At 68.7% G+C, this 55,901-nt stretch carries 53 protein-coding genes and 2 pseudogenes (1 of these 55 running past the window's edge); 23 read left to right on the forward strand and 32 right to left on the reverse strand.

Annotated features, from left to right (window positions below):
- Positions 1-103: 103 nt before the first annotated feature.
- The 4 genes from ACWEH3_RS14470 to infC form a co-directional block, all read right to left on the reverse strand.
- On the reverse strand, positions 104-895 hold the full coding sequence (locus tag ACWEH3_RS14470) for a TrmH family RNA methyltransferase (RefSeq protein ID WP_450016288.1): 792 nt from the start codon (positions 893-895) through the stop codon (positions 104-106).
- Between the two features lie 40 nt (positions 896-935).
- Positions 936-1,316, reverse strand: a complete 381-nt coding sequence (gene rplT, locus ACWEH3_RS14475; protein ID WP_040777418.1) for a 50S ribosomal protein L20 — start codon at positions 1,314-1,316, stop codon at positions 936-938.
- 110 nt (positions 1,317-1,426) lie between these two features.
- Positions 1,427-1,621, reverse strand: coding sequence for a 50S ribosomal protein L35 (gene rpmI / locus ACWEH3_RS14480; RefSeq protein ID WP_039797322.1), 195 nt, complete (start codon positions 1,619-1,621; stop codon positions 1,427-1,429).
- Between the two features lie 58 nt (positions 1,622-1,679).
- Positions 1,680-2,345, reverse strand: coding sequence for a translation initiation factor IF-3 (gene infC, locus ACWEH3_RS14485; RefSeq protein WP_450016301.1), 666 nt, complete (start codon positions 2,343-2,345; stop codon positions 1,680-1,682).
- Positions 2,346-2,682: 337 nt separating this feature from the next.
- On the opposite strand from infC, the gene ACWEH3_RS14490 reads away from it, so the two are divergent.
- The 3 genes from ACWEH3_RS14490 to ACWEH3_RS14500 all read left to right on the forward strand — a co-directional run bounded on the left by ACWEH3_RS14490 (position 2,683) and on the right by ACWEH3_RS14500 (position 4,506).
- Positions 2,683-3,210, forward strand: a complete 528-nt coding sequence (locus tag ACWEH3_RS14490) for a DinB family protein (RefSeq protein WP_450016285.1) — start codon at positions 2,683-2,685, stop codon at positions 3,208-3,210.
- A gap of 4 nt (positions 3,211-3,214) precedes the next feature.
- Positions 3,215-3,556: a DUF1844 domain-containing protein gene (locus ACWEH3_RS14495; protein ID WP_450016283.1), complete on the forward strand. Its 342-nt coding sequence runs from the start codon at positions 3,215-3,217 to the stop codon at positions 3,554-3,556.
- Between the two features lie 239 nt (positions 3,557-3,795).
- Positions 3,796-4,506, forward strand: coding sequence for an alpha/beta fold hydrolase (locus tag ACWEH3_RS14500; protein ID WP_450016281.1), 711 nt, complete (start codon positions 3,796-3,798; stop codon positions 4,504-4,506).
- A gap of 53 nt (positions 4,507-4,559) precedes the next feature.
- On the opposite strand, the gene uvrA is transcribed toward ACWEH3_RS14500, so the two are convergent.
- On the reverse strand, positions 4,560-7,511 hold the full coding sequence (uvrA, locus tag ACWEH3_RS14505; RefSeq protein ID WP_450016279.1) for an excinuclease ABC subunit UvrA: 2,952 nt from the start codon (positions 7,509-7,511) through the stop codon (positions 4,560-4,562).
- A 496-nt stretch (positions 7,512-8,007) separates the two neighbouring features.
- Here uvrA and ACWEH3_RS14510 point away from each other — a divergent pair, with 496 nt between their 5' ends.
- The gene (locus tag ACWEH3_RS14510; RefSeq protein ID WP_450016277.1) at positions 8,008-9,564 is read left to right on the forward strand and encodes a sensor histidine kinase; all 1,557 of its coding nucleotides are present in this window, start codon (positions 8,008-8,010) and stop codon (positions 9,562-9,564) included.
- 3 nt (positions 9,565-9,567) lie between these two features.
- On the opposite strand, the gene ACWEH3_RS14515 is transcribed toward ACWEH3_RS14510, so the two are convergent.
- Together ACWEH3_RS14515 and ACWEH3_RS14520 are read right to left on the reverse strand one after the other, a co-directional pair.
- On the reverse strand, positions 9,568-10,428 hold the full coding sequence (locus ACWEH3_RS14515; protein WP_450016275.1) for a sigma 54 modulation/S30EA ribosomal C-terminal domain-containing protein: 861 nt from the start codon (positions 10,426-10,428) through the stop codon (positions 9,568-9,570).
- An 82-nt stretch (positions 10,429-10,510) separates the two neighbouring features.
- Positions 10,511-11,653, reverse strand: coding sequence for a beta-ketoacyl synthase N-terminal-like domain-containing protein (locus tag ACWEH3_RS14520; RefSeq protein WP_450016299.1), 1,143 nt, complete (start codon positions 11,651-11,653; stop codon positions 10,511-10,513).
- 279 nt (positions 11,654-11,932) lie between these two features.
- Between ACWEH3_RS14520 and ACWEH3_RS14525 the strand changes: the two genes are divergently transcribed.
- From ACWEH3_RS14525 to ACWEH3_RS14535, 3 genes and pseudogenes are all read left to right on the forward strand, one after another.
- Positions 11,933-13,282, forward strand: a complete 1,350-nt coding sequence (locus ACWEH3_RS14525; protein ID WP_450016273.1) for a diguanylate cyclase domain-containing protein — start codon at positions 11,933-11,935, stop codon at positions 13,280-13,282.
- 10 nt (positions 13,283-13,292) lie between these two features.
- Positions 13,293-13,577 (forward strand): annotated as a pseudogene (locus ACWEH3_RS14530) (antibiotic biosynthesis monooxygenase family protein); the annotation flags it as partial.
- Between the two features lie 171 nt (positions 13,578-13,748).
- Positions 13,749-16,046, forward strand: coding sequence for a HelD family protein (locus ACWEH3_RS14535; protein ID WP_450016271.1), 2,298 nt, complete (start codon positions 13,749-13,751; stop codon positions 16,044-16,046).
- 81 nt (positions 16,047-16,127) lie between these two features.
- Here the strand turns inward: ACWEH3_RS14535 and ACWEH3_RS14540 are convergent, their stop codons facing one another.
- The 3 genes from ACWEH3_RS14540 to ACWEH3_RS14550 all read right to left on the reverse strand — a co-directional run bounded on the left by ACWEH3_RS14540 (position 16,128) and on the right by ACWEH3_RS14550 (position 18,409).
- Positions 16,128-16,580 (reverse strand): universal stress protein, encoded by a 453-nt coding sequence (locus ACWEH3_RS14540; RefSeq protein WP_355078212.1) that lies wholly within the window; start codon positions 16,578-16,580, stop codon positions 16,128-16,130.
- Between the two features lie 484 nt (positions 16,581-17,064).
- Positions 17,065-17,478 carry a DoxX family membrane protein gene (locus tag ACWEH3_RS14545; RefSeq protein WP_450016269.1) on the reverse strand — a complete coding sequence of 138 codons (414 nt, stop codon included), beginning with the start codon at positions 17,476-17,478 and terminating at the stop codon, positions 17,065-17,067.
- Between the two features lie 28 nt (positions 17,479-17,506).
- Positions 17,507-18,409, reverse strand: coding sequence for an AraC family transcriptional regulator (locus tag ACWEH3_RS14550; RefSeq protein WP_450016267.1), 903 nt, complete (start codon positions 18,407-18,409; stop codon positions 17,507-17,509).
- A 52-nt stretch (positions 18,410-18,461) separates the two neighbouring features.
- On the opposite strand from ACWEH3_RS14550, the gene ACWEH3_RS14555 reads away from it, so the two are divergent.
- A complete protein-coding gene (locus ACWEH3_RS14555) occupies positions 18,462-18,932 on the forward strand; it encodes a VOC family protein (RefSeq protein WP_355078215.1) in 471 nt (156 codons plus the stop codon).
- A 65-nt stretch (positions 18,933-18,997) separates the two neighbouring features.
- Here ACWEH3_RS14555 and uvrB read toward each other — a convergent pair whose 3' ends face one another.
- Positions 18,998-21,187, reverse strand: coding sequence for an excinuclease ABC subunit UvrB (gene uvrB, locus ACWEH3_RS14560; RefSeq protein ID WP_450016264.1), 2,190 nt, complete (start codon positions 21,185-21,187; stop codon positions 18,998-19,000).
- A gap of 501 nt (positions 21,188-21,688) precedes the next feature.
- Here uvrB and ACWEH3_RS14565 point away from each other — a divergent pair.
- Together ACWEH3_RS14565 and ACWEH3_RS14570 are read left to right on the forward strand one after the other, a co-directional pair.
- Positions 21,689-22,339, forward strand: a complete 651-nt coding sequence (locus ACWEH3_RS14565; protein ID WP_450016262.1) for a DUF402 domain-containing protein — start codon at positions 21,689-21,691, stop codon at positions 22,337-22,339.
- Between the two features lie 57 nt (positions 22,340-22,396).
- The gene (locus ACWEH3_RS14570; RefSeq protein WP_450016260.1) at positions 22,397-22,921 is read left to right on the forward strand and encodes a DUF402 domain-containing protein; all 525 of its coding nucleotides are present in this window, start codon (positions 22,397-22,399) and stop codon (positions 22,919-22,921) included.
- A 58-nt stretch (positions 22,922-22,979) separates the two neighbouring features.
- On the opposite strand, the gene coaE is transcribed toward ACWEH3_RS14570, so the two are convergent.
- Together coaE and ACWEH3_RS14580 are read right to left on the reverse strand one after the other, a co-directional pair.
- Positions 22,980-24,191: a dephospho-CoA kinase gene (coaE, locus tag ACWEH3_RS14575; protein ID WP_450016258.1), complete on the reverse strand. Its 1,212-nt coding sequence runs from the start codon at positions 24,189-24,191 to the stop codon at positions 22,980-22,982.
- Positions 24,192-25,268: 1,077 nt separating this feature from the next.
- Positions 25,269-25,691: a MarR family winged helix-turn-helix transcriptional regulator gene (locus ACWEH3_RS14580; protein WP_450016256.1), complete on the reverse strand. Its 423-nt coding sequence runs from the start codon at positions 25,689-25,691 to the stop codon at positions 25,269-25,271.
- A gap of 100 nt (positions 25,692-25,791) precedes the next feature.
- Between ACWEH3_RS14580 and ACWEH3_RS14585 the strand changes: the two genes are divergently transcribed.
- Positions 25,792-27,228, forward strand: a complete 1,437-nt coding sequence (locus ACWEH3_RS14585) for an MFS transporter (protein WP_450016254.1) — start codon at positions 25,792-25,794, stop codon at positions 27,226-27,228.
- A gap of 73 nt (positions 27,229-27,301) precedes the next feature.
- Here the strand turns inward: ACWEH3_RS14585 and ACWEH3_RS14590 are convergent, their stop codons facing one another.
- The gene (locus tag ACWEH3_RS14590) at positions 27,302-27,637 is read right to left on the reverse strand and encodes a hypothetical protein (protein ID WP_450016252.1); all 336 of its coding nucleotides are present in this window, start codon (positions 27,635-27,637) and stop codon (positions 27,302-27,304) included.
- 91 nt (positions 27,638-27,728) lie between these two features.
- Between ACWEH3_RS14590 and ACWEH3_RS14595 the strand changes: the two genes are divergently transcribed.
- Positions 27,729-28,325, forward strand: a complete 597-nt coding sequence (locus tag ACWEH3_RS14595) for a TetR/AcrR family transcriptional regulator (protein ID WP_450016250.1) — start codon at positions 27,729-27,731, stop codon at positions 28,323-28,325.
- Between the two features lie 51 nt (positions 28,326-28,376).
- Here the strand turns inward: ACWEH3_RS14595 and ACWEH3_RS14600 are convergent, their stop codons facing one another.
- Complete coding sequence (locus ACWEH3_RS14600) at positions 28,377-29,078, reverse strand: TetR/AcrR family transcriptional regulator (protein WP_450016248.1); 702 nt, start codon at positions 29,076-29,078, stop codon at positions 28,377-28,379.
- Positions 29,079-29,162: 84 nt separating this feature from the next.
- Between ACWEH3_RS14600 and ACWEH3_RS14605 the strand changes: the two genes are divergently transcribed.
- Positions 29,163-29,840, forward strand: a complete 678-nt coding sequence (locus ACWEH3_RS14605) for an NAD(P)-dependent oxidoreductase (RefSeq protein WP_450016246.1) — start codon at positions 29,163-29,165, stop codon at positions 29,838-29,840.
- Between the two features lie 155 nt (positions 29,841-29,995).
- Positions 29,996-30,535 carry a hypothetical protein gene (locus ACWEH3_RS14610; protein ID WP_450016244.1) on the forward strand — a complete coding sequence of 180 codons (540 nt, stop codon included), beginning with the start codon at positions 29,996-29,998 and terminating at the stop codon, positions 30,533-30,535.
- Positions 30,536-30,605: 70 nt separating this feature from the next.
- Here ACWEH3_RS14610 and rpsA read toward each other — a convergent pair whose 3' ends face one another.
- Positions 30,606-32,072 (reverse strand): 30S ribosomal protein S1, encoded by a 1,467-nt coding sequence (gene rpsA / locus ACWEH3_RS14615; protein WP_039797295.1) that lies wholly within the window; start codon positions 32,070-32,072, stop codon positions 30,606-30,608.
- Positions 32,073-32,312: 240 nt separating this feature from the next.
- Between rpsA and ACWEH3_RS14620 the strand changes: the two genes are divergently transcribed.
- Positions 32,313-33,164: a class I SAM-dependent methyltransferase gene (locus ACWEH3_RS14620; RefSeq protein WP_450016242.1), complete on the forward strand. Its 852-nt coding sequence runs from the start codon at positions 32,313-32,315 to the stop codon at positions 33,162-33,164.
- On the opposite strand, the gene ACWEH3_RS14625 is transcribed toward ACWEH3_RS14620, so the two are convergent.
- The 4 genes from ACWEH3_RS14625 to ACWEH3_RS14640 all read right to left on the reverse strand — a co-directional run bounded on the left by ACWEH3_RS14625 (position 33,142) and on the right by ACWEH3_RS14640 (position 36,049).
- The gene (locus ACWEH3_RS14625) at positions 33,142-33,450 is read right to left on the reverse strand and encodes a hypothetical protein (RefSeq protein ID WP_450016240.1); all 309 of its coding nucleotides are present in this window, start codon (positions 33,448-33,450) and stop codon (positions 33,142-33,144) included. The genes ACWEH3_RS14620 and ACWEH3_RS14625 overlap by 23 nt on opposite strands.
- A gap of 101 nt (positions 33,451-33,551) precedes the next feature.
- The gene (locus ACWEH3_RS14630) at positions 33,552-33,710 is read right to left on the reverse strand and encodes a toxin-antitoxin system HicB family antitoxin (protein ID WP_168434213.1); all 159 of its coding nucleotides are present in this window, start codon (positions 33,708-33,710) and stop codon (positions 33,552-33,554) included.
- 12 nt (positions 33,711-33,722) lie between these two features.
- Entirely contained in the window at positions 33,723-34,607 is an 885-nt protein-coding gene (locus tag ACWEH3_RS14635; RefSeq protein ID WP_355078229.1) for an SPFH domain-containing protein, read from the reverse strand.
- A gap of 80 nt (positions 34,608-34,687) precedes the next feature.
- Positions 34,688-36,049 (reverse strand): FAD-binding oxidoreductase, encoded by a 1,362-nt coding sequence (locus tag ACWEH3_RS14640; protein ID WP_450016238.1) that lies wholly within the window; start codon positions 36,047-36,049, stop codon positions 34,688-34,690.
- Between the two features lie 71 nt (positions 36,050-36,120).
- On the opposite strand from ACWEH3_RS14640, the gene ACWEH3_RS14645 reads away from it, so the two are divergent.
- A complete protein-coding gene (locus ACWEH3_RS14645; protein WP_450016236.1) occupies positions 36,121-37,020 on the forward strand; it encodes a LysR family transcriptional regulator in 900 nt (299 codons plus the stop codon).
- 6 nt (positions 37,021-37,026) lie between these two features.
- On the opposite strand, the gene ACWEH3_RS14650 is transcribed toward ACWEH3_RS14645, so the two are convergent.
- From ACWEH3_RS14650 to ACWEH3_RS14660, 3 genes are read right to left on the reverse strand one after another with little or no spacing between them, the layout of a single operon-like run.
- Positions 37,027-37,779: an amino acid ABC transporter ATP-binding protein gene (locus tag ACWEH3_RS14650; protein WP_450016297.1), complete on the reverse strand. Its 753-nt coding sequence runs from the start codon at positions 37,777-37,779 to the stop codon at positions 37,027-37,029.
- A gap of 32 nt (positions 37,780-37,811) precedes the next feature.
- A complete protein-coding gene (locus ACWEH3_RS14655; RefSeq protein ID WP_450016234.1) occupies positions 37,812-38,771 on the reverse strand; it encodes an amino acid ABC transporter permease in 960 nt (319 codons plus the stop codon).
- Between the two features lie 3 nt (positions 38,772-38,774).
- The gene (locus tag ACWEH3_RS14660) at positions 38,775-39,698 is read right to left on the reverse strand and encodes an ABC transporter substrate-binding protein (RefSeq protein WP_364430393.1); all 924 of its coding nucleotides are present in this window, start codon (positions 39,696-39,698) and stop codon (positions 38,775-38,777) included.
- A 712-nt stretch (positions 39,699-40,410) separates the two neighbouring features.
- Between ACWEH3_RS14660 and ACWEH3_RS14665 the strand changes: the two genes are divergently transcribed.
- Complete coding sequence (locus tag ACWEH3_RS14665) at positions 40,411-40,872, forward strand: SHOCT domain-containing protein (RefSeq protein ID WP_450016232.1); 462 nt, start codon at positions 40,411-40,413, stop codon at positions 40,870-40,872.
- 18 nt (positions 40,873-40,890) lie between these two features.
- On the opposite strand, the gene ACWEH3_RS14670 is transcribed toward ACWEH3_RS14665, so the two are convergent.
- Positions 40,891-41,202, reverse strand: coding sequence for an SHOCT domain-containing protein (locus ACWEH3_RS14670; protein ID WP_450016230.1), 312 nt, complete (start codon positions 41,200-41,202; stop codon positions 40,891-40,893).
- A 9-nt stretch (positions 41,203-41,211) separates the two neighbouring features.
- Positions 41,212-41,664, reverse strand: a complete 453-nt coding sequence (locus ACWEH3_RS14675) for a DUF6325 family protein (RefSeq protein WP_364430402.1) — start codon at positions 41,662-41,664, stop codon at positions 41,212-41,214.
- A 295-nt stretch (positions 41,665-41,959) separates the two neighbouring features.
- Here ACWEH3_RS14675 and ACWEH3_RS14680 point away from each other — a divergent pair, with 295 nt between their 5' ends.
- From ACWEH3_RS14680 to ACWEH3_RS14690, 3 genes are read left to right on the forward strand one after another with little or no spacing between them, the layout of a single operon-like run.
- A complete protein-coding gene (locus tag ACWEH3_RS14680; protein ID WP_450016228.1) occupies positions 41,960-42,439 on the forward strand; it encodes a DUF7144 family membrane protein in 480 nt (159 codons plus the stop codon).
- 58 nt (positions 42,440-42,497) lie between these two features.
- Positions 42,498-43,910 carry a hypothetical protein gene (locus ACWEH3_RS14685; protein ID WP_450016226.1) on the forward strand — a complete coding sequence of 471 codons (1,413 nt, stop codon included), beginning with the start codon at positions 42,498-42,500 and terminating at the stop codon, positions 43,908-43,910.
- Positions 43,910-45,241 (forward strand): diacylglycerol/lipid kinase family protein, encoded by a 1,332-nt coding sequence (locus ACWEH3_RS14690; RefSeq protein WP_450016224.1) that lies wholly within the window; start codon positions 43,910-43,912, stop codon positions 45,239-45,241. The genes ACWEH3_RS14685 and ACWEH3_RS14690 overlap by 1 nt, the downstream gene beginning before the upstream one ends.
- Before the next feature lie 3 nt (positions 45,242-45,244).
- Here ACWEH3_RS14690 and ACWEH3_RS14695 read toward each other — a convergent pair whose 3' ends face one another.
- Positions 45,245-46,339, reverse strand: a complete 1,095-nt coding sequence (locus tag ACWEH3_RS14695) for an isocitrate/isopropylmalate dehydrogenase family protein (protein ID WP_450016222.1) — start codon at positions 46,337-46,339, stop codon at positions 45,245-45,247.
- Positions 46,340-46,418: 79 nt separating this feature from the next.
- Between ACWEH3_RS14695 and ACWEH3_RS14700 the strand changes: the two genes are divergently transcribed.
- Positions 46,419-46,949 carry a 2'-5' RNA ligase family protein gene (locus tag ACWEH3_RS14700; RefSeq protein WP_450016220.1) on the forward strand — a complete coding sequence of 177 codons (531 nt, stop codon included), beginning with the start codon at positions 46,419-46,421 and terminating at the stop codon, positions 46,947-46,949.
- Positions 46,950-46,996: 47 nt separating this feature from the next.
- Positions 46,997-47,368 (forward strand): thioredoxin, encoded by a 372-nt coding sequence (gene trxA / locus ACWEH3_RS14705; RefSeq protein WP_355078241.1) that lies wholly within the window; start codon positions 46,997-46,999, stop codon positions 47,366-47,368.
- Positions 47,369-47,526: 158 nt separating this feature from the next.
- On the opposite strand, the gene ACWEH3_RS14710 is transcribed toward trxA, so the two are convergent.
- Positions 47,527-47,964 (reverse strand): 2-keto-3-deoxygluconate kinase, encoded by a 438-nt coding sequence (locus ACWEH3_RS14710; protein ID WP_450016217.1) that lies wholly within the window; start codon positions 47,962-47,964, stop codon positions 47,527-47,529.
- Positions 47,965-48,390: 426 nt separating this feature from the next.
- Here ACWEH3_RS14710 and ACWEH3_RS14715 point away from each other — a divergent pair, with 426 nt between their 5' ends.
- Positions 48,391-48,705, forward strand: a complete 315-nt coding sequence (locus ACWEH3_RS14715; RefSeq protein ID WP_450016215.1) for a DUF6191 domain-containing protein — start codon at positions 48,391-48,393, stop codon at positions 48,703-48,705.
- A gap of 69 nt (positions 48,706-48,774) precedes the next feature.
- Here the strand turns inward: ACWEH3_RS14715 and ACWEH3_RS14720 are convergent, their stop codons facing one another.
- From ACWEH3_RS14720 to ACWEH3_RS14740, 5 genes and pseudogenes are all read right to left on the reverse strand, one after another.
- Entirely contained in the window at positions 48,775-49,269 is a 495-nt protein-coding gene (locus ACWEH3_RS14720) for a beta-class carbonic anhydrase (protein WP_450016213.1), read from the reverse strand.
- A 200-nt stretch (positions 49,270-49,469) separates the two neighbouring features.
- Entirely contained in the window at positions 49,470-52,214 is a 2,745-nt protein-coding gene (gene polA, locus ACWEH3_RS14725; protein WP_450016211.1) for a DNA polymerase I, read from the reverse strand.
- A 114-nt stretch (positions 52,215-52,328) separates the two neighbouring features.
- Positions 52,329-54,017: a DUF885 domain-containing protein gene (locus ACWEH3_RS14730; protein WP_452358330.1), complete on the reverse strand. Its 1,689-nt coding sequence runs from the start codon at positions 54,015-54,017 to the stop codon at positions 52,329-52,331.
- Between the two features lie 276 nt (positions 54,018-54,293).
- Positions 54,294-54,989: an ABC transporter ATP-binding protein gene (locus tag ACWEH3_RS14735; RefSeq protein WP_450016294.1), complete on the reverse strand. Its 696-nt coding sequence runs from the start codon at positions 54,987-54,989 to the stop codon at positions 54,294-54,296.
- A 162-nt stretch (positions 54,990-55,151) separates the two neighbouring features.
- Positions 55,152-55,901, reverse strand: a pseudogene (locus ACWEH3_RS14740) (ABC transporter ATP-binding protein); its annotated part runs 207 nt beyond the window's last position; the annotation flags it as partial.

Here is a 55,901-nt window from a genome sequence, read left to right on the forward strand (position 1 = left end):
CGTGTACGCGGCCGCCGCGTAGGCGACGAAGGAGCAAGCGGCGGTCGCGCACACGCGAGCCACAAAGGGGCCGCGAACCCCCAGCGCCGCAGGCGCTGGAAATCTAATACCGCACGCGTGAGTTCGCGTAAAGGCAGATCGCGGCGGCCGTCGCCAGATTCAGGCTCTCGGCGCGGCCGCGAATGGGAATGCGGACGCGGTGGTCGGCGCGGCGCGCGACTGCCGGGTCGAGGCCGTGCGCCTCGTTGCCGAACAGCCAGGCCACCGGTTCGGTGAACAATTCGTCGGCGTCGTCGAGGTCGACCTCGCCGTTCGCCGCCGTAGCGAGGATCGTGATGCCCGCCGCGGCGATCGCGTCCAGCGTCTCGGCGACATCGCGGTGCCGGGCGATCGGCACATGGAAGATGCTGCCCGCGCTGGCTCGCACGCATTTGCCGTTGTGCGGGTCGACCGTGTCGCCCGCCAGCACCACGCCGTCGGCGCCGACCGCATCGGCGACTCGGATGACCGTGCCTGCGTTTCCCGGCTCGGCCATCTCGACCGGGACGGCGAGCATCCGGGGTCCGGCGTCGAGGATCGCGGCCAGGGACACGTCGAGCAGATCGCAGACCGCCACCAAGCCCGGCGCCGTGACCGTTTCCGCGAGATGCTCCGCCGCGCGGTCGCTGACCAGCGTGGTGCGGACGCCCGCCGCGGACGCGCCAGCGATCAGCGCGTGGTCGCGTTCGGCGGCCGCCTGCGAATAGAACAGCTCGTGGACGCGCGCGGTCCCCAGGGCCGCGGCGACGGCATTGGCTCCTTCGGCGAGGAATCGGCCCGCTTTGCGGCGCTGCGCTCCGCGTTGCAGCTTGACAGCGGAAACGACCCGCGGATTGCGCTCACTGAGCGCTTCCACGGGTCGTTCCGAAAGTCGTCCGGGTGTCAACGAACGCGACTCAGGCGGCCGGTGCGTTGACATCCTGCGGCAGGGCGGCCTTGGCGACCGCGACGAGGCCGGCGAACGCCTCGGCGTCCGACACCGCGAGCTCGGCGAGGATCTTGCGGTCCACCTCCACACCGGCGGCCTTCAGGCCCTGGATGAAGCGGTTGTAGGTGATGTCGTTGATCCGCGCGGCGGCGTTGATGCGCGCGATCCACAGCTTGCGGAAGTCACCCTTGCGCGCCCGGCGGTCCCGGTAGGCGTAGGCGAGCGAGTGCAGCTGCTGCTCCTTGGCCTTGCGGTACAGCCGCGAGCGCTGGCCGCGGTAGCCCTTGGAGGCCTCGAGGATGGAACGGCGCTTCTTCTGAGCGTTGACGGCCCTTTTGACGCGTGCCACTGGTCAGTCCTGTTCGATCTGGGGGCGCGGGGCGGCGCCCGGAAATGGGTCAGGGGTGGCGACGGAGGTACTCCGGTCGCGGGTGCGTGCCGGTCTGCGCGGGGGCGCGATCAGAGACCGAGCAGCTTCTTCACGCGACGGACGTCGGCGGAGGCGACGACTTCCACACCGTCCAGACGACGAGTCCGGCGGCTGGGCTTGTGCTCGAACAGGTGGCGACGGTTCGCCTGCTGGCGCAGCAGCTTGCCTTTACCGGACACCTTGAATCGCTTCGAGGCGCCGCTGTGCGTCTTCATCTTCGGCATGGATTCCTCTATCTGTCGTCCCGGCGGTCGCGGCGGACCGCCGGTGTTCTGATCGGTGTTACTGCGGGCCGGCCGTCTCGGCCTGCTCCGCGGCGGGCTGACCGGCCGGGGCGGCGCTGGGCGCCGGGCGCGAAGCCGACTCCTGCTGCGCCTTCACCCGGGTCTTCGCGCCCTTGTGGGGGGCGAGGACCATGGTCATGTTGCGACCGTCCTGCTTGGCCGAGGTTTCCACGAAACCGAGATCGGCGACGTCGGACGCCAGCCGCTGCAGCAGCCGGAAACCGAGTTCGGGGCGGGACTGCTCGCGCCCCCGGAACATGATCGTCACCTTGACCTTGGACCCGGCCTCGAGGAAGCGCACGACGTTGCGCTTCTTGGTCTCGTAGTCGTGGTCATCGATCTTCGGGCGGAGCTTCTGCTCCTTGATCACCGTCTGCTGCTGGTTCTTCCGAGACTCGCGCGCCTTCTGCGCCGTCTCGTACTTGAACTTGCCGTAGTCCATGATCTTGCAGACCGGCGGACGGGCATCCGGTGCCACCTCGACCAGATCGAGGTCGGCTTCGAGGGCGACGCGTAGTGCATCTTCAACACGCACGATCCCAACCTGCTCGCCGCCCGGTCCGATGAGCCGGACCTCGGGAACACGGATGCGATCGTTGATGCGGGTCTCAGTGCTGATGGGGCCTCCTAGGTCAAGCGGTGTCGTCAGACGACCGCGCGCAATAACTGCAACCCCTGTTCAACACGAAGGCCCCGGTGCGGTATTCCGCGCACGGGGCCCGATGTCGACCGATCACCGACCACGAGCGAACTCGCGTCGACTCTCGCGCGGCGGGTTCTCCATGAGAACCCCGGCACGAGAAACCCACCCTCGCGGGGCGGGTGACCGGACCGCTGAACCGTACGATGACTCGTCGGCAACGGTGGGAGTCGGGCTCCACTTATCAGCCCCGGGACAGCCCGGGGCGGTCGTCAGCGGAAAGTCTAACATTCCGTTCGGCTATCGCCGAATCGGCCGAAAATGCGTTGCCCGGCCAAGCCGGGCATGCCACGCTCCCCCAGTGCTCACACCACGCCGCGACCTGCTGCGATGGCAGTTCGACCTGACCTGGTCACTCGCCGGGATCCACCTCGACGCACTCACACCGGAGGACTTCCTCTGGGAGCCCGCCGAGCTCACCTGGACGGTACGCCCCGACGCCGATGGGGTGTGGCGGCCGGACTGGGCCGACACCGAACCCGACCCCGTGCCCGTCCCGACGATCGGCTGGCTCACCTGGCATATCGGCTGGTGGTGGGGCACGGCCATCGACCACGCCGAGGGTCTCACCCCGCCCGCGCGGCAGGACGTGCACTGGCCCGGTGACGGCGCCGCGGCCGTCGCCTGCCTGCGCGAGTTGCGCATCGAATGGGAGCGGCTGCTCGCCGGGCTGGACGAGGCCGATCTGGACCGTCCCTCCGCCTATCCGTGGCCCGCCGACGCCGGGCTGACCATCGCGCATCTGGCGGCCTGGGTGAACGCGGAGCTGATGAAGAACGTCACGGAGATCGGCCACCTCCGGATGCTCCGGGTGGCGTCGCTAGCCTGAAGGCATGACTGACGAACTCGACGCCTCCGTACGCGAACTGGCCGACATCCCCGCCGTCGAGGTGATCAGCCGCGCCGCCGTGATGCTGATGAGTTCGGCGGCGGAGAAGCTCGGGCTGGCGGACGAGGACCCCGACATCAGCCCGCGTCGCGACCTGGACGAGGCGCGCCGCGTGATCACCGCGCTCGCCGGACTCGTGACGGCCTCGATCGAGTACCTGGGTCCGCACGCCGGACCGATGCGCGAGGGGCTGCAGTCCCTGCAACGCGCCTTCCGTGAGTCTTCCGCGCATCCCGACGAGCCGGGCAAAGGCCCGGGCGAGAAATACACCGGTCCGGTCTACTGACCTCGCGCGGTTCCCGAGTCTGGCATCGGAAGACGCCGGACACCGCACCGCGCTGAACAATCGACAGGCCGCGGCGGGTCAGGAGCAGGTCGTCCATCGGTGACGCGCCCGCCCGATCCATTCTCAGCGTTCCGCCCGGTCGAGCAGAGAATTCCGAAGTACCGGTGGAATTGTGAGCGAATACCGTTGGGTATAACGATGTTTAGGAAATTTACCAACGGGTGGGGCACAGTGAGCCCATGGCTACTCGGATTCTTCTCGCTCCCGGATTCTGGCTCGGTGCATGGGCGTGGGACGAGGTCGCACCCGACCTGCGGCGGCGCGGCAACGAGGTAGTGGCGCTCACACTGCCCGGCTTGGACGAAGCCGACCCGGACCGGTTGTCGGCCACCCTGGAATCCCAGGCGCAAGCCATCGTCGAGGCGGTGCCCGAGGGCGAGACCGTCGTGCTCGTCGCGCATTCCGGTGGGGCGGCACCCGCCTATCTCGCCATCGACCGCGCGCCCGGGCTGTTCCGCCGGGCGATCTACGTCGACAGCGCGCCGCTGCCGAACGGTTTCGTCATCAACTCCGCGCTCGACGTCGCCGTGCGCGAATGGATTCTGCCGGAATGGCCGGAACTGGAGGCCGCGGGCAACAGCCTGGCGGGCCTGGACGAGGCCGCCTTGGCGCGCTTTCGCGAGCGTGCCGTGTCGGAGCCCACGTCCGTCGCGGCCGCCCCGCTCCGGTTGAGCGATTCGGACGCCCGTCGGTCGGTCCCGACCACCGTGATCTGCAGCAGCATGACCGCCGACGTGGTCGAGAAGCTGCGCGACAACGGTGAAACTCCCCTCTTCGCCGAACTGGCACGCATCGACGCCGAGTACGTCGACCTGCCCACGGGACATTGGCCGATGTGGTCCAAGCCGAAGGAACTCACCGAACTGATCCACGCCATCGCCAACCGCTGAACGAATGGCGGCGCGGCCCGGTGCACCCGGACCGCGCCGCATCGCACGAGAGGTCAGCCGACCGCCGCGGCCTTCTTCGCCGGACGCTTGGTGGCCTTGGCCGCGGTCTTCTTCGCCGGAGCCTTCTTCGCGGCGCTCTGCGGCGCGGGTGGCTGGTCCAGCACTTCCTTCAGGAACTGGCCGGTGTAGCTGTGCGCGACGCTCGCGACCTCCTCCGGCGTGCCCTCCGCCACCACGGTGCCGCCGCCGGAGCCGCCCTCGGGACCCATGTCGATCACCCAGTCGGAGGTCTTGACGACGTCAAGGTTGTGCTCGATGACGATCACCGTGTTGCCCTTGTCCACCAGGCCGTTGATGACGTTCAGCAGCTTGCGGATGTCCTCGAAGTGCAGGCCCGTGGTCGGCTCGTCGAGGATGTACACCGTGCGGCCGGTGGACCGCTTCTGCAACTCGGCGGCGAGTTTCACTCGCTGGGCCTCACCACCGGAGAGGGTGGGAGCGCTCTGGCCGAGACGTACGTAGCCGAGCCCGACGTCCACCAGGGTCTTGAGGTAGCGGTGGATCGAGGTGACCGGTTCGAAGAACTCGGCGGCTTCCTCGATGGACATGTCCAGCACCTCGGCGATGGTCTTGCCCTTGTAGTGCACCTCGAGGGTTTCCCGGTTGTAGCGGGCGCCGTGGCACACCTCGCAGGGGACGTAGACGTCCGGCAGGAAGTTCATCTCGATCTTCAGCGTGCCGTCGCCGGAGCAGGCCTCGCAGCGACCGCCCTTGACGTTGAAGGAGAACCGGCCCGGCTGGTATCCGCGCACCTTCGCCTCGGTGGTGGCCGCGAACAGCGTGCGGATCTTGTCGAAGACGCCGGTATAGGTGGCCGGGTTGGACCGTGGCGTCCGGCCGATCGGCGACTGGTCCACCTGCACCAGCTTGTCCAGGTGGTCGAGCCCGTTGACCCGGGTGTGCCTGCCCGGCACCTGCCGGGCGCCGTTGAGCCGGTTCGCCAGCACTGTGGCCAGGATGTCGTTCACCAAGGTCGACTTGCCCGACCCGGAGACGCCCGTCACCGAGGTGAGCACACCGAGCGGGAAGGCGACGTCGATGCCCTTCAGGTTGTGCTCGCTCGCCCCGACCACGGTGAGTTGCCGCTTCTTGGCGACCGGGCGGCGCACCAGCGGCACATCGATGCGTTCCCGGCCCGACAGATATGCCCCGGTGAGCGAGTTCGGATCGGTGAGCAACTCTTCGTAGGGCCCGCTGTGCACCACCGTGCCGCCGTGCTCTCCGGCGAACGGGCCGATGTCGACCACCCAGTCCGACGCGCGGATGGTGTCCTCGTCGTGCTCGACCACGATCAAGGTGTTGCCCAGATTGCGCAGCCGCGTGAGGGTTTCGATGAGCCTGCGGTTGTCCCGCTGGTGCAGGCCGATGGACGGCTCGTCGAGCACGTACAGCACACCGACCAGGCCGGAGCCGATCTGGGTGGCGAGCCGGATCCGCTGCGCCTCACCGCCGGAGAGGGTGGCGGCCGCGCGGGACAGCGTGAGGTACTCCAAGCCGACATCGAGCAGGAAGCCCAGCCGCGCCTGCACCTCCTTGAGCACCTGCCCCGCGATCGCCGCCTCGCGCTCGCCCAGGGTGAGCGAGTTCAGGAACGCCGAGCACTCGCCGATGGACAGATCGCTGACGTCGGCGATGGACTTCTTGTCGCCGTTCGCGGCGATGGTGACGGCGAGGATCTCCGGGCGCAGCCTGGCGCCGTTGCACACCGGGCACGGGATGTCGCGCATGTACCCGTCGTAGTGCTCTTTCATCTGCTCGGACTCGGTGTTCTCCATGCGCCGCTGCAGGAACGGCATCACGCCCTCGAAGTCCGCGTAGTACGAGCGCTTGCGGCCGTAGCGGTTGGTGTAGGAGACGTGCACCTGGTCGGCGCTGCCCTCCAGCACGGCCTTGCGCGCCTTGGGCGGGAGATCCTGCCACGGGGTGTCCATGGAGAAGCCGATGGAATCGGCGAGGCCGGAGAGCAGCCGGGTGAAGTACTCGGCGGTCTGGCCGCGCGACCACGGCGCGATGGCGCCGTCGTTCAGGCTCAGCGCCGGGTCGGGCACCACCAGTTCCGGGTCGACCTCCTTGCGGATGCCGAGGCCGGTGCAGTCCGGGCAGGCGCCGTAGGGCGAGTTGAACGAGAACGAGCGGGGCTCCAGGTCCTCGATGTCGAGCGGGTGGCCGTTCGGGCAGGCCAGGCGCTCGGAGAAGCGGCGCTCCCGGTCGTGCGCGTGCTCGTCGCGATCGACGAAGTCGAGCACCACGATGCCGTCGGCCAGGCGCAGCGCGGTCTCGATGGAATCCGTCAGGCGCTGCTTGGAACTCGGCTTCACCGCCAGGCGGTCGACGACGACCTCGACGTCGTGCTTCTCCTGCTTCTTCAGCTTCGGCGGATCGGTGAGCGGATAGACCACGCCGTCCACCCGCACGCGGGAGTAGCCCTGGGTGTTGAGCTGGTCGAACAGGTCGACGAACTCGCCCTTGCGGGTGCGCACCACCGGCGCGAGCACCTGGAATCGGATGCCCTCCTCCATGGCCAGCACCTGGTCGACGATCTGTTGCGGCGTCTGCTTGGCGATCAGCTCGCCGCAGACGGGGCAGTGCGGCGTGCCTGCTCGCGCGTAGAGCAGCCGCAGATAGTCGTAGACCTCGGTGATGGTGCCCACAGTCGAGCGCGGGTTGCGGTTGGTCGACTTCTGGTCGATGGACACCGCGGGCGAGAGGCCTTCGATGAAGTCGACGTCGGGCTTGTCCATCTGACCGAGGAACTGCCGCGCGTACGCCGACAGCGACTCGACGTAGCGCCGCTGCCCCTCCGCGAAGATCGTGTCGAAGGCCAGGCTCGACTTGCCGGAGCCGGACAGACCGGTGAACACGATGAGGCTGTCGCGGGGCAGGTCGAGATCGACACCCTTGAGGTTGTGCTCCCGAGCTCCGCGCACAGTGAGGCGTTCCGCCACGGCCGTCCCTTCTCCTTCGTGTTCGGCGTCCAGACATACCCCCGGCCGCCATGCTAGGCATGGGCACCGACAAGTTTCGCGGACCGGCCGTCACCTGGGCGAATGGCGGGACCCCGGCGGCCGGACGTTGCGGATGAGCCGGGAAACGGGCCAGGACGCCTCCGTAGCATCGCCCTCCCGGCACCACTGGTCAACAGCGCGACGTCATTCGGCATTCCCTGGTCGACGCAGTTACACCAGGCAGCCGGACGCAGAACGGCCGGCGACGCGCCAACGGATGCGCGGTGCGCGAGATCACTCCGCGATGGTGGGATGGAAAATCTCGAGCACGCGCGGCGAACGAACTGGTCAGCACGGTGCGAGCACCCGCAGAAGCGCGGCGCGGATGTCTCCGGCGAGACCGGTCATCGCTCCGCACAACTGCGCCCCGCGCGCACCGGTCCCCGACTAAACTGAGCCCGCTGTGCGCCCCCCCACCGGCCTCCCCCACTCATCCATGACGATCCTCACCCAGCATCTCCCGTCAACGGTGCTCGACACCCTGCGCGCCCTGCTGCGAACCGCCACCCGCTCGGTCGCGGCCCGCTACGGCGCGCTCGGCATCCGCGGCCACGACGACCGGCTGGTCGAGTTCATCTTCCATGGCGTCGACGACGCGATGGCCGCCCACATCGGCCGCTCCCCCGAGGGACACGGCGTACTGGGCTTGCTGCCTGCGCACCCGCACCCGATCCGGCTGGACGATCTGTCGGAACATCCGGCCGCTGCGGGCTTTCCGCCCGGCCATCCGCCGATGGGCAGTTTCCTCGGCGTCCCGGTGCGGGTCGGCGAGGAGATCTTCGGCAATCTCTACCTCACCGAAAAGGCCGGGGGACAGTCGTTCACCGAGGACGACGAGGCCATCGTGCTCGCCATGGCCGCCGCGGCGGGTATCGCCATCGAGAACGCGAAGCTGTACGAATCCGCGCGGACCAGGCAGGCATGGATCGAGGCGACGCGCGACATCGCGACCGAGTTCCTCGCGGGCACGGCGCCGGATCTCGTGCTCGCGCAGGTGGTGGCGCGCGCCCGCGCGCTGACCGGTTCGCAGCAGGCGCTGCTGGCCGTGGTGGCGCCGGGGACGCCGCCCGATGAAGCCACCGAACTCGTTGTGGCGCAATGGTTCGGCCCTGGAAGGGGCCCGGAGCGGGTGCGCATCGCGGATACCGTCACCGGCACGGCGTTCACTCGCCGCGCGCCGGTGCGGTTGGCCGACGCCGAATCGGTCGATCTCGGGGCCGAGGTCGGCGCGGCGGGGCCCGCGCTGGTGCTGCCACTGCGGACCGCGGACCTCGCGCTGGGTGTACTGATCGTGGTGCGGCCACCCGGGTGTCCCCCGTATCCCGGCGAACTGGTGGACCTGACCGCCGCGTTCACCGATCAGGCGGCGCTGGCCATGCAACTGGCCGAGACCCAGCGCAGAATGCGCGAACTCGACGTGCTCGCCGACCGCGACCGCATCGCACGCGACCTGCACGACCATGTGGTCCAGCGACTGTTCGCGGTCGGGCTCGGGTTGCGGGCCACCGCGGCCCGCACCGAGGATCCCGTGGTGCGGCAACGGCTTTCGGTGGAGATGGACGGCCTGCAGGAGGTCGTGCAGGAGATCCGTACGTCGATCTTCGACCTGCACGGCGGCGACCCACTGCGCCGTCGGCTCGAGGACGCCATTCGCCAGCAGACCGCCGACGGCGCGTTCCGGACCAGCGTGCGGTTCTCCGGGCCGCTGTCGGTGGTCGGCGACGAGCTCGCCGACCACGCGGAAGCCGTGGTGCGCGAATCGGTCAGCAACGCGGTGCGCCATTCCGGCGGGAACCGGCTCGCCGTCGAGATCACCGTCGGCGACGAACTGACCGTGCTCGTCGAGGACAACGGCGCGGGGATGCCCGCGCAGGTGACACCGAGCGGTCTGGCCAACCTCGCGCAGCGTGCGAGCATGTCCGACGGTCACTGCACGGTGGAGCGGACCGACAGCGGCGGCACCAAGGTGCACTGGTCCGCGCCGCTGGCCTGAGAGTCAGGCGGGCAGCACGATCGCCAGGTCGCCGTCGTGGCGCCGGTACAGCAACCCGCCACGCCCGCTACCCGGATCGGTACAGAAAAGGAACGGCAATCCCTTGTGGCACAGGATGCTCGCGGCCTCGGCCGGGTCCAGACAGGCGGCGGGATCCGCGTCGGCCACGATCGGCGGGGTGCCGCGAACCAGCTCCGTCGACCGGATCGGCGGATACGTCGTCCGCTGGCGGACGAGTCGCACGCCCACCTCCGCCCAGTGCACCACCGCGTCCTCACCGGTCTCGGCGTCGATGAACAGGTGGGCGTCGTAATCCATGGCGTCCAGCACCGCGACCGCCTCGGCGGGTGTGCAGACGGACAGGACGCACCGCTTGCGGCGCACGATCGGACGCGGCGCACCCGCGCGGGCCAGCGGAGGGCGGGACGGATCGGGCCAGGTCCGCGTCTCGCCCGCGGCCCAGCGGGCCAGTCGGCGGTCGAGCCGCTCGGCGGCGAAGGTCACCGCGAACCCGCGCGGCCCGGTGACCTGCACCCGGGTGACCACACCCCGGTGGTGGACGTCGATCTGGACCACCGTCGGCGCCTCCGGATCGGACGGCGCGCCGAGACGCACCCGGGCGGGCGCGTCGAGATGATGCCGGCGCAAAACCCGGGTGATGGCGCGCACCGCCCGCGTCACGTCCATGGCCGAGACCTCTCCACGCGTGGTCACCGCCACTTCCGGCCCCGCGGCCGTCGTCCACTGGTCCGACGCGAATCGCAGCCCCGATGAGACCATCTGCATTGCCCCGCCTTCCGGATCGACTCGTCCCACCCATGCCAGCACCGAGGGGATGCCGCGAACAGGGCCGAAAGTCCCCATTGAGCGAAAAAGACTGGCGCAGGCCGGATTCAGGCTCGGCCCGGGGCGAGCGCCCGCGCCGCGCCTCGCGCGGCGGCCACGATCACGCGGCGCCGAGCACCACGACGGAGTTGTTGCCACCCATACCGAGGGAGAGCTTCACGGTGATGCCGCCCTCGAACGGTGTGGGGCCGTCCAGCAGCCGTGGATGCGCGGGCGCGACGATCGGGGCCGCGGGCACGATGCCCCGGTCGTAGCCGAGCGCGGCGGCCGCGACCTCGACGGCGGCGGCGGCGCCCTGGCAGTGGCCCGCCAGCGGTTTCACCGCGTAGACGTGCGGGCGGTCGGCGAACACGTCCGCGAGCAGATGATGCTCGGCCACGTCACACTGCCGGGTCCCGGTGCCGTGCGCGTTGAAATAGCGCACGTCGGCGGCGGTGACGTGCGCGGCGGCGAGCGCGCCGCGAGTGCAGTCGAGGATCTGCTCGTGTGTCGGATCGACCGAGACCACGTGATAGGCGTCGTTGGACATGGCGCCGCCGAGCACCGCCGCGTAAGGCCGATCCGCCGAGCGGGTCAGCACGAACGCCACGGAGGCCTCGCCCATGCTGAACCCGCGACTGCCCTCCTGGAAGGGACGGCAGGCGTCCAGCGGTTCGGCGTCGGCGACCGCCGCGCCGAGCCGCACGAAACTGTCCAGCATGTCCGGGGTGGCCGACAGGTCGGTCGCCACGAAGATCACGTCGTCGGCCATGCCCGCGTCCAGCCAGAGCTTCGCGGTGATGAGCGCGACGTTGGCGGAACTGCACGCGGCGGAGATGTTCATCGCCGGGCCGTGGAAGCCGAATTCCTGCATCAGCATCGAGACCGGCGTGGACGGCAACAGCCGCAGGTAGTCCCTCGACCGGCGGCGGCCGCCGTCGACGAGGTAGAAGTCGCGCCAGTTCACCACGTCGCCGAGCACGATGGCGTGCAGCAGGCCGACGGTGCGGCCGGGCCGCCAGCCCCGGTCGCGTGCGTCGGCGACGGCCTCCCGCGCCGCCTCGTGCACGGCCCGCCCGTACCGGCTCGTGCTCACCTCGGGGTCCCCGCCGTCGGGGACGAGCGCGACCCACGCGTCGTCGTCGCGGCCGGGCCCGTAGCCCGGTTGCAGAGCCGCCGCCGACTTGCCGCTGAGCAAGCCGTCCCACAGCTGTTCACGGCCCCATCCGTACCCGGTGATCGCGCCGATCCCGGCGATGGTCATGTTGTCTCGAGGCCGCCGCGGATCGGTGCGGAACCGCGTAGCGGCGTTCGGGTCGGCACCCGGCATGTATCGCTCCTTCACCGGCTCCCAGGGCGGGCCGAACCGTCTGCCCCGCCTCGACGCAGAAACCGGTTTCTGCCATGATCGCCGGATCCGGCCCGAGAACGTGCCAGTACTGTGATCGAAGCAATAGCGTGGAGGATGTGATCTTGTCCACGTCGATACCAGAATAATCCCGTGTTCCAATGGCCATAATGGGGTCGATGATCGGGGGTTCGAGTGGGTGACGACAAGCTGGCCGCCGCGGTCGACGCCGCCGAACAGCTCGCTGCGCGCTACCGCTCCCTGGTCGAGCACACCCCGGACGGAATCTGTGTGCACGAGCGTGGCCGGGTCGTCTACGTCAACCCGGCCACCGTCCGATTGCTCGCCGCGGAGGACGCCGAGGAGATCATCGGCCGCCCGCTGACCGACTTCGTCCACCCCGCCTCCGTCCCCTCGATGCTCGACCGCATCTCCACCCTCACCACCGCGGGCGCGGCCTCGATTCCCACCGAGATGACCTTGATGAGGGTGGACGGCGGCACCGTGCCCGTGGAGACGGTGTCGGTGCTGACCGCGTGGCACGATCACCTCGCCTATCAGGTGGTCATCCACGACCTCACCGCCCAGCGCCATGCCGAGGCCGCGCAGCGCAGGGCCGAGCACTACTTCACCACGGTCGTGTCCCAGTTGGAGGAGGGCGTCGTGGTGATCGATCCGGAGGGCCGGATCGAGTCGATGAACCCGGCGGCCAAGCGCATCTTCGGTACCGAGGGGCCCGACGGCATGGTCATCGGGCGCACCATCCAGTCGTTGCCGCTGGTGCTGCTGGACGCGAACGCCCAGCCGCTGCCGCCGAGCCGCCATCCGGTGGCGCGCACGCTGGCCACGGGCGAGACGATCACCGGCTATGTCTTCGGCGTCGACCGGGTGGACGGCCAGCGGCGCTGGCTGTCGGGCAGCAGCCGCCTGCTCAATCCAGGCGATCCGCGCTCGTCGGCGGTGTCCTCCTTTGCCGACATCACCGAATTCCGCGCCAGCAGAAGGCAATTGGAGTATCAGGCCACGCACGACTCGCTGACCGGGCTGGCCAATCGCTCGCTGATCCTGTCCCAGCTGGCCGCCGCGCTGGCCAGCACCGAGGAACTGCTGCCGGTGTCCACCGTGCTGTTCATCGATCTGGACGGGTTCAAGACGATCAACGACACGCTCGGGCACGCCATCGGCGACACCGTGCTGCAGATCGTCGCCCAGCGCCTGCAGCGCGCGCTGCGCGGCGACGACATCGTCGGCAGGCTCGGCGGCGACGAATTCCTGGTCCTGCTGTCCGGCCGCACCCGCCGCGTCGACATCGACGCACTGGTGAGCAGGCTGCGCTCCACCATGGCCGACCCGATCATCGCGCGCGGGCACCGGATCGAGGTGAACGCCTCGATCGGCGTCACCGAACTGGGGGTGGGCGACCGGCGCAGTCCGGAGGCGGTGCTGCACGACGCGGACTTGGCGATGTACCGCGCGAAGCCGCCTGGGCGGCGGGAAGGCACCGTCACCAAAGGCCGCAGACCCAACAGCACCCACGCGTCCTGACGAGCTCGCCATGATCATCGAACACGCACTGCTGCCGGTTCGTCCCGAACTCGCCGCCGATTTCGAAGCCGCCTTCGCCGCGGCACGGCCGATCATCGCGAGCATGCCCGGCTTCCGGTCGCTGTCGCTGTCGCGCGGTGTCGAGTCGCCGGACAGCTACCTGCTCCGGGTGGAATGGGACCGGCTCGACGATCATGTCGTCGGATTCCGCGGCTCGCCGGAATATCAGCGCTGGAAGGACCTGCTACACCACTTCTACGACCCGTTCCCGGTGGTCGAGCACTTCACGCCGGTGCAGCTCACACCGCTCGCCGACCTCGCCCCCGCCCCGGCGCCGGGGGCCTCACCTGCGGTTACGGCGAGCCCGTCGCAACCCCAGTAGACTCGACAACTCTGTTTTCCGTGCGTGCACCTGCCCGATCCCGGCGGCGTGCTCGCGCCTGTTCGCGGTGACAAGGAGTTCAGTTTGCCCGACCTCACTCAGGACCGTGCCGCGGGCGGCGGCGCCCCCGAGCGGACCCGCGAAACCGATCAGGAGCAGGCCTACCTGTCGGTGCTGTACGAGCGGCTCGACGAGATGCGCGACTACGCGCGCAACCGCCTGCGCACCGTGCTGCTGGAGACCGGCGGCACGCCGCAGGCCCGCAGCGAACGGGAGTCCTTCAGCCAGCTCTACACCGAGGACCTGGCGAAATACGACGCCGCCGAGCACGGCCTGTGTTTCGGCCGCATCGACCTCGACGGTGAACAGGAGGAGTACCGCTACATCGGCAGACTCGGCATTCTCGACGAGAAGGACGACTACGAGAGCCTGCTGCTGGACTGGCGCGCCCCGCTGGCGCGGCCGTTCTACCTGGCCACCACCGCGGCGCCGGACGGGGTGACCCGGCGCAGGCACATCCGTTCGCGCAACCGCAAGGTCACCGCGATCAACGACGAGTACCTCGATCTGACGGCCGCGCGCCGGGCCGGCGTCACCGCCGCGGACGGCGGTGTCGGCAGCGAGAGCGCGCTGCTGTCCGCACTCAACGCCGCCCGCACCGGCCACATGAACGACATCGTCGAGACGATCCAGCACGAGCAGGACGCGATCATCCGCTCCGAGCACAAGAGCGTGCTCGTGGTGCAGGGCGGGCCCGGCACCGGCAAGACCGCGGTCGCGCTGCACCGGGCGGCGTACCTGCTCTACACCTACCGGCAGCAGCTGGCCAAGAGCGGCGTGCTGATCATCGGGCCGAACGCCACCTTCCTCGACTACATCGGGCAGGTGCTGCCGTCGCTCGGCGAAACCGGCGTGCTGCTGTCCACCATCGGCGATCTGTACCCCGGCGTGCGGGCCACGCGCGAGGACTCGTTGCGCGCGGGCGAGATCAAGGGGGCGCTGACGATACTCGAGGTGCTCAAGCAGGCCGTGCGCGACCGTCAGGAGGTGCCCGCCGAACCGATCCGGCTGGGCTTCGACGGCTATCCGGTCACGCTGGATCGCAAGATCGCCACCAAGGCCCGTGGCCGCGCCCGTTCCTCGCGCCGCCCGCACAACCTCGCGCGGCCGATCTTCGCCGCCTCGGTGATCGATGCGCTGACCGATCAACTCGCCGCGACCATGGGCGCCGACCTCTCCGGCGGGCCCAGTCTGCTCAGCTCGGCCGATCTCACCGAGATCCGCGACGAGATGCGCGCCGACCCGCAGATCCAGGCGGCGATCGCGAAACTGTGGCCGATCCTGTCCCCGCAGGATGTCCTGGCCGAACTGCTCGCCGACCCGAAGCGACTGGACCGGGCCGCCGGCTCGCTGGATCCGGCCGACCGCGCCGAACTGCTCCGGCCGGACGACGGGCGGTTCAGCCCGGCGGACGCACCGCTGCTGGACGAGCTGGCCGAACTGCTCGGCGTGGACGACACCGAGGAACGCGAACGCGCCCGCCGCCGCTGGCGCGCCCAGCTCGCCGAGGCGCAGGACGCCCTCGACATCCTGACCGGCTCCGCGCCGCAGGATCTGGAGGACGACCTCGATCCCGAGATCCTGATGGCCTACGACCTGATCGATGCCAGTCAGCTGGCCGAACGCCAGGACTTCCGCACCCGCCAGACGACCGCGGAGCGCGCCGCGGGCGACCGCACCTGGACCTACGGCCACGTGATCGTGGACGAGGCGCAGGAGCTGTCGGAGATGGCCTGGCGCATGGTGATGCGGCGCATCCCCAACCGGTGGGTGACGGTGGTCGGCGACGTAGCGCAAACCGGCGACCCGGCGGGCACATCCTCGTGGCAGCGGATGCTGGAGCCCTACGTCGCGGCCCGGTGGAAGCTGACCGAACTCACCGTCAACTACCGCACCCCCGCGGAGATCATGGACGTCGCCGCCGACGTCCTCGCCGCGATTGATCCGGCGGCGACCGCGCCGCGCTCGGTCCGCGAGACCGGCGTCGCGCCGCGCGCGTACCGGGTCGAGCCCGGCGACGTGCACGCGGAGGTCGCCCGGCTGGTCGCCACCGAGACGGGGCCGGGGACCACGGCGGTGATCGCGCCGCAGGCGCTGGTGGCACCGTTGGCCGACCTCGCGGGCGAATCGGTGCGCGTGCTGACGGTGCACGAGGTGAAGGGTTTGGAGTTCGACGCGGTCTACCTGGTGGAACCGCGGGACATCCTCGACGAATCGCCGCGTGGGCTCAACGATCTGTACGTCGCGCTGACCCGCGCCACCCAGCGGCTCGGCGTCGTGCACAGCGCGGAACTGCCCGCCGTGCTCGACCGGCTGCGCTGATCACCGACGCATTGGAAGACGAAAGGCTCCGTGCCACAACGCTATTCGCGAGGGCACGGAGCCTTTCGATCGAGGCGGGACTCAGCGCACGGTGTGCACGATCAGGACGTCGGAGCGCGACTTGCGCGCCACATCGGAGGGCACCGAGCCGAGCAGCCGTCCGGCCAGGGTGTTCAGGCCCCGGTTACCGACGACCAGCAGATCGGCGTCGACCTCCTTGACCAGCGCCAGCAGCGATTCCACCGGCTCGCCGACGATGGCGCGCTCGACGATGTCGGCCGCACCCGCCGCGATCGCCTTGTCCCTGGCGACACGCAGGATCTCATTGGTCGGCGCGGAACCGCGTACCTGGTAAGCCTCCTCCTTGAGCACGTCGGCCGCGGCGGCGACATCGCGGTCGTCGGTCGGGTAGTACGCGCAGGCCACGACCAGGGTCGCGCCGGACACACCGGCCAGCGCCCCTGCCTTCTCGACGGCGACATACGACGAGTCCGAGCCATCGGTACCGACGACAATGGTCCGGTAGGCGGTCATTTCTCCTCCAACTATGCGGTGTGTCGGGTGCTGCGCACGGGTTCGCCTCTGGTTCGACGGCGCGCCGGCGCGGCGACTGGGGTCGACCATAGCGGCAACCGGCGCGGAAATTTCAGAAATCGCAAGACATCACACCGGGGCTGTCCGGCCATTCCCGCCACGTATTCGCCAGGGAATACCGGAAGGGCCGGACCAACCAGGGCAGACACAATTTCGGAGAACTAAACCTGTGATGTGCCACAAGCGTGTTCAATGCCGTTGCGGGCCTGGGATATTCATCACAGAGCCAGGTCCGTCACACGAAGATCGGTCCGCCCCGCACGATGATCACGTGCCAGGAACGGACCGATCGGGGCCCGGACTACCGTGCGGCTACGGCCACTGCCGATAGTTTGCCCAGAATATGCCGAGAATCGCTCCGATGATGTCCATGGCTTCTTCTTCCTGCGGTGAAAGGACGCGCAATATTAGCGCGGAGCGCGGACTAGAGATCGAAAAGCGGACCGGTGATCGTCAATCCGAGTTCGTCGACGTGCGCGAAGAACGCGAACAGCATCAGGGCGGCGCCCGCCAGGGCGACGTCCTTGTTGAAATGGATCATCTCGCCTTGCCTGGTCTGCGGATCGGACTCCTGCCAGAACCGGTGCATCACGGCCGCCGACGGCAGCAGCCCGACTACCAACAGCAGCGAACCGAGGTCGGCCCAGATGCCCAACAGCACGCTGAGGCCGCCCAGCAGGAACAGCGCCCCCGAGCCGAACACTGCGGCCTTCGCCATCGGGACGCCCTTGCTCCGCGCGTACCCCGTCATCGCCTCGGTCTGAGTGAAATGCCCGAGGGCGGAGGCCAGAAACAGCAGCGCGAACAACACTCGTCCGATCAACACCACGACATCCATGTCCAACTCCTCGTCGGCTGTCCGGCAACTAAGCCCTCGTCGGGATGACCTTGGCGGTGACCTCGTTCCGGAGACGTAGGGAATTCTTGGCGTATTCCAGGGGGGCCATACCCACTTCCGCGGTGAACTCACGCGAGAAATGGGCCTGGTCGAAATAGCCCAGTTCCGCGGCCAACGCGGCGAGATCCTCGGTACGGCCTTTCGCGAGCAGATCGGCACCGTCCTGCAATCGATAGCGCCGCAGCACCCATTTCGGCCCCGCGCCGACGTAGCGGCGGAACATGCGCTGCAGCGTGCGGGCGGGCACATCGAACCGCTCGGCGATCTGATCGACCCTGGTGAGCTCCTGGTCGGTCGCCATGGCGTCGATGATGCGCAGCACCGATCGATAGGTCGGGTCCTCGACCGCGGGGTGGTCGGCGAGGTATTCCTCGACGACGTGGCGACGCCGCTCGACAGTCGGCGCGTCCAGCACGCGTTCGGTCAAGCTCGCGGCGTCGGGCAGCACGTCGGCGAGTGGCACGGCGCGATCGCGGAACGAGCCGACATCCAGGCCGGTGAACGCGCCGAACCCGCCCGCACGGAAGCGGATACCGAACGTCTCCCCGAGCCCGCTGAGTTCGCGGATGAATTTCGTGGTGGTCACGCCGTTGACGAATCCGCCGGTGTGCGTTTCGGATCGTTCGAAGGTGACGTTCACGCTCGGATAGGACAGGACCTCCGCCCGGTACGGCGGCCTGCCCCGCAGATCCCAGCTCACCGCCCAGTACCACTCGACGTAGCGGTCGACCGCGGCACCCGGCGGCAAGCGAACCAGAGAGCGATGCTTCGCCTGCTCGTCCGGATGCAGAATGCCCTTCGTGTCCTCGGGAGCAGGGGGATTGCGGGCCTGCGGCGGCTCGGCGGCGGATGATTCGGCGCTACGCGGCACGGTGTCGCTTTCTTACAAGACCCGGGGGCTCGGACCGGCGAAAGTAGTGGTCATGACGAACACAGTGAATCCCATTGCCGATGGCTACCACTCGATCACCTGTTTCCTCGCGGTCGGCGACGGCAACAAAGCGATCGATTTCTACACCGCCGTCTTCGAGGCCGAGGTCGTCACTCGCAACGACATGCCCGACGGGCAGCCCGCGCACGCCGAACTGAAGATCGGCGACTCGACCCTGCAGATGGGGCTGCCCATCCCGGACAACGGCGTGCTGGCGCCGAACGGCGAGTGGGTGCACACCTCGATCGTGCACTACTGCCCCGATGTCGACGCCGTGGTGCGGCGCGCCGTCGAACACGGCGCCCGCAAGGTCGAGGAGCCGCAGACCTTCGTGACCGGCGACCGGTTCGGCGTGGTGATCGATCCCTTCGGGCACCGTTGGGTGGTGCTCACCAAGGTCGAGGACGTCTCGCGGGAAGAGGCCGAGCGCCGGGTCAACGAATGGATGGCCACCCAGGCCTGACAGCTCGGCTGCCTCCGCGGTCGTTCCGGGAACGCACCGCGGAGGCAGCGCCGCCGCGCCCCGGATCAACTCAACCCGGCGGCGTCCATGCCGCGCAATTCCTTCTTCAGATCCGCGATCTCGTCGCGCAACCGCCCGGCGAGTTCGAACTGCAACTCCCGAGCCGCGTTCATCATCTGTGCGGTGAGTTCCTTCACGAGATCGGCCAGTTCGGCGCGCGGCATCGACTTGACGTCGCGGCCCTCGTACACGCCCGCGCTCACCGCCCGCCCCGGCTCGCCTTGCGCGCGCCTGCCCCGGCTGGCGTTGCGTCCGGAGCCACCGACCTCTATCTCGGTCTCGTCGGCCTCGCGGTACACCTGATCGAGGATGTCGGCGATCTTCTTGCGCAGCGGCTTCGGATCGATGCCCATTTCCTCGTTGTAGGCGATCTGTTTCGCGCGGCGGCGTTCGGTCTCGTCGATGGCAAACTGCATCGAGTCGGTGATCTTGTCCGCGTACATGTGCACTTCGCCGGAGACGTTGCGCGCCGCGCGCCCGATCGTCTGGATCAGCGCGGTGGTGCTGCGGAGGAATCCTTCCTTGTCCGCGTCGAGGATCGCCACCAGCGACACCTCGGGCAGGTCGAGGCCCTCGCGCAGCAGGTTGATGCCCACCAGCACGTCGTATTCGCCGAGCCGCAGCTGCCGCAGCAGCTCGACGCGGCGCAAGGTGTCGATCTCGGAGTGCAGATAGCGCACCCGGACCCCCAGTCCGAGCAGGTAGTCGGTGAGGTCCTCGGCCATCTTCTTCGTGAGCGTGGTGACCAGGACCCGTTCGTCACGCTCGGTGCGCTGCCTGATCTCGTGGATCAAATCGTCGATCTGCCCCTTCGTCGGCTTCACCACGACCTGCGGATCGACCAGGCCGGTCGGCCGGATGACCTGCTCGACCACCTCGCCGCCGGTCTGCCCGAGTTCGTACGGACCGGGAGTCGCCGACAGATACACCGTCTGCCCGATCCGATCGGCGAATTCCTCCCAGGTCAGCGGCCGGTTGTCCACCGCGGACGGCAACCGGAAGCCGTATTCCACCAGGTTGCGCTTGCGGGACATGTCGCCCTCGTACATACCGCCGATCTGCGGGACGGTGTTGTGCGACTCGTCGATGACGAGCAGGAAGTCCTCCGGGAAGTAATCCAGCAGCGTCGCGGGCGCCGAACCGGCCGGGCGGCCGTCGATGTGGCGGGAGTAGTTCTCGATGCCGGAGCAGAAGCCGACCTGCCGGATCATCTCCAGGTCGTATTGGGTACGCATGCGCAGCCGTTGCGCCTCGAGCAGCTTCCCCTGGCGTTCCAGCTCGGCGAGCCGGTCCTCCAGCTCGGCCTCGATGTCGTGCACCGCGCGCTCCATCCGCTCCGGGCCCGCCACGTAGTGGGTGGCGGGGAAGATCCGCAGCATGTCGACCTGACGGACGACGTCGCCGGTGAGCGGGTGCAGGTAGTACAGCGCCTCGATCTCGTCGCCGAAGAACTCGATGCGAACCGCGAGTTCCTCGTAGGACGGGATGATCTCCACGGTGTCGCCGCGCACCCGGAACGAGCCGCGGGTGAACGCCATGTCGTTGCGGGTGTACTGCACGTCGACCAGCAACCGCAGCAGCGCGTCCCGATCGATCTCGGTGCCGACCTGCAGCTGCACCGACCGGTCGAGATACGACTGGGGCGTGCCGAGGCCGTAGATGCACGACACCGAGGCGACCACCACCACATCGCGCCGGGACAGCAGGCTCGAGGTCGCCGAATGGCGCAGCCGCTCGACGTCGTCGTTGATCGAGCTGTCCTTCTCGATGTAGGTGTCGGTCTGCGCGATGTACGCCTCGGGTTGGTAGTAGTCGTAGTAGGAGACGAAGTACTCGACGGCGTTGTTCGGCAGCATCTCGCGCAGTTCGTTGGCCAGCTGGGCGGCGAGCGTCTTGTTCGGCGCCATCACCAGCGTCGGCCGCTGCAACCGCTCGATCAGCCAGGCCGTGGTGGCCGACTTGCCCGTACCGGTGGCGCCGAGCAGTACCACGTCGCGCTCTCCCGCGGTGATCCTGCGCTCCAGTTCGGCGATCGCGGCAGGCTGGTCGCCCGCGGGCTGGTGCTCGCTGACCACCTCGAACCGGCCGCCGACGCGCTCGATCTCGCCGACCGGGCGGAACTCCGAGTGCGCGAGCGGCGGCTCGGCGGCCCTGCCCTCGAAGCCCTCCGCCGGAATCTCGGTTGCGAATGCCATGCTCACCAGCCTAGGCCCACCTACCGACAGGTTCCCGTGGACAACGGACGGTCACGAGCCGGGTGATTCCCCAGGCTTCGGCGCTGTGAGACCGATCACATCGAAATCGGTCGCCGGCCGGTCGTCCGCCGAAAGGTTCACGAGCTCGCGTGCCACTGATGCGCACGGACGTGATGGAGCCTCCTGTCGGCCATCGAGAAGAAGGGGAATAAGCGACACCGCCCGGTGGGTACACCGAAAGCGAACAATTTCAACGACTTTCGATGAGCGGTGCGAGCCCGCTCCTATCATCCTCGGCGGCACGGAGTTCGCCATGCGGCCGGCGCTCGACCGCATCCTCACAGCCCCCGCACCCTCGCTCGGCGGGAACCGTTACATGTCCGAAATGTCCGTTGCGGCAACAGGTTTCGTGTGTGAGAACACCTTATCGCGAACCGCGCGATCACCCCGGCCCAGGTGTAACCTGATCTGGTTGTTCGGACGTGGTGAAGGACAAAAGCCATGAGCGGTCTGATTCCATTGCTCGTCGCCGTGCCGGCTGTGACCGGCATCGCCGGGTACGTCGCCAGAGACATCCGCGCGGTGGTTCCCTCCGTCGCCGGCGCCGTCATGGCCGCCCCACCAGGGCCGATCGCTCCGATCAGACCGGCGCCGCACCGGCCGCGGGTGGAGTTCTTCAATCTGGCCGAACTCAGCAACACCGACGCCAAGGGCTTCGTCCGCCCGGTCGACCGCTTCCACGTCGAGCCGTGGGGCCTATACATGGCCCGCCGGGTCGGCGGACCGGATTCGCACTACCTCGAATCCTGGTTGCTGCCGGGACTCTCGTTGCGCGCGACGCTGGCGCGGACCAACCCGGCACATCACCGGGAACCGGTCTTCCGCCTCGACGTCGGCGAGTTCAGCCGGGTCGGCCAGAAACGCTGGAAGGCGGTGGACCAGTACTTGTCCATCGTCGTGCGCCGCGGCGGCACCGCCGAACTGCTCGGCGTCGACGAACTGCTCGCCGCGCATGCCGCGGGACTGGTCGAGACGGCGCAGGCGCACCGGGCGTTCGAGCGGGCCACGGCCGTGCTGGACGGGCTGGCCGCGCACGATCACCGCGTGGAGGGCTGGCTCGCCACCCACGGCATCACCCTCACCTGGATGTAGCCCGCGGATTACTGCCTCCGGCTCGACGCGCCGGGAACGGCGGTAGATTCTTGATGCATGACGCAGGCACCCATCGTCGACGTGCACCGGCCCAAAGTCGAGTACTTCAACCTCGCGGACCTGACGAACACTGATCCGAAAGGCTTCGTGCGCCCGGTCGAGAAGTACCACGTCGAGCCGTGGGGCCTGTACATGGCGCGCACCTCGGATCACCCGCAGTTCCACTACATCGAGTCCTGGTTGCTGCCGAAGCTGCACTTGCGCGCGACCATCTTCCACTACCTGCCCGGGCATCGGCGCGACCAGGACTATTACCTCGACATCGGTGAATTCACGCCGGTCGCTCCGAAGAAGTGGAAGTCGGTCGATCACTACCTCGACATCGTCGTGCGCTCCGCACGCGAGACGCAGCTGCTCGACGTCGACGAGCTGATCGCCGCGCACGCCGCGGGCCTGATCGGCCTCGCCGACGCCGAGGCGGCGGTGCAGCACGCCACCGCCGCCATCGACGGCATCGCCGCCAACGGTCACACCTTCGAGGGCTGGCTGGAGACCATGGACATCACCTTGACCTGGCTGTAGTCCCGAACCTGCGCACACCCGACCCGATCAGCGCGACGGACGGCAGGGGCGCGGGCGGTCAAGGCGCCGACGACTCCCGCCAAGCGAGCGCCCTCGGATACGCGGCGTCGAACCAGGGCTCTTTGACGTCGAGGTAGGCCGCGGTGGCCTCCGCGCCCGTCAGCCCCGCGGCCTTGGCTTCACCCTCGCGCTTGACGGCGAGATACTCCGCGCGAGCCCCGGCGTCGGCGCGCAGCCAATCCCGCAGCAGCAGCGCGTACTGCTGCCCCGGCGAACCCTCGACGCGCACGTGCACGTTGGCCAACCGGCCGGGGTCGGCGCTCTGGTGGAAGCGCTTGCTCCACAGCGCGGTGTCCACGCCCGCCGGGTCCTGCGGCGTCGGCTTGGGATTGTCCTGGGTATTCTCCGGCCGCGCCGGGAATCCCGCGGCGGCGATGGCATCGCGCAGGCCGTCGGCGGCGGCCAGGTCGGCGACCGTGATCTGCAAATCGATGACGTCCTTGGCGGGCAGCCCCGGCACGGACGTGGAACCGACGTGGTCGATCCGGGAGGCGGCGCTGCCGCAGGCCACCCACAGCCGGGCGATCAGCCGCCGCGCCTGCGTGGGCCATTCCGGATCGGCGGGCACCAGCCGGATGTCACCGCGTCGCGCGGGCGTCCCGGCGCGCAAGTTGCGCTCGAAGGGCACCAGGCGCTCCGCCCACAGCGCGCGCACCTCAGCCTCGACCTCACCCGGCGCGCCACTGTTGTCCAGCAATACATCGGCAACGGCTCGGCGCTGCTCGTCGGTGGCCTGCGCCGAAATACGCGCACGCGCATCTGATTCGGCGACACCACGGAATTCCACCAAACGGCGAATTCGCGTTTCGGCGTCGACGTCGACGATGAGCACGAGATTCATCAACGGCGCCAGGCCGTTTTCCACCAGAAGCGGAATATCCTGCACCACAACGGCGTCCGCGGGTGCGGCCGCGATCAATTCCGCGGTACGTTTTCCCACGAGCGGGTGCACGATCGAATTCAGTTTCGCGCGCGCCGCGTCGTCACCGAAGGCCTCGGCCGCCAGGGCGGGCCGGTCGAGACTGCCGTCCGCGGCGAGGATGCCCGCGCCGAACGCTTCCACCAGCGCGGCGAGTCCCTCGGTGCCCGGCTCGACCACCTCCCTGGCGATGAGGTCGGAATCGATGACCACCGCGCCGAGGTCGGCCAGTGCCCGAGCCACCGTCGATTTCCCCGCTCCCATGCCTCCGGTGAGGCCGATTCGTAACATTCGACCAGTCTCGCATCCGGGCGTGGCGCGGGCCTGTGCTGCCCCGAGCGCGTCGGCGACGGTCCGCCTCGTATGCCCGGCCCGTCGACGCGCAATCCGGCCGGTTACCCGATGCGGTCGCGTATTCCACCGCCCGGGAAGCCATTTGCCCGATCCGTGACAGCGCCGAGACCGATTCGCAACAATTCCGGATGTTTACGGTTCGGCCGCGACGACTTTCCGACACGCCGAAGCAATTACTCGGGCAAAATACTCTGCCGATCAGTTTCGTTCCGCTAATCTTCGCCGTGGCGATCCAGGCCGACACCAGCGAAGCAAAGGAACACCATTGGGCACCAGAATCAACCGGGCGGGTCGCCACCGCCTGGGCATGGCGGGGCGAGTGCACTGCATTCAGATCCCCGCTGTCGCGGCGGCGCTCGCCGAGCACCGTCGCTCTTGGTTCACCGCGTTCATCAGTCCCGCGCGGCACAGTTTCGCTGCCATGCGGAACCGTCCGGCCGCACCCGCGGTCCGGTGGGTACCTGCTACCGCAAGCTGAACCCGAGCTCGAAGTGGCCCAGCCTCTCGCCAAGGCTGGGCCACTGTTTTGCGTACCCCCGGTGAGCGCAGGTTCTCGGTGCACGACATCGGCCGGACAGAATGTAAGTACAGATGCAAGATCGATCGCGGGCCGCGACAGTGAACTCGCTTCCGGCGGAACTCCGCGCCGACCGTCCCCGAATAAGCCGTGCTTCCCAGAGCGCGAACTCCGAGCGGCCCGGGATGCCCGGGTGCCATCGTAAATAATTACGAGAGTTCTCCTGCGATTCGGTGACGAAGCCGTGCGACGCCACGGCATGCTCTCGGTTTCGATTCGTGACCGTCACCGGAACGAGAGAAAGACATCTCCGAAACCGCCGCCGTTTCCACCGCCTCTCCCGAAACCCGGCCCACCGAACGGTCCCAAAAGCGCCGACGACCGAATTCCCGGCATTATCGCCAGCGGGATATTGCCATTCACCACCGGTCGACGGGATTCTCGATGCGGTGCGTCTCCTGGCAAACCATCCGCAGCGAGCCTAGCTACCGACGCGATCAGCCCGCCGTCACGCGGCGCAGCAGCCCGTACAGTTGCCTGCGCTCCGGTTCGTCGAGCACGGCCAGTGCGGGCACGTTGTCGAACACCTCTCGATCGAGAGTTCTCCGGAGCTCCTCTCCCCGCTCGGTGAGAGTCAGCAGGCGCGCGCGGCGATCGGTGGGGTGCACCTCCTTGCGCACCAGGCCCAGCGCCTCCAAGCGGTCCACCATGCTCGCGGTATTCGACAGGTCGGCACCCAACTGGCGGGAGAGATCCTTCGGCGTCAGGGGCGTAGCCAGTCGCCCCAGGGCCTTCGCCTGCGCCGGGGTCACGCCCAAACGTGCTGTGGCGGCGGCGAAATGCGCACGCACCAGCCCGACCGCGCGCTGCAGCACGTCGACCAACTCCGCCATGCTCGGCACCTCTTGCGGTTCGCTCACCGGCACAGCCTACCTACGGCGGACTAATTAGTGGTTGACCACCATTGAATGGGATGTCACCATAGCTCGGTAATAGTGGTACACCACCAGTGAAGGAACCATGACTACTTCGACGATCGCACCGCGCCCCGGCCTGAGGTCCGGCTATCTGGCGTTGACACTGTTGTGCTCGGTGCAGATGATGCTGAATCTGGACGACACCGTGGTCAACGTCGCACTGCCCACCATCCAGCGCTCGCTGCACATGTCCGAAAGCGACCTGACCTGGATCGTCAACGCCTACCTCCTGCTGTTCGGCGGGTTCCTGATCTTCGGCGGACGTTGCGCCGACCTGTTCGGCGGCAAGCGCGTCTTCCTGGTGGGCGTCTCCGTGTTCGCGGTAGCGTCACTGACCACCGGCCTCGCGCAGAACGGCTTGATGGTGGTGGCGAGCCGCGCGGGGCAGGGCATCGGCGGCGCACTCGCCAGCCCGGCCGCGCTGAGCATCGTCGCGGGATTGTTCACCGACCCACGGGCGCGCAGTCGAGCCTTGGGCATCTGGGCCGGCCTCGGCGGCTTGGCGGCCACGCTCGGCGTGGTGCTTTCCGGCGTCATCACTCAGTACGCGAGCTGGCGTTGGTGCTTCTTCACCAATGTGCCGGTGGCGCTGATCGCCCTGGTCGCGATCCCACGACTGGTCGAGACGGGAACCCGGAGCGGGGCCGCGCGGCCGCGCATCGACGGGCTCGGCGCAGCCCTGATCACGGCGGCGGTCGCGGCGTTCGACTACGGGCTGATCGACAGCGGCCGAACATCTCTCGCGGCGACGGTGTTCCGGCTGGGTGCGGGTCTCGCGCTGCTGATCGCGTTCCTCGTTCGCGAACGGCGCCACGCATCCCCCCTGATTCCCTTGTCGTTCTTCCGCGATCGGGATCGGGCGGTCGCCAACGCGGCCAACGTCCTGTTCTGCTCGGCGATCCTGTCGATGCTGTTCTTCCTCACCCTCCACCTGCAACAGGTCATGCACTACAGCCCGGCCCGAACCGGAGCGGCCTGGCTGCCGTTCTGCGCGTTGGTGATCGCGGGCTTCGCGACCTCCGCGGCCCTCACTCCACGCTTGGGCGTCCGCTGGGTTCTGACCACCGCGATGATCGCCTGCGGTCTCGGCATGCTCGCGCTGTCCCGGCTGTCACCCACGGGAGGCTATCGGGAGCTGTTGCCTGGCATGCTGGCCGCCGGGTTCGGAATGGGCTTGGCGTTCGTGTCGATCACCATCGCGGCGGTCGGTGAAACCCACGAGGACATCACCGGATTGGCCTCCGGACTGGTGACGACGACGCAACAGCTCGGCGGCGCGTTCGGGCTCGGCGTGCTCAGCACCGTCGCGATCAGCCGCAGCACCGCGTTGCTGGAGTCCGGGATCTCCACCGAATCCGCACTCACCCAGGGATTCCGGCTCGCATTCGAAATCAGCTCGGGGATTCTCGCGGTGGCGGCGATCCTCGCGGCACTCGGTATCACAGCGAAAGCCGGCACCGCTCCGGCACCGGCTCGCTGAAATTCATGGACCGGCGACGGCGAGACACCTCATCGGATGCCTCGCCGAAGCCGCACCAGCCCGGAACACGGGGTCAGGCAGTCGTACCCGCGTGCATCTGCCGAGGCGGATTCGGCAGCCCGAGTGCGGTATTGAGGCGGTAAGCCCCACCCAGACCGTGGAAGACCGCCATGCTCAGGCCTCCGATGCCGATGCTCACCGCACCGGCCCATGGATGACTCGCCAAGTCGGCCCAGTACACCAGCAGCGCCGTCAGCAGCAGTCCGAGGAATCCGGCCACGGAGTTGCGCACGGGCGCGTTACCCGTGACGTTCGGGAACTCCTCCCCCATCATCCCTTTCACGAAATGCGGAACGGCGTTCACTCCCAGGATCCCGGCAACGAGGGCCAGGGCGACAGTGGACCACATCGCTACCACCTCACTCTCCAATTCGGTCAACAGTTGTAGACCGAAAGCTACCCCTGCGCGGCCTTTGAGTCAACGCACGTAGACTGAATTCATGGATGCCACTCCCACCCGAGCCCAGCAGCGCCGCAACACCGAGAAACGGATCCTGGCGGCGGCGGGCCGGTTGTTCGCGGAGATCGGCTACGACCGGACGACCATCCGGGCCGTCGCGGCGGAGGCGGACACCGATCCGAGCCTGGTGATGCGCTATTTCGGATCGAAAGAGAATTTGTTCGCGCGTGTCGCGGTCTTCGCCGACGACCACCCGATCACCGGGACGCCGGAGCAGGTCGCCGAACTTCTGCTCGACGCGCTCGCCATCAAGCTCGCCGACCAGCCGGTCAACACGCTGGCGGCGATTCGCTCGATGCTCACCCACCCGGACGCCGCCGACGAGGTACGCGCGGCCATGACCGCGCGACAGCGGGAAGCGGCCGGGCAGTTGCGCGACGACGAGGCGGACCTGCGCGCCGGATTGCTGGGAGCCCTCACCATCGGCGTGGTGATCGGCCGTCATCTGCTCGAACTCGATGGTCTGCGCGACGCGCCGCCGCAGCGCATCATCGCCTTGCTGCGCAACGCCTTTCACGACATCGCGCACGGCCCCTCCGAACCGGGATCGTACGAGGGAACACGACCGGCACGCTAGACCGTCCGCGCTCCGCGACGCCGCTGCGGAACCGCCGCCGAACCCGACGGGCTAGAAGCCGAGCGAACGAACCAGGTCGCACATCTCGGCGCGGAACAGTTTCCCTGGATCCTGCGACTGTGGACGCAGGTGGCCGTACACCTCCAGTGCGATCGGGCCGTGCATCCGGCCCCACAGACGCAGGGCGAGGGCGAGCGCATCGGGAGGCAGATCCGGGAAGTCGGACCGGACATGGTCGACCAAGCTCGCGTCGAAGTCGGACCACGTGCAGTCACCCGCGGACTGGGTAGCCGCGGCCCGTGGCCACGCGGCGGCCGCGAGACCGACCAGGCCGGTACAGGCGCGCAATTCGGCCGCGACGGCGGGTCCGCCCGGCGGCGGCCGATAGCCGGGCACCGGATCGCCGTAGATGAGCCGGAATTCGGCGGGCCGTTCGATTGCCCAGGCGCGCACGGCCTCGGCCCAGGCCATGATGCGGCCGGCCGGATCCGCCGCCGGAACGGCGTCGCGCGCCGCTTCCAGCCGGTCGACCAAGGCGGTGTAGACATCCGAGATGAGGGTGGAGATCAGGTCGTCGCGGGTGGCGAAGTAGCCGTAGATCGCGCCCGCCGTCATGCCCATCTCGCGAGCGATGGCGCGCAGCGAGATCGCGTCCGGACCGCCCTCGGCGAGCAGCCGCATCGCGATCGTCGTGATGTCCTCCAGCGTCTGGGCACGCAGGCGCTCCCGGCGACTTCTCACGATCTCGGCCACGGTTGACACCCTACAGCGTGTGAGTACTATCTGCCGTGTTTTTACTGAACGGCGTGTAGTAAGTGAACATTGATAAGGAGAATGATGGACATCGGAGTTTTCGGGGCGACGGGCGTCATCGGGTCCCGCGTGGTCACCGAAGCACTGCGACGGGGGCACCGGGTCACCGCATTCACGCGCGACCCTGCGCGTGTCCCGACCCCCGAGGGGAGCGAAACGTGGGCGGTGGCCGACTGGTTGGACACCGACAGCATCGCCGAGGCCATAGCCGGGCTCGACGTCGTCGTGAGCGCGGTGAACGCCGGGCACGGCATCGCCGACACCATCGCCAGAGCGGACGACTTCGTGGTGGGCGCACGGGCGATGGTCGCCGCACTCGACCGGCAGCCGCGCGTCCGGCTGATCGCGGTGGGCGGGGCGGGCAGCCTGGAAGTCGCGCCCGGCATCCAATTACTGGACACCGGAGCCGATTTCACTCGCACCCTCACCGAGGTGCTCGACGTTCCCGCGGACTACGCGCGGGTGGTGCGCGCATTGCGCGACGCGTTGAACATCTATCGGCTGTCCAACCGCAATTGGACCTACCTGAGCCCCTCCTCGGGGCGGATCGATCCGGGCGAGCGCACCGGCCGCTTCCGGATCGGCGGCGATCAACTCTTGGCCGGCGGCGGAGACCTCTCCGCCGAAGACGTGGCGGTCGCCCTCATCGACGAGGCCGAGCAGCCGCGTTTCGTTCAGCGCCGCTTCACCGTGGGCTACTGAGGCGGGAGTCGCCTGCCGAACAAACCGGGGCGTGCGGGCGAACAGCCGGGCGCCGCGCACGGTTTCTGTCGGACCCCTCCGGCACAATAAGGGATGTCGGACGTCGATCAGGTTGCCACACAAAGTAATCCGCAACCCGAGAGATAGGGGTCACCATGCCCGACGTCCTTGCTTCGACGCCCGACCGTCTCGCCGTGGACCACGAAGAGCTCGTGGCCTTCGCGGCGGAGATCGAGCGGCACCGTGCCCTGCTGCGCCCCGCCGCGGAGGATTACCGGTACCGCGTGGCCCAGCGGATCAAGCATTTGGACCCGTCGGACCAAGAGCCGTTCCTGCGGCAGGCGGAGCAATCCATCGAGTCGCTGCTGATCGACCCGATCCGGCACAGCGCACTGGATCTGGCCGCATACCGGGCGATCCGGGACGGTGTTCCCGTGCGGTTCGACGCCGAACGTCGAGCCTACGTTTTGCGTCGACCGGAGCGGGAACCGCTGGTGATCCGCCCCGGCTTGCCGGAACATCGGCTGGGCGTCATCGCCCGGCTGGCCTCGCTGGGGTTGCGGCTCGAGCAGATTCAGGTCGTCGCGCTCACCACGGCCCAGATGGTGGCGCCACACGAGGCGCTACGGCCGCCCGCTCGCGCGCCACGAGTGCAACGCGGCACGACGAAACCCTCGCGGCACGAGAACGACTGAAAATCTCACCGAAAACGACTGTGCCCCAACCGAATCCCGGTTGGGGCACAGTCGTTCAGGCTATTGCCGATCAGGCGTTGCCGGACAGCTTCTCACGCAGAGCCGCCAGCTGGGCGTCGCTGGCCAGCGAACCGCCGGCGGGCTCGGCCTGGCCCGCGGAGGACTGCGAACCGCTCTCGGAGGAGTAGTTCGACGCGCCACCGCCGTTCGCGGCCTCGGCCGCGGCGTCGGCCGCCATCTTCTCCATCTGCGCGGTGTGCATCTTGTGGCGACGCTCCGCCTCGGCGTAGCGGCCCTCCCACTCCTCGCGCTGCTTGTCGAAGCCCTCGAGCCACTCGTTGGTGTCGGGGTCGAAGCCCTCGGGGAAGATGTAGTTGCCCTGCTCGTCGTAGCTGTCGGCCATGCCGTACTTCGACGGGTCGAACTCGGCGTGGTAGTCCTCGTTGGCCTGCTTGAGGCTCAGCGAGATCCGGCGACGCTCCAGGTCGATGTCGATGACCTTGACCATCGCGTCGTCGCCGACGGCCACGACCTGGTCCGGCACCTCCACGTGGCGCTCGGCCAGCTCGGAGATGTGCACCAGACCCTCGATGCCCTCCTCGACGCGGACGAACGCGCCGAACGGAACGAGCTTCGTGACCTTGCCCGGCACGATCTGGCCGATCGCGTGGGTGCGGGCGAACTGACGCCACGGGTCTTCCTGGGTCGCCTTGAGCGACAGCGAGACGCGCTCGCGGTCCAGATCGACGTCGAGCACCTCGACGGTGACCTCGTTGCCGACCTCGACGACCTCGGACGGGTGGTCGATGTGCTTCCAGGACAGCTCGGAGACGTGCACCAGACCGTCCACGCCGCCCAGGTCGACGAAGGCGCCGAAGTTGACGATCGAGGAGACCACACCCTTGCGGACCTGGCCCTTCTGCAGCTGGTGCAGGAACTCGCTGCGCACCTCGGACTGGGTCTGCTCCAGCCAGGCGCGGCGGGAGAGCACGACGTTGTTGCGGTTCTTGTCCAGCTCGATGATCTTGGCCTCGATCTCCTTGCCGACGTACGGCTGGAGATCACGGACGCGCCGCATCTCGACCAGCGACGCGGGCAGGAAGCCGCGCAGGCCGATGTCGAGGATCAGGCCGCCCTTGACGACCTCGATGACGGTGCCCTTGACGGCCTCGTCCTTCTCCTTGAGCTCCTCGATGGTGCCCCACGCACGCTCGTACTGCGCCCGCTTCTTCGACAGGATCAGGCGGCCTTCCTTGTCCTCCTTGGTGAGAACAAGGGCCTCGACCTCATCGCCCACGGAAACGACCTCGTTGGGGTCGACGTCGTGCTTGATGGAGAGTTCACGAGAGGGGATGACGCCTTCGGTCTTGTAACCGATGTCGAGCAGGACCTCGTCGCGATCGACCTTGACGATGGTTCCTTCGACGATGTCGCCGTCGTTGAAGTACTTGATCGTGGCGTCGATGGCGGCGAGGAAATCCTCGGCGGAGCCGATGTCGTTGACGGCTACCTGCGGCGAGGTGACGGTGGTGGGCATATGTCGGTTTGCTCCGGACGGATTGTGGTCGGTTGCGGACATTGGAACTTTCGGTACGCTGCGATCTCACCGCGAGGTGTGAAGACGGACACTAGGAACGTACCGCACGCGACGCGCGTGAGACTCAGCACGGGTTGAACTTCGGTACGGCTGTACGGAAGACACTCGCGCGTTCAGCGTACGCGACCGCGGTCCGGGCGGGCAAACCGGTCGGGTCGCCACGCCGATAGTCTGATCGGCGTGTCGGAAGATCGCCATGCGCAAGCAAACGCACTGCTCGGAACGGCGGGCACGGTGCGGACCCGGATCGGCTCGGCGGCCAGCAGACTGGCCAGCAGGCGGTGGTGGGACGCCGACGCCGCGCAGTACCACGAGACGCACGCGGAGTTCCTCGGCGTGGACTCCCCCGGCGGCGAGTTCGTGTGGTGCCCGGAGGGCCTGCACGAAGGCGACATGAGATTCCTCGGCGACGTCACCGGCAAAGCGGTGCTGGAGATCGGCTGCGGCTCCGCTCCGTGCTCGCGCTGGCTGGCGGGGCAGGGCGCGCGTCCCGTCGGGCTCGACCTGTCGCGCGGGATGCTCGAGCGGGGGCTCGCGGTGATGGCGCGCGGCGGCCCGCGAGTGCCGCTGGTGCAGGCGGACGCCGAGGCCCTTCCTTTCGCGGACGCGTCGTTCGATCTGGCCTGCTCGGCGTTCGGCGCGGTGCCGTTCGTCGCCGATTCGGCGCAGGTCATGCGCGAGGTGGCGCGGGTGCTGCGCCCCGGTGGGCGCTGGGTGTTCTCGGTGAACCACCCGATGCGCTGGATCTTCCCGGACGATCCCGGCCCGGCGGGCCTGACCGCCACCATCCCGTACTTCGACCGCACCCCTTACGTCGAGGTCGACGGCGACGACGTGCCCACCTACGTCGAGCACCACCGGACCATCGGCGACCGGGTCAGGGAGATCGTCGCGGCGGGCCTGGCGCTGGAGGACATCGTCGAACCGGAATGGCCGGAATGGCTCGACCGCGAATGGGGGCAGTGGAGCCCGCTGCGCGGTGAGCTGTTCCCCGGTACGGCCATCTTCGTCACGAGGAAGCCCGGGCCGTGAGACGGCGGTCATCGACCAGCTCGAGGATGGAGACCTCGTGGCTGACCAGTAGCATCTGCGTCCGCGGCAGGTCGATCAGCTTGTGCAGATCGTCCCGGAAGGCTTCGGCCTCCGCCATGGTGTCGAAGTCCAGCTCGATGAGCACCCGGTTGGGGTTGTGCGTGAACCGCGCCACCCGGCAGTTGCGGGCTCCCGCCTCGGTGTAGTACTGCACCAGACCGTCGAACGCGGGCTTCCACGTCTCGAAATCCCGGACGGTGTCATCGATGTGCACGACCGTGGTCATCATTTCCCCTTTCGGTTCCGATGGCCGGACATTTGCTGACACCTTGCAAGTCTTCGCGCCCCCGGGCCGGGGCACCATCTCTGATCGGTATCGAGGTCGTGTCACTGCGACTTCGGTTTGCGTCCGGCCTGCTCCAGCGCCAGGCGCAGCGCGTACTCGATCTGGGCGTTGATGCTGCGCAGATCGTCGGCCGCCCACTTCGCGATGGCGTCGTGGACGGCCGGGTCCAGGCGTAGCAGCAGTTTCTTGCGCTCGGCCATGGGCAGCCCGCCTCAGGAGTAGAGCGAACCGGCGTTGACGACGGGCTGGGTGGGACGGTCACCGCACAACACGACGAGCAGGTTCGACACCATCGCCGCCTTGCGCTCCTCGTCCAGTTCCACCATGCCCTCCTGAGCGAGCCGCTCCAGCGCCAGGCCGACCATGCCGACCGCGCCCTCGACGATCCGGGTCCGCGCGGCGACCACCTGGGCGGCCTGCTGGCGGACCAGCATGGCCTGGGCGATCTCGGGCGCGTAGGCGAGGTGGGTGATCCGCGCCTCCAGCACCTCGATACCAGCCATCTCGGTGCGCTCCCGCAGTTCGACGGTCAGTTCCCCGGCCACCTCCGCGCCGTCGCGCAGGCTGGTGCGGTCGGCCTCGTGCGCGTCGTACGGGTGCGTCGTGGCCAGGTGCCGGACGGCCGCCTCGGACTGGGTCTCGACGTACTCCTCGTAGTCGTCGACGGCGAAGGCCGCCTTGAAGCTGTCCACCACCCGGTAGACGACCACCGCGGCGATCTCCACCGGGTTGCCGTCGGCGTCGTTGACCTTGAGCTTCTGGGTCTCGAAGTTCCGCACGCGCAGCGAGATGCTCTTGCGGTCGGTCAGCGGGAGCACGGAATAGAAGCCGGGCTCGCTCACCGAGCCGACGTAGCGGCCGAAGAACTGCACCACTTTGGCCTCGTTCGGGTTGACCACGGTCAGCCCGGTCGCGAGCAGCAGCAGGACGACGACCACGACGACCGCCGCCACCGCACCGGCCACCGCGAAGCCGTTGCCGTCCCTGGCGCCCACCGCGAAACCGAGCGCCGCGCCGCCGCCGAACAAGACCGTGAGCACGAACCACCCGAGCAGCACCAGAAAGCCGTCGACGTGGAACGCGGATCGAAACTGCATGACATCCTCCCAATATCAGAGTGATATCACGAAGATAGCATGAGGCCGCCGCGCCGCACCAGGGCGCGGCGGCGGTGCGATCAGCGGGCTTCCGGCCGGATGTTGCGGTTGAAGCGGAACAGATTGCGCGGGTCGTGCTCGGCCTTGAGCGCGGCCAGCCGGGCGTAGGTGTCGGGCCGATAACCCGCGCGGGTCTGCGCCTCGTCCGCTTCGGCGCCCGCGCCGTAGAGGAAATTGAGGCTGTGCCCGAGCGTCCACGGCGTCAGCGCGGCGCGGATCGCGGCGCGAGTCGCGGCATCCTCGGGGCCGGTGATGATTCGCACGACATACGCGGCCTCGCGATGATCCACGGCGATGCCGGTATCGCTCGGGCGGGCCAGCGCCCCGCCGAGATGACGGACGTCGACGACCGCGCCGACCCCGGAATCCGGGCCCGCTGCGGCGAGCAGGGCAGCGGCCGTCTCCTCGGTGAATTCGCCGAGTAGCGCGTTGGTAGCGGCGTAGGCGTGTGGATGATCGGGGTCGCTGTGAATGGTGTGCGACTTCGGGTACGGCATTTCGCGCAGATCGTCCTTCAGTCGTTCCCCCACCGCCCGTAGCGGCGCGACCAGCCGTTCCCCTTCTTCCGCGGGCCCGTTGTAAGCGATCCGGACGGAGGCGACGTACCGTCCGCGCAGCGGCGCGGGCACCTGGGGGATATCCGGGAAGGCGAGCATGGTGACCGTCGAGGTCAGGTCCTCCGGCACGGTCGCGGTCCATCGTCGCCACGCGTCCAGCGCCCGCTCGACCAGCGGCGTGTCGAACATCAACTGTCCGCCGTACACCGCGATGACCGGGACCAGGCCGACTTCCAGCGCGGTCACGACGCCGAAGTTGCCCCCGCTGCCGAGTACGGCGCCGAACAACTCGTCGTCCGGCGTCAGCGTGCGCACCCGGCCGTCGGCGGTGACCAGCTCGATCGATCGCACGTGCTCGGCCGCGTACCCGAACCGGCGCGCGAGCAGCCCGACGCCGCCGCCGAGCAGATAGCCGACCACGCCCACCGACGGCGACGAACCGTTCAGCGGCGCCAGTCCGTGCTCCGCCGCCGCGTCCACCAGCGCGCCCGCCCGCACTCCCGCGCGGACATGCGCGGTCCGGCGCACCGCATCGATCCGGATGCCGGTCATACGCCGGGTGCTGATCAGCACACCGCCGTCCGCGGCGACCGACAGTCCGTGGCCGGTGGCCTGCACGGCGATCGGCAGATCGTGGCGCGCGGCGTATTCCACGGCGGCGCGCACGTCCTCGGTGTGCACCGCCCCCACGATCAGCGCGGGCCGATGGGTGTAGGCGGTCTGGAACCCGGCGATCTCCGCGTCGTAGCCGTCGTCGCCAGGGCGGAAGACCGGGCCGGTGAAGATGTCGCTGTTTTCTTCGATCTGTGCGGCGTTGTTTCCCATGGCGTCGACCCTGCCCGGACAGGGCAAGGAAGTAAAACAGATAGATCTTCTAGTTCCTATAATGATCGCTTATGGAGCTGCGTCAGCTACGGTACTTCGTCACGGTCGCCCAGGAAGCCAGCTTCACCCGCGCGGCGGCTCGGCTGCATCTGGCCCAACCCGGCCTGAGCGCCCAGATCCGGCAGCTGGAGCGCGAACTCGGCCAACCGCTGCTCGACCGTGGCGGGCGTACGGTGACCCTGACCGAGGTGGGCGCCGCCGTTCTGCGGCACGCGCAGGCGGCGCTGGCCGCCGCCGAGCGGATCACCCATACGGTGGACGAGTTCAGCGGGTTGCTCCGGGGTCAGGTCCGGGTCGGCCTGATCTCGGGAGCGGCGGTCGAGGAGTTCGACGTCGCCGCCGTGCTCGCCGAATTCCACGGGGACCACCCGGAGGTCGGCATCAGCCTCACCGAGGACACCTCCGAGCGGATGCTCGCCGCCCTCGGCCGGGGTGATCTCGACATCGCCCTGATCGGGATGACCGGCGCGGACCTCGAACCGGGCATCGGCATCGAAGTGGTGCTGGAGACCGCGGTGGTCGCCGCCGTCGCGGTGGCGGACCTCGACTACGGTGCGGAGATCCCGCTGACCGCGCTGCGGGATCGTCCGCTGATCTGTCTCACCCCCGGCACCGGAATCCGCGGCGTCTTCGAGCGGGCATGCGCCGCGGCGGGATTCGAGCCCGCGATCGCCTACGAGGCGGCGGCGCCCGCGCTGCTGCTGCGCCTGGCCGCGCGCGGTCTCGGAGTCGCGGTCGTGCCCGCGCTCAGCACCGAGGAGGCCGCGGCCTTCGGGGTGCGGACCGTCCGGATCGTCGACCCGGAACCACGCGGGCGCCTCGCACTGGCCTGGCGCACCGACCGTCCGGCGAGCCCGGCGGCCAAAGTGCTGCTCGGGCAGCTGCGCATCGCGTTGCGCGCCGGGACGTAACCCCGCTCAGAGCAGTCGCGAGAGGAACGCCTTCGTGCGCTCGTGCTGGGGATCGGCCAGCAGTTGCCTGGGCGGCCCCGCCTCCACGACCACGCCGCCGTCCATGAACGCCAGCTGGTCGGCGACCTCGCGGGCGAATCCCATCTCATGGGTCACCACGACCATCGTCATGCCCGAGCGGGCCAGTTCCCGCATGACCGTGAGGACCTCACCGACCAGCTCCGGATCCAGCGCCGAGGTCGGCTCGTCGAACAGCATGAGCTTGGGGTCCATGGCCAGGGCACGGGCGATCGCCACGCGCTGCTGCTGCCCGCCGGACAGCTGCGCCGGGTAGGCGTTCGCCTTGTCCGCCAGCCCGACCCGGTCCAGCAGCTCACGCGCCCTGGTCACCGCCTCCGCTTTGCGCACCTTCTTGACCTGGGTGGGCGCCTCGATGATGTTGTCCAGCGCGGTCCGGTGCGGGAACAGATTGAAATGCTGGAACACCATGCCGATCTCGCGGCGCTGCTTGGCCGCATCGCGCGGGTGCATCTCGTAGAGCCTGTCGTTCTTCTCCCGGTAGCCCACGATCTCGCCGTCGACGTAGAGCCTGCCCGCGTTCACCTGCTCCAGGTGATTGATGCAGCGCAGGAAGGTGGACTTACCCGAGCCGGACGGCCCGATCAGGCACAGCACTTCGCCGCGGCCCACCTCGAGGGAGACGCCCTTGAGCACCTGCAGTGCGCCGAAGTTCTTGCAGACCCGGTCCGCCAGGACCATCGGAGGGGCCGTGGTCTTCTCGACCTGCACGCTCATTTGGCCTTCTCCCCCTGCTGGGCGTCGGCGAGCTCCTGCAGCTGCTTGGTGGTCAGCGTGCGGGAGACGCCGCGCGAGTAGTAGCGCTCCAAGTAGTACTGCCCGACCATGAGCACACTCGTGATCGCCAGATACCAGGTGGCGGCGACCAACAGCAGTGGGATGGGCTGGAAGTTCACGCCGTAGATGTCGCGCGCCCGGCCGAACAGATCGGTGCTCAGCGGGATGCCGGTGACCAGCGAGGTGGTCTTCAGCATGCCGATGAGCTCGTTGCCGGTCGGCGGGATGATCACGCGCATGGCCTGCGGCAGCACCGTGCGGCGCATGGTCTGGCCCCAGGACATGCCGAGCGCGAACGACGCTTCCCGCTGCCCTTCACCGACGGAATTGATCCCGGCCCGCACGATCTCGGCCATGTACGCCGCTTCGTTGAGCCCGAGGCCGATGACGGCGAAGGCGAACGCGGCCTGCAGTTGCTGCACGTCGAGGTGGAAGAACTCCGGCCCGAACGGAACGCCGAGCTGGATCCGGCTGTACAGCGAGGGGACCAGCCCCCAGAACACCAGCTGCACGAACACCGGGGTGCCGCGGAAGATCCAGAGGTACACCCATGCCGAGCTGCGCAATACCGGGTTCGGCGACAGCCGCATCACGGCCAGCACCGTTCCGAGCACGACCGCGATCGCCATCGCGCACACGGTGAGTTCCAGCGTGACGATCGCGCCCGCGGTGATCCTGGTGTCGAACAGGTACTTCCCATAGGTATCCCAGCGATACGCCGGGTTCGTCGCGGCGCCGTAGACGAACAACCCCACCAGGACGAGGATGACCGCCGCCGCTATCCAGCGCCCCGGCCTGCGCAGCGGAACCGCTTTGATCGGCTCCGGCACCCGCGTCGAATCCGCTCCGCCGGGCCCGGGATCGCCGGGCGCCGGCCGAGTGTCGTTGTCCGTCATCGATCAGCTCACGGCGCCGTTGACGACGGACTTGGTGATCGCGCCTTCCTGCACGCCCCAGTTCTTCGTGATCTCGGCGTATTTGCCCGTGTCGATCAGGTGCTGGACCGCCTTCTGCAGCACGGCGGCCAGCGGCGCGCCCTTGGGCACCGCCCAGCCGTAGGGCGCGGAGTCGAACACCGGCCCCGCGTTCTCGATCTTGCCGCCGCTCTGCTTGATCGCGTACGCCGTCACCGGCGAATCGGCCGACATGGCGTCGACCTGACCGAGCACCAGCGCGTTGGTCGCGGCGCTCTGCTCGTCGAACGACTTGATATCGATGGCGGGCTTGCCCGCGGCGACGCACTTGGCGCTCTTGGCGGGCACCTCGTCGGTGTGCTCCACGGTGGTGGCCTGCACGGCGACCTTCTTGCCGCAGGCGTTCTCCGGATCGACCGGCTTGCCCTTCTGCTGGGCCCACTGGATGCCCGCGTTGAAGTAGGTGGTGAAGTCGACCTGCTGCTCACGTTCCTTGGAGTCGGTGATCGACGACATGCCCACGTCGTAGGTGCCCGCCTGGATCGACGGGATGATCTTCTCGAAGGCCGACTCGAGGTACTCGGCCTTGACGCCGAGCACGGAGGCGATCGCGTCCATCAGGTCGACGTCGAAGCCGACGATCCGGCCACTGGCGTCCTTGTACTCGTTCGGCTGGTAGGGGATGTTCACCCCGACGACGAGCCGGCCGGATTGCTTGATCTTGTCGGGGAGTTGTGCGGCGATCTCGTCGACCTTGTCCACCTGCACCTTGGCCACCGAGGGTCCGGTGTCCTCGGTGTTGGTGGTACATCCGGTCAGTACAAGTGCGCCCGCGGCGAGCGCGCCCGTGGCGGCTCGCAGGGCGCGCCTGCCGAGAAACGAACGATCAGACACAGCAGCCCTCCACATTTTGGCTCCACGCTACCCGGGCGTCATCACCCGTTTGGCAATTTAAGCGACCGGGCCGCTCCGCGCTGGACAGTAATGCAACAGCAACACGATCTGCTCGCGCACCCCGGGCCGGGGCGCCGGCGGGGAGACCCTACTCCGCCGGATGCCGCGCCGCGGATCGGATGAACGACGTCGGCTCGGGCTCGGCGTCGGCCCGGTTCCGCCGCCGTAGGCCGCGGCTCTTCCCACGCGAGCTGTCCGGGGCGTGGCGGTGGACACGGCGCTCACAATTCCGCGCACGCGGTCCATCGGACACCGGCTCCATTCGCGCGACGACGCAGTTGCGGCACCGGCGCCGAATTCCCCGGCAATCTTGACGACGCCTCCGCCAGCGCCGATGATTATTTGCCGGTCTTTTCGGGCCGGACGAGTTTCCCCGGATCGACGGATGAACCGAACGACTGTCCGGACACTCGAAAATCGATGTGCCCTCGAATATTCGAGCGACACGGCGGCGGTGAGACGTTCCTCTTTCGGACGCTTCGCACCGACGCCCGAGCACCGATGCGGGTTGGCCTACCGAACAAAGAGATATACGACAGGCAGAGCCCGGTAAGCGCACAGAGAAAGGTTTGTTTTCCGGCCGCCGGGCCGTCCGACGGCCCGATCCAGGACATGGTGAGCCGCGGATTTCGAATACGCCGCGGGCTCGTCAGAGGAGGTTCACATCATGGATTCGTTCTGGGACTACGTGTGGTACACGATCCTCGTATTCGCTTTCGTGGCATACCTGATCGTGCTGTTCCAGATTCTGGTCGATCTGTTCCGGGATCACTCCGTCTCGGGCATCGCAAAAGCCGTGTGGGTGATCGCCCTGGTGGTGTTCCCTTACCTCGCGGCATTGGTCTACCTCGTCGTCCGGGGCCGGGGCATGGCCCTGCGCGCCCAACATGCCCAGGCAGAAGCGAAACAAGCCACCGACCAGTACATCCGGGAGGTCGCGGGCAGGTCTCCCGCGGAGAGCATCGCCGACGCCAAAGCCCTCCTCGACTCCGGCGCGATCACCGTGGCCGAATTCGAGCAGCTCAAGGCCCAGGCACTGGCGGGACAGCAGCCCGGTACGGCGCCGCAAGCGGGCGCAGCGCCGACGCCGCAACCGAGCGGGGCGCCCACCCGGCCGGTGGGTCGGTGAGCGACGCCGGTCCCGCGCTCAAGAAGCGAGGATTCGGGCCTTCTCGGCCTCGAATTCGGCTTCCGTGAGTACGCCCTGAGCCTTGAGTTCGGCGAGTTCCTTCAACGCGGTGATCCGGTCCATGCCCGCACCGCCGTCATTCGGCGGTGCGGGCGCGGGCTGCGGCGCGGCAGGTTGCGGCGCATACTGCTGTTGAGCGTACGGGTCGTACTGTGCCTGTTCCTGCGCCGCCCAGCGCTCTCCCTGACGTCGTGAGACCCGATTGGAGACGGCGGTCGCGGTGCCCGCGACGACGGCGGTGCGGGCGACACCGCGAAGCAAACCCGGCATGACGGTCTCCTATCGACTCTGTGCCTCGAGGGCATCCAACGACGACAAAAGGCTCTGCACCGGGATACGCCCGGAGGCCACGAGCTGAGCGCCGTTGCGGCGCAACGCGGACGCGAAAGGCGCCGCCCACCTGTTCTCGTAGACCAGGATCGCGGCCGAGCATCCCGGTTCGAGCGCCGCCCCGGCTTCCCTGCGGTCGGCTTCGTCGAGCAGGCCCGAGCCTGCCTCCGCGAACAGGGTGATGTCGAAGTCCCCTTCGAGTCCCATGTCGGCGATGTCGATTCCGGTGAGGGAACCGTCGGTGTCCTTGCGGACGAACGCCAGATCGAGGACCCGGACGATGCCGCGCTCGACGAGGTCGGCCAGCATGGGCAGCGCCGAACCGTCCGGGGGTCGGTCCGGCGGAAATTCGATAACGAGATAGTCAATGGGGCCTATCGCGTCGATATCGGTATCGGTCACCGGAAGCCTCTTTTCCGTTGCGAAATGACGAAATCCGTTCGAATCGGGCCCGGGCGCCGATCGGCCTCTCGCGGGTCTGCCGGAATACGCACCGGCATCCCGGATCCGAGAAATGACAACTCCGAACTCGGCTGCCATCCCGATGCTAATCTCAGTCATAGCGTACGCCGCTGACCGCCCCCCGGTCGCGAAACCTTCAGCCCGGCCCGGACCCTCAGGTTCGAAGCCCGCCCCGACATGGCGTGCATGCGCACATCCCATGCCGATACGAATTCGTCGCGAAAGGGAACCGCAAATGTCGCAACACACGCCTGTGGGCCAGGAAAACCACCGCGTCCGGCAAGGCATCGCCGCAGGCACATCGATCGCGGCCGCGATCATACTGACCACCGTCGGATTCCTTCAGCTGTTCCAAGGAATCTCGGCGGTGGCCGAGGACGAGTTGTTCGTCCAGGGCCAGCAGTACACCTTCGAATTCGACTTCACTGCCTGGGGATGGATTCACGTCGTGCTCGGCGTGGTGATGATCGTCGTCGGCATCGCGTTGATGACCGGCGCGACCTGGGCGCGGGTGTCGGCGATCGTCATCGCGGCGCTGTCGATCATTGCCAACTTCCTGTGGCTGCCGTACTACCCGGCTTGGTCCATCCTGATCATCGCGCTGGACGTGGTGGTGATCTGGGCCGTCACGACGTGGAACCCGGAGACCACGTTCCAGGGGCCGGGTTCCGCCGCAGGCCCCGGAGCGCCGCCCTCCGGCTCGGCGACGGCCTGAGCAGCGCCGCTGCCGGTCGCGTCACGCAGCCCGAATCCGTTCCTGGAGTGAGGAACCCATGGATTCCAACGCGAGGGACAATGCACCCGAAAGTCGGCTGAGCGCCGACGAACGAGCTGAGCTCGAGCGCCTTCGCGCCGAGGTCGCCGCGCTGCGGACGGAGGTGCGCGGTGCGCCGCCGCGGGTGTCGCGGCCACCGCGGCATGCGTGGCGGTGGACCGCGGTGGCGGTCTTGTCGGTGCTGGTCGCGGTCCTGGCGATCACCACGGTGCTGGCGCGGTTCGTGCGCGGCGAGATCCTCGACACCGACCGGTACCTGAGCACGGTGGCGCCGCTGGGGTCGGATCCGGCGCTGCAGACGGAGGTGGCCGACACGGTCACCGACGAGATCTTCGCTCGCGTCGACATTCAGGGCCTGACCGCGGATGCCCTGGCCGCGCTGACCGACGCGGTTCCGGCGACCGCGAACCGGCCTCGGGTGGACCGGGCGGTCGAGGGTCTGGCGCCGGTGATCACGCAGCAGGCCCGCGGCTTCGTCAACGACACCGTGCTGTCGTTCGTGCACAGCGACCAGTTCGAGGATCTGTGGGTGCAAGCCAACCGCGCCGCCCACACCTCGTTGGTGGGGGTGCTGACCGGCCACGTCGGCCCGCAGTCGGTGACCGTCGACGAGAACGGCACGGTGAGCCTCTCGCTGCGGACCGTGATCGAGAACGTCAAGGCGCGGCTGATCGATCGCGGCTTCACGTTCGCCGAGAAGATCCCCGCGGTCGACAAACAGTTCGTGTTGTTCCGGTCGCCGGAACTGGTACGGGCGCAACGGGCGGTCGACAATCTCGACAAAGCTTCGGCAGTGCTGCCGTGGGTGACGATCGCGGCCGCTGTGGCCGCGATCGCCGCGGCACCCGTCGGCCGTCGCCGCCGCGCCCTGGCCTTCGTGGGGCTCGCGCTTGCCGTGGGCATGCTGATCCTGGCGATCGCGCTGATGATCGCGCGCGCGATGTATCTGGACAGAATGCCGCCCGATGTGCTGTCCCCGGACGCGGCCACCGTCCTCATCGACACGGTGCTGGTTCCGCTGCGGACCGCGCTGCGCGGGGTCGCCGTGCTCGGTCTCGTGATCGCGGTGGGCGCTTACCTCACCGGAGGCTCGGCCTCGGCCACCGTGGTGCGCCGCGATTTCGGGCGTGCCATGGACGCGGTACAGCGACTGCGGCGATCGCGTCCACCGAACCCCGTGGAGACCTGGGCTTTCCGGGCGCGCACCGCGCTGCGCTGCGCGATCATCGGCATCGCCGCGCTGTTGCTGGTGTTCTGGCGCTATCCCACCGGTCTCGTGGTGGTGTGGATCGTCCTGGGTGCGCTGCTGGCGCTGCTCCTGCTGGAGCTGTTGATTCGCCCCGCTCGGGCCTGGCAGCAACCGGCCGAGCCCGAGCCGAAGGACGGGGCCCCGGCCGGGACCGGTACGTGATGGCGGGAGCCGAGCGCCGCTCGGCGCAGCCGCCGATGGCTCGGCAGTGGTGGGCCAGGGCGGCATTCGCCGCCGTGATCGCCGCGGCCGTGCTGCCACTCGCGGTGGCCGGGCTGCTCGGCCTGCTCACCTTGCTGGTCGCCGCGACGGGCGGTGTCGCGGTCGGCGTCGCCGGAATCTACTGGTCCTTGGTCAACCGTGGCGCGCTGCGGGTCGCTTCGGCGGCTCTGGCGATCCTGGCGCCGGTCGCGGTGGTGCTTCTCTTCGTCCGGGAGCGTCAGCTGTGGGTGGCGCTGGTCTCCGGCGCCCTGGTAGCGGTGGCCGTGGCGTGCGCACGGCGGGCATTGCGGAACGATCCCGGGGAGTCGCGACTGCCCGAGTTCCCCGCCGCCCCGGCACAACACCCGTTCCTGGTGATGAATCCCCGCTCCGGCGGGGGCAAGGTGGTCGAGTTCGACTTGCCACGTAAGGCCAGGGAACTCGGTGCCGAAGTGGCGCTGCTGTCCGGGTCGCATCCGATCGATGTCGCCGCGCTGGCCCGGCGAGCGGTTCAGCGGGGCGCCGACCTCCTCGGCGTGGCGGGCGGCGACGGAACGCAGGCCTCGGTCGCGGCGGTCGCCGCGGAACACCGGCTTCCGTTCGTGGTGATCGGCGCCGGTACGCGAAACCATTTCGCGCGGGATCTCGGACTGGATACGAAGAATCCGGCCGCGGGCTTGGATGCGCTGCGCGACGGTGTCGAGATCCTGGTCGACCTCGGCACCGTCAACGGGCGCACGTTCGTCAACAACGCCTCCTTCGGCGTCTACGCGGAGGTGGTGCGGAGTCCGCAGTATCGCAACGACAAGACAGGGACCGTGTTGCGCCTGCTGCCCGACTTGCTCGGACGTGGCTCCGACATCGGGTTGCGAGCGCGCATCGGCAACGTGTCCGTGGACGGGCCCCAGGCGGTCCTGGTCAGCAACGGCCCCTACGCCACCGGCGATCTCGCGGGCCTCGGCCGCCGCGCCCGCTTGGACGCGGGCCTGCTCGGCGTCGTGACGGTCACGGTGGCGAGCACGCGCCAAGCGGTGGGCCTGCTGCGGCGGGCGCACGATCGCGGCCTGGCGCGGTTCACCGCCACCGAGGTGGTCGTCGACGCGGACCGGGCCGAGATCCCGGTCGGTGTGGACGGCGAATCCCTCCGCCTCGAAACGCCGGTGCGCTGCGCGATCTCGCCCGGCGCTCTGCGGGTGCGGGTGCCGCGGACGCGGCCGGGCACGCGGGTGCCGCCACCGACGCTGAACTGGGCGCGGTTGCGAGAACTGGCCGGGCCGCGCGAATTTCGCTGACCGCTACCTGCGATGCACCCTGGCGCACACCTGCTCGGTGAATTCGCTGGTGGATGCCAGTCCGCCGAGGTCGGCGGTGGCGATGCCCGCCTCGAAGGTCGCGGCGACGGCGCGTTCGATCCGCTCGCCCGCCCGCGCCAGGGGCGTCTCGGCGTCCCGGGTCGCCAGCCAGCGCAAGAGCATCGCCGCCGACAGTTGCAGCGCCACCGGGTTCGCCCGGTTGTGCCCGGCCAGCGAAGGGGCCGCGCCGTGCACCGCCTGCGCCATGGCCGTGGTGGCCGAACAGTTGAGCGACGCGGCCAGCCCGAGCGATCCGCTCAACTCACCGGCCAGGTCGGACAGGATGTCGCCGAACAGGTTCTCGGTGACCAGGACGTCGTAGTCGGAGGCGGCGCGGACCAGGTGCGCGGCCGCCGCGTCGACGTGTTCCTCGTCGACCTCGATTCCCGGGTAATCCTGGCCGACCGCACGGCAGACGTCGCGGAACAGGCCCATGGTCAGGGGCAGGACATTGGCCTTGTGCACGATCGTCACCCGTTTGCGCCGGGTCGCGGCCAGCCGGAACGCCTGATGCGCGATCCGCTCGCAGGCGGCCCGGGTCACCAGTCCGACCGACATCGCGATGTCCGGCGTCGGCCGGAATTCCCCCGACCCGGCGAACATGTTGCGGTCGGCATAGAACCCCTCGCTGTTCTCCCGCACGATCACCAGGTCGATATCCGGCGCCGCCGCGTGCACACCCGCGAAGGCCCGGGCGGGACGGATGTTGGCGTAGAGGTCGAAATGCTTGCGGATCGCCCCGCCCGGCGCGACGCGATGTTCGGCCGGATAGGACGCGTTGTCGTGCGGGCCGAGAATCCACGCGTCCACAGCGGCCAGCTGCTCGAGCGTCTGCTCGGGCAGCGGAGTGCCGAACTCGGCGATGGCCTGGTGTCCCATGGCCAGCGGCACCCACTCGACCGGGGCGGCGCCCGCCGCGGACAGCGCCTCGTCGACGACCTGCCTGGCGGATCGCACCACCTCGGGGCCGATGCCGTCGCCGTCGATCAGGCCGAGTCGCAGTGCCCGGTGCCCCCGGGGTCGCTTCACGTCGTTCACCGGGACATCCTCCCGCCGGCGCGCCCGGCCGCCGGAACCGGCCCGCGGACACGCCGGTGGCGGCTACCTTCGGGAGACCATGGTGCAGTCGGTCGAACTACTCCTCGACGAGGCCGCCGACACGGAGATCCGCCGCCAGTGGCAACTGCTGACGGAAGCAGGCGTGCCGAGCCTCGCCGCGCGCACCGACGAGTCCAACCGCCCGCACATCACCGCCGGGGTGGCCAGGCAGATCTGGCCGCGCATCGAGCAGGCGCTGGACGAGCAGGCCTTCACGCCGATCCCCGTGCGGCTCGGCGGGCTGGTGGTCTTCGGCGCCCGCCGCCCCATCCTGGTGCGGATGGTGGTCCCGTCCGAGGCGCTGCTCGCCCTGCACCGCCGGATCTTCCACACGATCTCCCCGTGTCCCGGCGTTCCGGCCAACCTGCATCCGGACGCGTGGACCCCGCACATCACCCTCGCCAGGCGGGTGCCCCCGCACCAGCTCGGCGAGGCCATCCACGCCGTCGCGCGGGACCGGGATTTCCCCGCGACAGTGCTGGGTATCCGTCGATGGGACGGGGATCAGCGGCGCGAATGGCCGGTCGGCCGGATCCGTCGTGGAAGATAACCGAGGCAGCCCGCGTTGTAGCAGGCACACCGAAACGAGAGGACGTCATGGCCACCCAGACGCTGACCCAGCACAATTTCGATGAGGTAGTCACCGGAAACGACGTGGTACTCGTCGATTTCTGGGCCGATTGGTGCGGCCCGTGCAAGAGTTTCGCACCGACTTTCGAGGCCTCCTCCACCAAGCACCCCGATGTGGTGCACGGAAAGGTCGACACCGAATCCGAGCAGGGCCTCGCGGCGGCTGCCAACATCCGCTCCATCCCGACCATCATGGCTTTCCGGGAGGGCGTGCTGGTGTTCGCGCAGCCCGGCGCGCTGCCACCCGCGGCGCTCGAGGATCTGGTGACCCAGGTCAAGGCGCTGGACATGGACGAGGTGCGCAAGCAGCTCGCCGAGCAGCAGAAGGCCGAACAGTAGTTCGCGTGGCGCTGTGCGGCACTGCGCCACAACGGAATTCACCCGGGCCCGGGGACGGACGTGAAAGCGGCAGTCCGTGTCCGGGCCTGTCGCACGTCAGGGGCCGGGTGCGGACCCCGGGGCGGCAGGCCGCCGCCCCGAGGTCGAATGACCCGATGTCAGGACGCGCCGAGCAGGTTGACGCCCGCGATCATGGCGCGGACCGTCGACTCGGCGCCGTCGTCCGCGATCGCCGCGCCCCAGCCGCGCCTGCCGTCGCATTCGCACTGCACGAAGGTGGCGGTGCCCTCGGCGGTGCGCCGCTGGTGGAATTGCAGGATCTCGACGGGGTAGCCCTCCTCGTAGAGGGCCGAGGTCATCGCCGCGACGGGGCTGCCGGTGGCCACGACGGTCCGCAGGTGCCCGGCGAACTCCAGCGTGGCGGTGAACTCCGCGGTCCTGGCGCCCGCGGGCGACCACTCGCCGAGCCGGATCGGACCGCCGTGCGCGCAGTAACGGCTGTGAAACTCCGCCGAGGTCAGCCCCGTGGCTTCGGCCCGTAGGCCCTTGGGCGCGGCGGCCTGGAACATGTCTGTATCAAGAGTCAGGATGGTCATTGAAAGTAGGTCTTCCCGAAGAATGTCGTGGCTCAGTTGACAGAGGGGACCAGCACTAACAAGTGGAAATGCCCGCAGCGAGGGGGCCGGCCCGAATCAGACCCCGCTACGGCGGGCTACTACGAGGACTCGGGGAAGCGACGCCACCATCGCGGTGAGCGGAAGTAGCTCGGCGCGATCCTCGGACACGAAGGCGGTAGCCTGCGTTGCCACGGAGGGCCCGATGAGCGACGCCGAAAGCACAGCGCTGTCGCGGTCTGCGACAAGGAGCGCTGCGTTGCGGCGGTCGGCGGGATTCGGCACGGCATCGAGGATAGGGACATCGCGGCGCAATAGCAACCACATTCGATGCCCGAATTGTCTACCGGCGAGTATCAAACGTGCAGTTCAGGGCGGTGCGGTCAGGGCAAGGGTAGCGTCGGTGACATGGGTCTCCTCGTGGCGATGACCATTCCGGGTCTGGCCGTCCTGCTCATCCTGTTCGCCTTCGCCGAAGTCGCCTGGAACGAACTCACCGGCGGCCGCGCGCTGCCCTGGACTCGCAATCGGTCGGGGCTTCCGGTCGCGGCGGCGGGGTTCGAAGAGGTCACGGCGGCTTTCCAAGGCGGCAAGCACCACGAGTTCGAGCAGCGGATGACGACTCGGATGCATCGGGAGGACGCATCCGACGGCGCGCCACCCCGCGACGAGGTGGATCTCTGCGCCGGATCGGCGCGCCTGATCGTGCGGCAGCTCTCGTGAATACGCTACGACGCAGTGAGATCCGGGTGACTTCACCCGGATCTCACTGGCGCAGTGTGAAATTCGTCCCTATCGGGGCAGAACCTCGTTCAGTTTTCCGGTGGCGACGTCGAAGACGAAGCCGCGGATGGAGTCCTTGTGCGGCACGAACGGGCTGGCGACGATGCGCGCGATCGATTGGCGCACATCGGTTTCCAGGTCCGAGAAAGCCTCCGGCGACCACTCGGGCTTGATGCCGGTCTCCTCCTGGATGCTCGCCTTGAAGTCATCGTCGGTGAAGGTGAGCATGCCGCAGTCGGTGTGGTGGATCAGGATGATCTCCCTGGTCCCCAGCAGCCGCTGGCTGATGGCCAGCGAGCGGATCTCGTCGGCTGTGACGACGCCGCCCGCGTTGCGGATGACGTGCGCCTCGCCCTCGGCGAGGCCGAGCGCGCCGTAGACATTGAGCCGGGCGTCCATACACGCGACCACGGCCACGCCCTTCGCGGGCGGCAGCGGCAGCGGGCCTTGGAAGGTGCTTGCGTACGCCGCGTTGTTCTCCAGGTACTCATCGGTGACAGTCATGGGCCATCCCCTGCGCTCGGTATGCGTGAATCCCTATGTGTGACCAGCCCCACGGTAGGTGGCCGCGCGGCACGGGACATGGGTCCCGTTCACCGTGATTCGTTTACTTGCGCGCGGTGGCCCGATGATAGCTCTCGGGATACCTGGTGCCGGGCCCGTGCGGTGAGGCCCGGCATGTCGGTGCGGTGCGCCCGCGCTGGTCAGTGCGCGGCGGAGTCCCAGCTGCGGCCGACGCCGACGGAGACCTCCAGCGGCACCGAGAGGGCGATCGCGGCGGACATCTGCTCGCGCGCCAGCGCCTCGAGCGTCTCCCGTTCGCCGTCGGCGACCTCGAACAGCAGTTCGTCGTGGATCTGCAACAGCATCCTGGAGCGCAAACCCGCCTCGCGCATCGCCCGGTGCACGTTGATCATCGCCACCTTGATGATGTCGGCCGCGGTGCCCTGGATGGGCGCGTTGAGCGCCATCCGTTCGGCGGCCTCCCGGCGCTGCCGGTTGCTGGAATCCAGATCGGGCAGGTACCGGCGGCGGCCGAACAGCGTCTCGGTGTAGCCGACCTTGCGCGCCTGCTCCACCACCTCGTACAGATAGTCACGGATGCGGCCGAAGCGGGCGAAGTAGACCTCCATCTGCTCCTTCGCCTCGGTGGTGCTGATCTTCAGCTGCGCGGACAGACCGTAGGAACTCAACCCGTAGGCCAGGCCGTAGGACATCGCCTTGATCCGGCGGCGCAGTTCCGGGCTCACCTCGGAAATCGGGATGTCGAAGGCCTTCGACGCGACGAAGCTGTGCAGGTCCTCCCCCGAGTTGAACGCCTCGATCAGGCCCTCGTCCCCGGACAAGTGCGCCATGATCCGCATCTCGATCTGGCTGTAGTCGGCGGTCATCAGCGACTGGTACCCGGAGCCGACCACGAAGGTGTCGCGGATCTGCCTGCCGGTGTCGGTGCGGATCGGGATGTTCTGCAAGTTCGGTTCGGTGGAGGACAGCCGCCCGGTGGCCGCGATCGTCTGGTTGAAGGTGGTGTGGATGCGACCGTCCTCGGCGACGCATTTGAGCAGGCCGTCGACGGTGACCTTCAAGCGCGTGGCGTCGCGGTGCGTGAGCAGATGCTCCAGGAAGGGGTGCTGGGTCTTCTCGTAGAGCGATTCCAGCGCGTCCGCGTCGGTGGTGTAGCCGGTCTTGGTGCGCTTGGTCTTGGGCATGTCCAGCTCGTCGAACAACACCACCTGCAACTGCTTGGGCGAGCCCAGGTTGATCTGCTTGCCGATCACCTCGTAGGCCGCCTCCGCCGCCTCGGCCACCCGGTCGGCGAACTGCCGCTGCAGCGTCGCCAACTGGTCGGTGTCCACCGCGATGCCCGCTTCCTCCAAGGTGGACAGCACACCCAGCAGCGGCAGCTCCATGTCTGCCAGCAGCGGGGTGGACTCGATCTGGGCCAGTTCTCCGTCGAGCGCGTCGGCCAGGTCGGCGACGGCACGCGCGCGCAGCATCTGCGCCCGCGCCAGCTCGGCGTCGACGGCGTCCTCGTCGTCGAGCAGCGACAGCTGCGCCGTCTCGCCGGTCTCGGCGCGCAACTCGCGGTGCAGGTAGCGCAGTGACAGGTCGTCGAGGTTGAACGTGCGCTGACCCGGGCGGACCAGATACGCCGCCAGTGCGGTGTCGCTGGTCAGCCCGCCCAGGGACCAGCCGCGGCCGCGCAGGGCGTGCAGGGCGGCTTTGGCCTCGTGCAGCGCCTTCGGCACGGCCGGGTCGGCCAGCCAGGCGCCCAGCGCCGCCTCGTCCTCAGGGGTGAGCACCGTGACGTCGATGTAGCCGCTCTCGCCGTCACCCGCGGCGATGGCGAGCGCACGAACGTCGCCGCCGGCCGGGGAGCCGGTGCCGAGGATCGAGACGCCATGGCGCACACCGGCTTTCGCGTGCTCGGCGAGCCAGTCCGCGACCGCGCCGATCTCCAGCGCGCCGCCGCTGATCTCGAAACCGGCCTCCGCCTCCGGCTCCGGCGGAGCCAGCGTCTCGAACAGCCGGTCGCGCAGCACGCGGAACTCGAGATCGTCGAACAGCTGATGGATCTTCTCGCGATCCCACGGCCCCTGCGCCAGCTGATCGGGGGTGTACGGCAGCGGGACCTCCCGCATCAGCTCGGTGAGCTGCCGGTTGAGCACCACGCTGCTCAGATTGGCCCGCAGCGCGTCGCCGACCTTGCCCTTCACCTGGTCGACCTTCTCGACCAGGGTGTTCAGGTCGCCGTACTCGCGGATCCACTTGGCCGCGGTCTTCTCCCCCACGCCGGGAATGCCGGGCAGGTTGTCACTCGGATCGCCGCGCAGCGCCGCGTAGTCGGGGTACTGGTTGGGCGTGAGGCCGTATTTGGCCATCACTTCGTCAGGGGTGAACCGGGTGAGGTCGGAAACGCCCTTGCGCGGGTACAGCACCGTGACGTTCTCGTTCACCAACTGGATGGAGTCCCGGTCGCCGGTGACGATGAACACGCGGAAACCCGCGGCCGTCGCCTGCGTGGTGAGCGTGGCGATGATGTCGTCGGCCTCGAAGCCCTCGATCGCCATCACCGGAATGCCCAGCGCGCCCAGTACGTCCTTGGTGAGTTCCACCTGCCCGCGGAACTCGTCCGGCGTGGTGGTGCGGTTGGCCTTGTACTCCGGATACGCCTCGGCGCGGAAGGTCTGGCGCGACACGTCGAACGCCGCGGCCACGTGTGTCGGCTTCTCGTCGCGCAGCAGGTTGATCAGCATCGCGGTGAAGCCGTAGACCGCGTTGGTGGTCTGCCCGGTGACCGTCTTGAAATTCTCCGCCGGTAGCGCGAAGAACGCGCGATAGGCGATCGAATGCCCGTCCAGCAACAGCAGCGTCGGCCGGTCTCCCGAGCCGGGATCGCCGGAGCCGGACGCGGGGGCAGGACGCGGAGCGGTCGTGGGTGAACTCACGCCCCAGAGTCTAGGGACCGGCACCGACAAGGCGATACGCCGACACCCGGCAGCCGGAGCCGCCGGGACCGGATACCGGTCCGCGGGGCGCGAGTACCGTCGCGCCCCGCGCCGTCACAGTGTGCCCGCCAGTTCCCGCAACACCGGCAGACTCACCGATCCGGAGCCGAGCACCACGTCGTGGAAGGCCTTGATGTCGAAGTCCGCGCCGAGCCGCTCGGTGGCCGCCACCCGCTGGCGCAGGATTTCCAGCTGCCCGATCTTGTAGCCGACCGCCTGCCCCGGCATCGCGATGTAGCGGTCCACCTCCACGGTGATCTCGGCCAGCCCGACCGGCGCGTTGGCCACCATGAAGTCGATGGCCTGCTGCCTGCTCCAGCCTTTCGCGTGCAGGCCGGTGTCGACCACCAACCGGCAGGAGCGCCAGGAATCGCCCGCCAGCATGCCCAGGCGGCCCAGATCGTCTTCGTACAAACCCATCTCGTCGGCAAGCCGCTCGGTGTAGAGCGCCCAGCCCTCGACGAAGGCGGTGTTGGCGAAGGACTGGCGCTGGAAACGCGGCAGGTGGTCGAGTTCGTTGGCGATGGTGAGTTGCAGATGATGACCGGGGATCGCCTCGTGGTAGGCCACCGACGCGGTCTCGAAGCGCCCACGGCCGGTGGGATGGTGCTGGTTGACGAAATACGTGCCCGGCCTGGACCCGTCAGCGGCCGGCGGGAAGTAATACGCCGCAGGCGAATCCGCGGCCAGGAACTCCGGCACCGGGACGATGTCGCAGGACTCCTTCGGCAGGCGCCCGAACCAGTTCCCCATTTCGGCGGTCGCCACGGCCAGGGCGCGGCGGGCCTCGAACATGATCTGCTCGGCGTCGTCGTAACGCAGCGCGGGATCGTCGCGCAGCCGACCGAAGATCGCACCGAGATCGCCGGTGCCGAACAGGCGCGCGCCCACCGTCGCGTATTCCTCACGCAGCTTCGCCAGCTCGGCGAGGCCGAGTTCGTGGATCTCGTCGGCGCCGAGATCGGGCAGCGTGGTGTGGTGGCGCAGCAGCCGCCGGTAGATGTCCTCGCCGTCGGCGCCGAGCCAGCACAGGCCCGGCTGGTCGTCGGGACGCGCGGCGGGCAGCAGTTCGTCGTACAACGCGTCGCGGTAGACCCGGAACGCCGGCCGGATGACATCCCGCGTCACCTCGGTCAATTCCGAACGCCATGCGGCCTCGCCGTCCCAGCCCTCCGGACCGGCGAAGGTGACGAACGGATCGGCGGCCACGTCGGAATCCAGGTAGCCGTCCAGCTGATTGAGCGAGCGCTCGATGGCGATCCGGGCGGGCGTGCGGCCCGCGGCCAGTCCCGCGCGGAACCGCTCCACGGCTTGGCCGAGCATGTCCCCGAATTGGCGGTAGCGGCGTACCAGCGCCAGCGCGTGCTCCGGCCGCGGCGCGTTCGTCTGCGGCGCCACCATCAGCGCGCCCGCGTGCACGCCGTTCATCTGGTCGGAGGCCAGTTCCAACGGCCGCCACTCCAGATGCTCGACCGCGCCGCTCAATTCGGTGCGCAGCAAGCTGCGGGTGATGCGGTCGCCCTGGCTCAACCCCTCGGCGTCGAGCGCGTCGACCGCGCGCAGCAGATCGCGCCAGGTCGACAGCAACCGCTGTTCGGCGTCGATGGACAGATCCTCGATCCGATCGTCGAAGCGGCGGTCGCCGAGCAGGGTCGCCTCGCTCGGCGCCGCCTCGAGGACGCTGTCCCAGTACCGCTCGGCCAAGCTCATCAGCTCGTCGTGACCATCCATGGTCACGATCATGCCTCGAGCCGGGCCGCGCGGCACCGGACTCGGCGCGAGCCCGCCGAAGCCGCCCGAAGGCGGAGGTACGCCTGATCGGTGCGGTCGGACGGAGTCCGTCCTCAGCCCGCGCATGGCCGGAGCGAAGGCGGAGGTACGCCTAACGGGCGCTGTCGGACGGAGTCCGTCCTCAGCCCGCGCATGGCCGGAGCGAAGGCGGAGGTACGCCTTAACGGGCGCCGTCGGACGGAGTCCGTCCTCAGCCCGCGCATGGCCGGAGCGAAGGCGGAGGTACGCCTAGCCCACGCCGAGATACGCCGATTTCACCGCGGGATCGGTGAGCAATTCCGCGCCGCGGCCGGTCTTGGTGACCTCACCGGTCTCCATGATGTAGGCGCGGTCGCTGCGGGCCAGCGCCTGCTGCGCGTTCTGCTCCACCAGCAGCACCGTGGTGCCCTGCTGGTTGATCTCGCCGATGATCCGGAAGATCTGCTGGATCACCATGGGCGCCAGCCCCATCGACGGTTCGTCGAGCAGCAGCAGCCGCGGCCGCGCCATCAGCGCGCGGGCGATGGCCAGCATCTGCTGCTCACCGCCGGAGAGCGTGCCACCGACCTGCTTGCGCCGCTCCAGCAACCGGGGAAAGAGCTCGAACACCCACTCCAAGGTCCGGTCGTACTCGGCCTTCTGCTTGAAACTTCGTCCGTAGCAGCCCATGTCGAGGTTCTCCTGCACCGTCATGCCGGGGAAGACGCCCCGGCCCTCCGGCGCTTGGATCAACCCGTGCAGCACCCGCTCGTGCGCCTTCATCTGGGTGATGTCGCGACCCTCGAACAGGATCCGGCCACGCGCCAACGGCAGCAGTCCCGACATCGCGCGCATCGTGGTCGTCTTGCCCGCGCCGTTGGCGCCGAGCAGGGTGACCAGCTCGCCCTCCGCGACGGTCAGCGAGATCCCGTGCAGCGCTTGGATCCTGCCGTAGTTGACGACCATGCCCTCGACTTCGAGCAGCGGTGTGCCCGCTGCGGTCTCGCGTGCCGTCTCCGCCACCGGCTCGGTGACCGCCGCCTTGGCGAGCGGCATCGCCTCCGGCTCGGGCCCGGACGGCGCGACATCCCCGGACGCGCCGTCTTCGGCTGTGGCGGAACCGGTTTCGGCAGCTTCGGCGTCCGGCACGCCGAGATACGCGGCGATCACGGCGGGATCGTCCTTGATGTCCCCGGGGAGCCCGTCGGCGATCTTGCGGCCGAACTCCAGCACCACGATCCGGTCGGTCACGCCCATGACCAACCGCATGTCGTGCTCGATGAGCAGCACGGTGAACCCGTCGTCGCGGATCTTGCGGATCAGGTCCATGAGCGCGGACTTCTCGCTCGGATTGAACCCGGCCGCTGGCTCGTCCAGGCACAGCAGCTTCGGCTCGGTGGCCAGCGCACGAGCGATCTCCAAGCGACGCTGGTCGCCGTAGGAGAGGTTGCGCGCCTTCTCCACCGCGCGCGGAGCGATCCCGACGAACTCGAGCAGCGCCATACCGCGCTCGATGGCGTCGCGTTCCTCGCGCCGATGCCGCGGCGTCCGGAACACCGCGCCCGGCACCGAGGTCTTGTGCCGCGCGTCGGTGCCGACCACGACGTTCTCCAGCGCGGTCATCTCACCGAACAGGCGCACGTTCTGGAACGTGCGGGCGATGCCGAGGCGAGTGATCGCGTTGCGCTTGGTCTTGGTCAGCGGTTTGCCGTCGAAGTACACCAGTCCGGAGGCGGGTTGGTAGACGCCGGTGATCGCGTTGAAGCACGTGGTCTTGCCCGCGCCGTTGGGTCCGATGAGACCGAGGATCTCGCCGCGGCGGATCTCGAAGCTCACCTGGTCCAGCGCGGTGAGCCCGCCGAACTGCACCGTGAGGCC

Source organism: Nocardia sp. NPDC004718, from assembly GCF_053601535.1.

Bases quoted from the DNA above. Each gene is read 5' to 3' on its own strand.
- rpmI (WP_039797322.1), bottom strand. From the start codon at position 1,621: ATGCCGAAGATGAAGACGCACAGCGGCGCCTCGAAGCGATTCAAGGTG.
- ACWEH3_RS14495 (WP_450016283.1), top strand. From the start codon at position 3,215: ATGACTGACGAACTCGACGCCTCCGTACGCGAACTGGCCGACATCCCC.
- ACWEH3_RS14500 (WP_450016281.1), top strand. From the start codon at position 3,796: ATGGCTACTCGGATTCTTCTCGCTCCCGGATTCTGGCTCGGTGCATGG.
- ACWEH3_RS14510 (WP_450016277.1), top strand. From the start codon at position 8,008: ATGACGATCCTCACCCAGCATCTCCCGTCAACGGTGCTCGACACCCTG.
- ACWEH3_RS14515 (WP_450016275.1), bottom strand. From the start codon at position 10,428: ATGGGGACTTTCGGCCCTGTTCGCGGCATCCCCTCGGTGCTGGCATGG.
- ACWEH3_RS14520 (WP_450016299.1), bottom strand. From the start codon at position 11,653: ATGACCATCGCCGGGATCGGCGCGATCACCGGGTACGGATGGGGCCGT.
- ACWEH3_RS14540 (WP_355078212.1), bottom strand. From the start codon at position 16,580: ATGACCGCCTACCGGACCATTGTCGTCGGTACCGATGGCTCGGACTCG.
- ACWEH3_RS14545 (WP_450016269.1), bottom strand. From the start codon at position 17,478: ATGGATGTCGTGGTGTTGATCGGACGAGTGTTGTTCGCGCTGCTGTTT.
- ACWEH3_RS14555 (WP_355078215.1), top strand. From the start codon at position 18,462: ATGACGAACACAGTGAATCCCATTGCCGATGGCTACCACTCGATCACC.
- uvrB (WP_450016264.1), bottom strand. From the start codon at position 21,187: ATGGCATTCGCAACCGAGATTCCGGCGGAGGGCTTCGAGGGCAGGGCC.
- ACWEH3_RS14565 (WP_450016262.1), top strand. From the start codon at position 21,689: ATGAGCGGTCTGATTCCATTGCTCGTCGCCGTGCCGGCTGTGACCGGC.
- ACWEH3_RS14570 (WP_450016260.1), top strand. From the start codon at position 22,397: ATGACGCAGGCACCCATCGTCGACGTGCACCGGCCCAAAGTCGAGTAC.
- coaE (WP_450016258.1), bottom strand. From the start codon at position 24,191: ATGTTACGAATCGGCCTCACCGGAGGCATGGGAGCGGGGAAATCGACG.
- ACWEH3_RS14585 (WP_450016254.1), top strand. From the start codon at position 25,792: ATGACTACTTCGACGATCGCACCGCGCCCCGGCCTGAGGTCCGGCTAT.
- ACWEH3_RS14590 (WP_450016252.1), bottom strand. From the start codon at position 27,637: ATGTGGTCCACTGTCGCCCTGGCCCTCGTTGCCGGGATCCTGGGAGTG.
- ACWEH3_RS14595 (WP_450016250.1), top strand. From the start codon at position 27,729: ATGGATGCCACTCCCACCCGAGCCCAGCAGCGCCGCAACACCGAGAAA.
- ACWEH3_RS14605 (WP_450016246.1), top strand. From the start codon at position 29,163: ATGGACATCGGAGTTTTCGGGGCGACGGGCGTCATCGGGTCCCGCGTG.
- ACWEH3_RS14610 (WP_450016244.1), top strand. From the start codon at position 29,996: ATGCCCGACGTCCTTGCTTCGACGCCCGACCGTCTCGCCGTGGACCAC.
- rpsA (WP_039797295.1), bottom strand. From the start codon at position 32,072: ATGCCCACCACCGTCACCTCGCCGCAGGTAGCCGTCAACGACATCGGC.
- ACWEH3_RS14625 (WP_450016240.1), bottom strand. From the start codon at position 33,450: ATGACCACGGTCGTGCACATCGATGACACCGTCCGGGATTTCGAGACG.
- ACWEH3_RS14630 (WP_168434213.1), bottom strand. From the start codon at position 33,710: ATGGCCGAGCGCAAGAAACTGCTGCTACGCCTGGACCCGGCCGTCCAC.
- ACWEH3_RS14635 (WP_355078229.1), bottom strand. From the start codon at position 34,607: ATGCAGTTTCGATCCGCGTTCCACGTCGACGGCTTTCTGGTGCTGCTC.
- ACWEH3_RS14640 (WP_450016238.1), bottom strand. From the start codon at position 36,049: ATGGGAAACAACGCCGCACAGATCGAAGAAAACAGCGACATCTTCACC.
- ACWEH3_RS14645 (WP_450016236.1), top strand. From the start codon at position 36,121: ATGGAGCTGCGTCAGCTACGGTACTTCGTCACGGTCGCCCAGGAAGCC.
- ACWEH3_RS14650 (WP_450016297.1), bottom strand. From the start codon at position 37,779: ATGGTCCTGGCGGACCGGGTCTGCAAGAACTTCGGCGCACTGCAGGTG.
- ACWEH3_RS14655 (WP_450016234.1), bottom strand. From the start codon at position 38,771: ATGACGGACAACGACACTCGGCCGGCGCCCGGCGATCCCGGGCCCGGC.
- ACWEH3_RS14660 (WP_364430393.1), bottom strand. From the start codon at position 39,698: ATGTGGAGGGCTGCTGTGTCTGATCGTTCGTTTCTCGGCAGGCGCGCC.
- ACWEH3_RS14665 (WP_450016232.1), top strand. From the start codon at position 40,411: ATGGATTCGTTCTGGGACTACGTGTGGTACACGATCCTCGTATTCGCT.
- ACWEH3_RS14670 (WP_450016230.1), bottom strand. From the start codon at position 41,202: ATGCCGGGTTTGCTTCGCGGTGTCGCCCGCACCGCCGTCGTCGCGGGC.
- ACWEH3_RS14680 (WP_450016228.1), top strand. From the start codon at position 41,960: ATGTCGCAACACACGCCTGTGGGCCAGGAAAACCACCGCGTCCGGCAA.
- ACWEH3_RS14685 (WP_450016226.1), top strand. From the start codon at position 42,498: ATGGATTCCAACGCGAGGGACAATGCACCCGAAAGTCGGCTGAGCGCC.
- ACWEH3_RS14690 (WP_450016224.1), top strand. From the start codon at position 43,910: ATGGCGGGAGCCGAGCGCCGCTCGGCGCAGCCGCCGATGGCTCGGCAG.
- ACWEH3_RS14700 (WP_450016220.1), top strand. From the start codon at position 46,419: ATGGTGCAGTCGGTCGAACTACTCCTCGACGAGGCCGCCGACACGGAG.
- trxA (WP_355078241.1), top strand. From the start codon at position 46,997: ATGGCCACCCAGACGCTGACCCAGCACAATTTCGATGAGGTAGTCACC.
- ACWEH3_RS14710 (WP_450016217.1), bottom strand. From the start codon at position 47,964: ATGACCATCCTGACTCTTGATACAGACATGTTCCAGGCCGCCGCGCCC.
- ACWEH3_RS14715 (WP_450016215.1), top strand. From the start codon at position 48,391: ATGGGTCTCCTCGTGGCGATGACCATTCCGGGTCTGGCCGTCCTGCTC.
- ACWEH3_RS14720 (WP_450016213.1), bottom strand. From the start codon at position 49,269: ATGACTGTCACCGATGAGTACCTGGAGAACAACGCGGCGTACGCAAGC.
- ACWEH3_RS14730 (WP_452358330.1), bottom strand. From the start codon at position 54,017: ATGATCGTGACCATGGATGGTCACGACGAGCTGATGAGCTTGGCCGAG.
- ACWEH3_RS14735 (WP_450016294.1), bottom strand. From the start codon at position 54,989: ATGGTCGTCAACTACGGCAGGATCCAAGCGCTGCACGGGATCTCGCTG.